The organism is Bifidobacterium sp. UTBIF-78 (assembly GCF_006408945.1).
GTDB classification, from domain to species: Bacteria; Actinomycetota; Actinomycetes; order Actinomycetales; family Bifidobacteriaceae; genus Bifidobacterium; species Bifidobacterium myosotis.
This window is the reverse complement of sequence record NZ_JFAO01000016.1, coordinates 1-57,671: the sequence shown is the minus strand read 5'-3', so window position 1 is coordinate 57,671 and position 57,671 is coordinate 1. Positions and strand designations below refer to the sequence as shown.

Sequence of the window (57,671 nt, the reverse complement as noted above, 5' to 3'; positions counted from 1 at the left end):
CATGGCTCGGGTCGTCCGGCGACATCGGGATTGGTCCCGGTGGACGCCATTGCCCATGCCGTGATCCGTACGCCGGCTGCTGCGTCGTCGGCTGCTGTTGTGATGCCGGCTGTGACGCGGTCCAATGATGTCGCCGATGGCTCGTCGAACGGCGCCGCATCGGACAACGGTCAGGCCGGTGGGGTGCCCACGGAAGAGCAGAAGAGCGCCACATCAACGGTGCCGGCCGCCGCATCGGCAGTTTCGGCATCCTCGCCGATCGTTGCCGCGGCTTCCCCATCGCCGCAGGACGACTTGTCGCCTAATCAGCCGGCCGGAGTCCATACCGGCGGCGTCACCGCGGCGGGCGGACAGGACGATCCGGATGCCACCGGCGTCTATACCCCGGCTTTCGAGCCCGGTTCGGTGTTCGACCGTGTGGCCAAAGGGGAGCTCAAGGCCCAGGAGCCGGTCATCGAAGTCGATGGCCTGACCTCGGACGACGCCAAGCGCACGCAGGATTTCGCACTGCAGTTCGAAATCGCGCGCCATCCCCAGCTGCTGGCGTTCCTGGCCATGAATCCGTATCTGTACGATGACATGTACGCTTGGCTCGCCGCACGAGGCGAGGCCGACATCGATGAGGCCCTGGCACACAACGAGGGCTATCAGGAATACCGCAAAGCGGTTGGAAAGTGAGCCAAGAGATGACTCAGAACCAGAACCAGAGCAATAGGACCTCCTCCGAGGAGACCCCGCAGCCGCCGTCCACTGAGATTCAAGGGCAGGTTGAAGCGTCCGAGGCCACCCAGATGCAGCGTCGGGCCATCGAATCAGGGCTGAATCGCATTCGCCGTTGGCGCGACCAATACCGTGGCATGCTGGCGCCCTCGCCGCTGGAGGATGTGAGCCAGCTGACCGCGAAGCTGGACATGACCCATGCCCATCCCTCGGGTGTGGCGCAGCTCTTCGCCTCCGGGCATGTGATGCTCGACTCGCTGTTCCGCGACTCCGGTGTGCTCAAGGCCGCCGAACGCCATGTGGCCCGTGTGCTGGATGATCAGGCGGCCAAGCGCCGGGTCTCCGGTGTGGCTGAACTGTCGCTGGTGGTCGGCGTGGCCACATGGAAGGGCAACGCGCTGCCGGTACTGCTCTACCCGGTGAACGTCAATGTGCCGAAGGACGGCGTGCCGTCCATCCGCTTCTCCGGACGGGTGACGCTCAACGCCGCATTCGTCAACGCACTGCGTGAACAGGGCGTGTTCGTGGATGAGGACGACCTGTTCGACGGATCCAACTACGACAGCGGCACCCCCGAGACCTCCGCGATGTTCGCACGCATCGCCACCGAGGCGAACGAACGCATCTCCGACTTCAACATCGAACGCCAGATTCTGCTCGGCTGCCTGATGGACCCATCCTCGCTGATGGTCAACGAGGCACGGCGCACCATCGACCAGCTCAAGGCGGGCCCCACCGGCAACACGCTGCTGGACGCGCTGGCAGGCAGCGAAAGCGCACAGGCGTCGCTCAAAGGCGCGAATCCGCCGCAGTACAGCCCGTTCGACACCGATCCGCACACCGAATACGAAGTGGGCGACGTGGACAACACCGTGCGATACGCGGCGTCCCTCGCGGCGGCGGGCCACAGCATCGTCGTGGACGGCGAATTCTCCAAAGGCACCGCCGAGACCGCGGTGGCCATCGCCTCACGTTGCCTCATGAACGGCCGTTCCGTGCTGTATGTGCCGGGAGTGGCCGAACAGCGTCGGCGCTTCATGCACGTCGCCTCCGCCAACGAGATGAAGGCCCAGGTGCTCGATGTGGCCGATGAACGTGCCAACGCCGTTCTGGACCAGCAGCTCATCGCGGCCGTCGGCTTCCAGCCGGGCGTGGCCACCCAGCGTTTCGACCAGCTCGCGGACGAGCTTGTGGGGGTGCGCTCCCGCCTGACCCGGTATCTGGGCGATTTGCACGGCGTCAACGAGAAGTGGAAGGTCTCCGCATACGAGACCATCCAGAATCTGGCCCGTATCTCCGTGCTGCCCACCCATCCGGCCACCCATGTGCGACTCAAGGAGCACAGCGCGCTCACCGTGGGCGCGAACATGGAGGCGTGGATCGGCAAACTCGAACGCGCCGGTGAGCTGGGCGAATTCGTCATCGGCCCGGAGGACACCGCATGGTACCGGGCGTCGCTGACCACCGAGCAGGAGGCCGTGACCGCCTATCAGCGTGTGGACGATCTGCTGCGTCGCTACCTGCCCGCAACCCGCGATCAGGTGGCGCGGACCGTCAAAACCTGCGGCTTCCCGGTGCCGGCCAGCAGCCATGAATGGGCGTTGCAGGTCACGGTGCTCAAGAACCTGCGCCGCGTGCTCGACGTGTTCCAGCCCGAAATCTTCGAGCGGGATATCGACGCCATGATCGAGGCCACCAAGCCGAAGGCCGTGCGCAAGGCCGAAGGCACGTCCATGGGCTTCTGGGACCGTCGCCGTCACGTCAAGGAGGCCAAGGGCCTGCTGCGCGCGGGCGCCCAGGTGGAGGACCTGCATGAGGCGCTCAAGGTTGTGGCCAAGCAGGGCGAGCAGTGGCATCAGTTCGTGCCCCACGGCGGATGGCCGGTGCTGCCGACCAAGCTCGATGAGATCATCGCCACGCAGGAATCGCTGATGACCAACATGACGGCCTTGGACGCCGTGCTGGCCACCACGCCCTCCGGCGGCAATCTGGAGACCGACGACTTCACCAAGGTGGAGGCCCGTCTCAAGGCCCTGCTCGACGATCGCAAGGCCCTTGACACACTGCCTGAGCGGTGCAGTCTGGAGCAGGAGTTCGCCTCGGCCGGCCTCAATGAGCTGGTGGAGGATTTGACCGCCCGCCACGCCACGGTGGAGCAGGTGCGCGGTGAGGTGCAGCTGGCCTGGTGGACCACGGTGTTCGAGGACATCGTGCGTTCCTCGGCGATCATCTCCAATCAGGATGGTTCCGTGCTGCAGACCGCATCCGACCGGTTCGCCCAGGTGGATGTGGAGCATGTGCGTTCCGTGGGCCCGATGGTGGCTCAGGAATCCATGCGCCGTCTGTGCGATATGCTCTTCTCCCGCACGCAGGAAGCCAACCAGCTGCACACCGTGCTCGCGGGGCCGTCCAATGTGCCGCTGAGTCGCATCCGTCGTGATCACCCCGAGATACTGGCGGCGGCCAAGCCGATTCTGCTGGCCTCGCCGGGTACGCTGGCCGCGCTCACCGAGCCGGGGAACATCGCGGATGTGGCCATTCTCGACGCCTGCGCGCATATGCCGTCCATCGAGCTGCTGTCGGTGCTGGCCCGCGTGCGTCAGGTGGTGGTCATCGCCCATTGCCCGACCGTTACGTCCGATGCCGTCCGACTGCTGATCGACATGCTGCCGCGCGTCGAGGTGGAGACCGCGCCTTCCCGTCGTCCGCCGCGTCTGGCCGCCTTCCTCGAGTCCGAAGGCTACGGAGCGGTCCATTACGACGTGACCGCCGAATCCGCCGCCGGCGAGGTGCGGTTCCATCGTGTGGAGGCCAACGGCGTGCCGGTCATGGCCACCGGTCTGGTGGAGTCCAGCCAGCAGGAGATCGATGAGGTGGTGCGCATCATCACCGAACGCGCCTCCCGGTTCACCGTGGTGCCCGCCAGCTACCGTCTGGCCGTGGTGGTCATGACCGATGCCTTCCGCACCCGGCTCGGCGCCGAGCTCAAATCGCTGGCGTCCAAGACCCAATCCATGAACCGCTTCCTGCGCCATGTGCGGCTTGTCAACCTGCGCGACGTGGCCGGCAGCCAGGCGACCGACGTGATCATCTCGATGTGCTATGCCAAGACCGTGCATGGCCGTCTGCTGCAGCAGTTCGGCGTGCTGGAGTCCGAAGGCGGCCGGGGCATGCTACTGGATGCGCTCGCGTTGGCCGACCGCGATCTGGATATCGTCTCGGCGTTCGGACCCGAGGAGATGGAGGACGAGCGTCTGCACCAGCCCGGTCCCCGCTTCCTCAAGACCATGCTCATCTGGGCCAGCCAGTTGGATGGTCGTCCCGTGTTGCCCGTCAAGGACGCCGCCAGCGAGAACATGCTGTTTGTGGACCTCGCCGACCGTCTGCGCGCCCGTGGATTGGACGTTGCTCTGGAATACGGATTCGATAAGGGCGTCAAAATTCCGATGGTCGTCGGGGTCAAGGGCAAGCCGTTCGCTCTGGCCGTGCAGACCGATGACGCGAACTTCATGTCCGTGCAGTCCACGCGCCGGCGCCATCGTCTGTCCGCGCAGGATCTGATGTCGCTGGGATGGAACGTCATGACCGTGTGGAGCGTCGCCGCGTTCGTCAATCCGGACAAGGAGGTCGACCGCATCATGGCGCGCATCAGCGATATCTATCACGAGGTCAAGTGACATGGCCGAATACTCCGCGTCACGCCGCACGCCGCGCGCACACAAGCGTGTGGTGATGAAGGGCAACGAACGATTCGACGCCGACGGCGTCAAACTCGAACCCTCGGACATGCAGACCGACCAACAGCGTGAGGCCGACGACGACCGTCGCATCCTTGGCGAGTTGCCGCCGCATTGGGCGGTGTTCAGCGAAAAACGCTGACCCCGCCCAATGCGGCGGCCTTCGCGGCCGCCTGTAGCGTGACCGTGATGATTTCTTTTGTAATCCCTCTGCTGCTGAGGGAAGCCCCCTACGCATCCGAGTGGGGGGCGATAATCGGATGGCGTGACTTGCAGGCATGGAAGCCCGATGCTTCCGGGTGGGGAGAGAAGCTGGACGACCGCAAGACCGGAGCCGGTCAAACCGCGCGAAACGCCTCATCACCGCATTATCGCATCACGGCGACCACGGCCCCGGCTTCCTGAAGCGCAATCACCTTGGATGCCTCCTTCGGCCGCATCGCACAGGATACGGTCTGGGCGTTGTCCCCGTAGAGCGTGCCGAGCGACGAGCCTGAGCCCGTATCCGCTTGCCCGCCCACGGCCATCACCAGAGCTTGTTCGGCCAACGTGCAATCCTCTCCGTCGCACCCGACGGTCGATACCAGACTCACCTCATCCCCGGGAAGCAATCCATCCGGGCTGCTGGCCAGACGTACCGCGATCACGGTCGTCCCGGTCGGTGCCAGTGGCACGTCGCGCGCCATCGTGGTGAGTACCGAATCGCCGGCCGCGATGTCGATCTGCGCAATCAGCCCGATGATCGCCGACATATCGCCGGTCATCGACGGTCCGAGCGCGGTCTTCGGCAGATCGATGACCCGAACATCGGCGTCGCCGATTGGCGATCCCCGTTCGATGGCACGGGCGGCGACGACCACCGGCGTCGTCTCGACGGTGGACAGTACGGCCTGCACGGCGAACAGCACTGCCAGCCCCGCGAACAGCGCGGCGGCCAGACGGCATATCCCGGCGTAGAGGCGACGGCGCTTCAACGAGCCGCGAGTGGGCGAAAAGGGCAAAGAAAAGGTCACCATGCGAACATGGTGACCTGAAGCTCACACGGCGTACAAGCCGGAACGGCTCATGTGGATACAGCTTCCCGAGTTATCCACAATTGCGCCGGTCTATAGGACGCCCGCAGAACTCACTTCGAGGACTTGTCCGTGCGGTAGAAGCCGTGGCCTTTGAATTCGATCGGCACGGCCGAATACACCTTGTGCACTTGCTCCTGGGAGCACTTGGGGCATACGGTGATCGGGTCATCGGTGAACGACTGCTGCTCGGTGAAATCGTAGCCGCAGTTCTTGCAGCGGTAATGATAGGTAGGCAATGGATTCCTCCACAAAGTATCAATGATTCGCGCGCGGTGAAGACCACGCTTGGGCAACCGTTCACATCCTAGTCGTTGCCCTGACACGATAGTAATAACGGTATCACCGCCGGCATTACCGTCACCGCCGTCACCGTCACCGACGCAGCCGTCGGTATCCTTCCGGCGTGAGCACGGCGTCGGCAGGCACGTCGTGATTCTCCGTGGGCAGCGGCTCGCCCATGACCTCCCACGGCCAGCACACCGCAATCAACGGGCAGTCGGGCCGTCGTAGCGCCAGTGCGCGATCATACCAGCCGGCGCCACGGCCCAGCCGATAGCCTCGCGGGTCCACCCCCAGCGCCGGGGCGATCACCAGCCCGCACTGGCGCAGCGCGTCGGGAGGCAGAATGCGGCCGGTCGGCTCGTCGGGACGCAGATGCCCCGGCTGGTCGACGGCACGCAGCATCGTCACATCCGTGAGCACGCTCCAGCCGATGTCGCGGCCGGAACCCAGTCGAGGCACCATCACCGTGCACCCCCGGTCCAGCAGCAGGGTCAGCAGCGGCCGCGTCTCCACCTCGGTGCCCATGGATACATATGCCGCCACGCTCATCGTCGCCGGGTCTGCGCCGAGCAGGGGAAGGGGGAAGTGCAGGGCCAGGGCATCACCGGCCGCCATCCGCTCGTCAGCCGTGGTCCGTTTACGACGGGAGAGCGCACGGTGACGCAGCGTCTCCTTCGATTCCCGAACCGGAGCGGTGGTTGTGGCGGACGATGGCCCGTCATTCTCGAATGCTTCCCCATGCAACGTCATACCGCACAACCTATCACGGCAAGGCGCGGCTACAATAAGGGCCGTGTCAGTTTTCCAGTCCATCAAAGAGGCGCTGCGACCGGACCACCGGATTCGCCCGCCGCGCCTGACCCATCCCGGGTTCCCAATCGTTCTGCGTCCGATGACCATGGACGACGAGGACACATGGGAGGAAGTGCGGTGGCGCAACAACGACTGGCTGGCTCCATGGGAGTCCGGCGATCCGATGCACGGCGGCGGCATCACCTTCAATCAGTGGATTCAACGGCAGCGTCGCAACGAGCAGCAGGGGACCGGCGCGCTGTTCGTCGTCGAATATCAGATGCGCATCGTGGGCCAGATCTCGCTTGGCGCCATCACCTATGGGGCCATGCGCACCGGAGTGGTGGGCTACTGGATCGACCAGAGGTATGCGGGACGCGGTTTCGCCCCGATGGCGCTGGCCATGCTTGCCGACTGGGCGCTGGGCGATCCGTTCGGCCCCGCGCTGCATCGACTGGAAATCGCCATTCTGCCGGACAACGCGCGCTCGCTGGCGGTGGTGCGCAAGGTGGGCGCCCATCATGAGGGGTTGCGCGAACGGTACATGTATGTCAACGGGCAGTGGCGCGACCATGTCACCTTTGCGCTGCTCGCCGAAGATGCCGGCGAGGGGTTCGCGTCCCGACTCGCCGCAAACGTTCTCAAATAACCGGGCGGATTGGCTCGGGCAGGCCGTTTTCACTCCGACACGCCCGGACGTGCAGCGCCGAGTTCGTCGGTGGGTCTCCTATTCTTGACTCTATGGGTTACGAGTCACTAAGCACGGTCGTCGTGCTGGTGATAGTGGCGATCATCATCGTCGTCTGGCTACCGGTACGCACGGCCAACGGCATGAAACGAGCGACCGAGCATCGACAGGATCGGTACTCGCCCTCCCTCCACATTGTAGAGGCGGAGAGCGGCACACGATTCGGCGACGTCAAGCCGCATCAGGCGAAAGGGGCACCAGTGCCGGCATCATCACCGTCAGCAAGGCTGACACCTGAGCATATTGCCCACGTCCGTGAGTTGCGCCGCGCGGCCATTCGCCGCCGTCAGTTGCTTGCCGGCGGGCTGGCCGTCGTGGCTGTAGTGGTGTTCGTCCTTGCGCTGGTCTTCCACTTCAGCACGTTGTTCACGCTGATTCCGCTGGCGTTGCTCGCGGCGGTGCTGGCGATGGGGGCGCGTGCCGCCAGCCAGGCACGCCGCTGGGAGGCTAAGGTTTCGCGTATCGAGCGTGAGCGTGCGCGCAAGTCCAAGGTCGCCAAGATCGCGCATGAGCGGGCGATCGCCACGGCGCGGGCTCAGGCCAAGGCCGTTGCGGACGGTCGTGATGAGCGTGATGGTGCCGCCGGAACGGATGCCGCGGCGCGCCGGGAGGCCGCCACCGAGGTGATGGAGCAGCGTCAGATTCGCCGTGCATTGCGCCAAGCGGAGATCGAACAGGCCAGGGCCAAGGCGTTGCGTGAGGCGCGAGTCGAGGGGCAGGGGACGATTCGGTCGAATCAGGAGTCGTCCGCCGCTGCCGAGGTCCGGGGCGATGTCTCGGATGCCGCGCAGGTCGATGCCGGGGTCGCCGGTTCCGCCGAACGTGTGGGTGACGGTGCGGAGCAGGCGACAGTGGCTGAGCCGTCGCTGACCATGCGCGACGAACGTGACGAGCGCGATGGGCACCGTGGCGAGGTTCCGGATGACGCCACGTCCGAGCTTGCCTCCGTGCGCCCGGCCCGTGCGTTGGACGTGTTCGATATGGCCACCGCCTCTCAGGATCTTATTTCCTTCTCGTTGGGGGCGGCGCGTAACGAGAGCAACACTCCCGAACCTGAAAGCCGCGAGATTCAATCCGCCAAGCAGGTGTCCAAGGCCGAGCCGGTGGGACCGGAGACCGCGGAACGGCTGCTCAACGAGGCCAAGGTGGTCAAGGCCGCCGATGACGCCAAGGCGGCGAGCGAGGCTCAGGCCGCGCAGGAAGCCGAGGACGCCCGTGCCAAGGAGGCGCAGGAGGCTGCCAAGCAGGCCGCGTTCCACGAATCCGAGCAGCATGCCGAAGTGGAGGCGCCGGACGCCACGTCCGAGTCGTTGAGCGTCGGCCTTGATTCCATCATGGCTCGTCGCGGCAATTAGAGCGCATGATTGTGCCGCATCGGTCGGCGGTGTTGTGAGAGGCTTCCCTCGAGTGGAGGGGAGCCTCGTTGCATATGTACGTTGCGTGTGTGCGTCGTATGCGTGCGTCTGCGTCGTATGCGTGCGTTTCCCGATTTTTCTCTCACAGCGTTAGCACTCAAGTTGGCAGAGTGCTAACAATCGCGCTACCATGTGTCCTAGCGCAAAGGGACAACGCAAGTGATCGTCAGCCTCTTGAGACGTTCTGGCGCGGCATTATCGAACTGAACTACAAGCAGATACGAGGTGACCCACAGTGTCGATTAAGCTCACACCGTTGGAAGACAAGATCATCGTCAAGCAGGCCGAAGCCGAGACCCAGACCGCGTCCGGTCTGTACATTCCGGACAACGCCAAGGAGAAGCCGCAGCAGGGTGAAGTGCTGGCCGTTGGCCCGGGCCGTCGCGACGACAAGGGCGAGCGTATCCCGATGGACGTCAAGGTCGGCGACAAGGTGCTGTACTCCAAGTACGGCGGCACCGAAGTGCATTACGAGGGTGAGGACTACCTCATCATCGGTGCTCGCGACGTGCTCGCCATCCTTGGCTGAGTGATTCGCCGATAGCGCGTATACGAAAGACCCCGGCATATTCGCCGGGGTCTTCGTGTATGTACGTGCATGCCGATTGTCATATCGTCGCCGCTACCGGGCCGACTGTGCCGCCTCGGCCTCCGCAAGACTCTCGAAACCGCCCAATCGTACCGTATTGAGCAGCGTCTCCTCGGTGATGTTGCGTTGCGGATCTTCAGCCGCACGCTCGAGAATCATCGCCTCATACAGGTCGAAAGTGGCATCGGAGTAGGTTCCGAGCTCACCGCGCAGATAGGTCTCGAATGAGGTGGCATTGGTCGTGTCCTCCGCGGTGGTGAGCACGCGCATCGCCTCGCCGAGACGGGGATAGTGCGAGCGGAAATCAGCGGCCCATGCCACCTGCTGCGTGATGACCCGCTCCTGACGGTCCACCCGGTCGGCGCGCAGACGCGGGATGTATGGCTCGATGTTCCGCGCAAACTCCTCAGGTGCGGTGGAAGCCATCATACGGCCGTACTTCTCGGTGACGAGATTGCGGCCCACCCGGTCGGATTCGTCCAAATCGGACGCATAGGATTCCAGCAACGGCCGCTCCCAGGTCAGGAACTGGGCCAACCTCATCTGGTGGAATACAGGCCAGTTGCCTTGGCAGGCCGCGCGGCCGCCCTCGTTGTTGGTGCGCTGGAACTGGTCCCATTCGTGGCGCACGATGGTCTCGCGCAGCTCGTTGTGTTCGTCCGGACCTGCACCGGTCTTCTGCTCGACGGTCATCCTTGCTCCTTTGCTTCCATCGATTATGCGTTCATCATGCCTGAGAGGCGTGAATATGTTGTTGCTTTGGGTTTCCCATTGTCGGGATGTTGCCGTGATGTCAACCGCGGGTCTGTTTGCAGGCAACGTCCTGACAAGGGGAGCTGAGTCATGAGCGGCGAGTTGTCGGACGCGCCAGGGCGGCTCCTCTGGGGTGGCTCCGCTGACCGGGAGGAGCCAAGAATGGCATCAACGAACTGTTGACGCAGCGTGCCATTCAAGCCGAATACGCGGTGCGGAACATCGGCAGCCCGTTTCACAGGCTCCTGAGCACTGGGTCGTCGGAGGTGATGTGCTCCTCGATATACGGGCGTTGCCATTCCAGGAAGGTCTCGCCGGACGTGGTCAGGCGCTCACGGCGCAACTCCTTGACGATGGCGGCCGCGATCTCCTCCACCAAACCATTGATACGTTCGATCGCCGGCGCGGAGCCCTTGCCGCCTTCGCCAAAGCCGGCGCCTCCGTAGCAGGCTGCGGAACTGAGTCGCATCACGGTCTCCAGCTTGCCGCAGATATCGGGCAACAGCGCGAACATCGACCCGGACAACTTGCGCAACGCCTCGAACTGCCACTTGTAGTACGGCATGTATCCCGCCACCATCGGCACGTTGATGAGGAACACCAATGACGCGGTGGCATTCACGAATTCGTGGATGGACAGCCAAGCGGCCGCGCCGTCACCGCGTTTGAGGGATCGAGGCAGGTTGTATTGACCGGCCTGCGCAATCATGCCAAGCCGCTTGGAGATGAGTGCCAGACGCACGTCGTCGGGCATGTCCTTGAATCCCTGACGGGTCTTGGAAAACAGGCCGAGCGGGTCGGCGAACACCTCGCCGTTGGTCGCGGCGGCTAATGTCGCCTCGTCCAGCATGAGCCATTCGTGCGGCGCATCCGATGCCGGGGCGGCCGCATATCCAGTGATTGACGTGAAGAAGTCGCCGATGCGGAACACGCCGTCGCGGCGGCCCTCGCCCTGCACACGCGGGGTGATGGGGGAGAACGGCGCGGTTGCGCCGGACGTCGGGCTTGAATCGTCGCCATTCGAGGCGTGCGGTGATGCCGCGTTCAGTGGCGCCTCGTCCGGTGATGCCGCACGCGATGATGATGCATCGCGCGTGTCCGCATTGGTCCCCGGTGCGGCAGGCGCGGTGCGACCGTCTGAGGGAGCCGGCATGTCGTCGTCCGCCGCCGTTGCTGCGCTGAAGACGATGCCGCCCTGTTCATCCACGCGGAACGCGCGTGGCAGCGCTTCGTAGTAGGCCTGCAGACGGTCTCCGATGGCCGCGTGGTCCTCATCCGTCAGCCACAGGCAGAAGCGCGGGCCGAAGTCGTGGTCCTGCGAGTACGCGTCGTCGAATCCGTAGCATTCGGACCCGTGGCCGACCAAGCCGGCGGCGATACGGCCCGCGTACGCCGGGTATTTCGCCAAGATCATCGGTTTGCCTACCTGGTTCCAGAACGCGCGGGCCAGTTTCAGCCCGGACACCGGGCAGACGGACGCGTCGCCGAGTGTGGCGGCCGAGGGGGCTGTGGTACCGCCTGCGGCGAGGTCATCCACCGCAGGCCCGTCCGCTGACGCCGATGCCGACGCTGTCACAGACGACTCCGTTGCCGCCTTCGCTTCGGCTTCGCGCAGGTTCGACTCGGTGATGCGCCAGTAATCCGTGTCCTGTCCGTAGCATTCCTCAATCACGGCGAGGGCGCGTCGATAGCCGTTCACGGCGTCCGCGTAGCGTCCTTCCGCGAAGCACACCTGCGCGAAACCGGCCAGCGCTGAGGCGTAGTGCGCGGAATGCTCCAGATGACCGGTCGCATAGATCTCCAGGGCCTTGGCCGCATGCCAGTGGGCGCCTTCCAGCTTGTGTTCGGCGAGCAGCGTCAACGCCAGATTGGTGTGCGAGCTGGCCACATCGATATCCGCGTCCGGGTTGACGCTTGACGCCTCAACGATGCGCAACGCCTCGCGCAGCTCGGTTTCGGCCTTGTCTTGCCGCCCGGTCTCGCTATAGAGCATGGACAGGTTGTTGTGCAGGGCCGCGAGCCTGCGGTCGGTGGGGGAGTAGGCGCGGCGGCACACATCCTGCGCCTGGTGGTACAGATCCTCGGCCTGATCGTACTGCTTGGCCGCACGCATCGCGGTGGCGCAGTTGATAAGTGTGGTGGCCCAGGCTTCGGATGTGCTGGTGGTCAGGCCCATGCGTGCGGCAAGCTCCAGCGCTCGCTGGACTATCCACTGGTTCTCCTGATGGCGTCCCTGCGAGCGGTAGAAGCCCATCGTCTCGTTGAGCACGGTGAGCAGGCCCGCCGCGTCGCCCGCGTTCTCCGCGTCCACCAGTGCCTGTTCAAGATACGGGCCGGCCTTCGTGGCGGCCGCATGACGCTCGAAGATGGCGTCCAGTCCTTTCAGGAACTCATTGACGTCGAAAGTGGCGGGTGGTTCGTTGTCGGTTGAGTCGGCGCTGTCGTAGTCGTCGCCGGCGTCCAGGTCCTCGTCCAGGTCCGGGTCATCGCCCGTCACGCCCCCGATCTCGTCATCATCCATGATGTCACCCGCGCCCGCACCATGCTCGAATTGTGCGGCGAATTGCCTGAGCAGCGCCTCTTCGTCAGCCATATGTACCTCCTTGAACCATGCTGCTATCAGTCTATGGGCTGCATGGTCCATTGCCGGATCATGACGTCGGCCACCTACGAAAAATCGCCTGTGAGCTACCTCTCACAGGCGATTGGGGTGAACGGCACACAGACCGTCCGGCGGAGCGCGAGGCTGCTAGTCCACCTTGATCTCGCGCATACGGTGGATGGCCTCGGTGTCGGTCTCGCATCGCCACGAGTAGAAGGCGAGCAACGCTACGGCCGTGAGAGCGAGTGGGACGCCGCCCAGACCGGTGAACCGGTACTGCATGTCGAAGCCATTGAGCATCGCGCCGCCTACCATGGAACCCACGGCGTTGCCGAAGTTGAAGGCCACCTGCACTGCGGCGCCTGCGATGAGTTCACCGCCGCCCTGACCGGCTTCGGTCATCAGCAGCTGCTGGGGTGCGGAGATGAAGAACAGCCCGAACGCGATCCAGAAAGTGAGGATGGCGGTGGTGACCATATTGCCGGGGACCAGGAACACCATGATCAGACCGATGCATGAGACGGCCTGACCGAGTGCGGCGGTGCCGGCGTGACGCCAGCGATCGGTGATGCGCCCGCCGACCAGGCCGCCGACGACCATGCCGAATCCTGCGAGCATCATAAGCAGCGGCACCAGCGAAGCGGACCAGTCGCCGGACTTCTGCAGCCACGGGGAGACGTAACTCCACCAGCAGAACACGCCGGCGTTGCCGGTGAACACGGCCGCGAGGATCACCCACGGGCCGCGTCGGGTAAGGAATCGGAACTGTCCGGCGATGCCGGCGTCCTTGATCGGCGGCACGAACGGAATCCATACCAGGGTGAGCACGATGGTCATCGCGGCCCATGCGGCGAGAATGCCGAAGGCGAGTCGCCAGGACAGGAATTCGGCCATCAGGGTGCCGGCGGGCACGCCGAGCATGTTGGCGACGGTCTGGCCGGTCACCATCACCGAAACGGCCTGTGCTTCCTTGCCCTTCTCGGCGAGGGTCTTGGCGATGAGGGTCGCGGTTCCGAAGAACGCGCCGTGGGGAAGACCGGAGATGAACCGAGCGGCCAGCAGCATCGCGGCGTTCACGGACAGCGCGCTCATCGCATTGCCGATCAGCGCAATAGCCATGAACAGGATGATGAGGTTCTTCGGCGGCACCTTGCGGCCGAAGACGAGAATCAGCGTGCCGAAGCACACGCCTATCGCATATGAGGAGATGTAATGGCCGGCGGTGGGGATATCCACGCCGGTGGCGGTGGCGGCCTGGGGCAGGATGCCCATCATCACGAACTCGGCCGCGCCCAGGATGAACGCACCCGCAGCCAACGCAAGCAAGCTTTTCTTCATAGTTTCCTCAGGGGTGTCATGAACTCATGGTGTAGACGCCAACGAATGATGTGGCGATTGATTCGAACACATGATACGGCCGTCCGCCAACAAAACGGCATCTGCCGTGACAGTCATGCATTCGCCGCATTGTGGTCCTTGACTGTGTTGGCTCGTAAAACGAAAAAACCGGACTGCTGGGAACCAGCAATCCGGTTTGAGTTGTCGGGCTGGCGGGATTTGAACCCGCGGCCTCTTCGTCCCGAACGAAGCGCGCTACCAAGCTGCGCTACAGCCCGTTTGGCAACGTCCGATATAGTACAACGAACCCGCTTTCTTGCGCAACTACGGAGTGTCGCCCGGAATGCCGCCGTTTTTGTCATTGTCGATGATTGTCGATGATTGTCGATGGTTGTCGGGCTGGCGGGATTTGAACGTATGCAGAGGCGGTGTCGGCATGCGATAGGGCTTCGACAAGATGTCGGCAATCGTGGGGCGTGCGCTGGATGCGAGCCCCAAGGAGAATTCGCCGGCCTTGCGTACACTGAAGAACCATGGCTGAAGTTGTCGAAAACACTGAAAACACAGAGAATACCGAGAACGAGACCCCGGCTGTGCCGCAAATGAGCACCGTCGAGCGTGCGGAGATGCTGCTCCAGCAGGATGCCGCCATTTACGAGAAGATCAAGTCCGGCGCAACGCTGGAGGAGACCGTGGACCCCTCCAACAAGGAGTTCGGCCCGCTCGCGCACCCCGAGCAGGTGCAGATGCGCGTGGCCAAGCGTGCCATGATGCTCGAGGCGGGCATCGCCCCCTACCCGGTGCATCTGGACGTCACCGACACCATCGAGGGCGTGCGCGCCAAGTACGACGGCAAGCTCGAGCCCGGTGAGGAGACCGAGGACATGGTCGGCATCGCCGGTCGCGTGCTGTTCATCCGTAACGCCGGCGGCCTCAACTTCGTGCAGCTCTCCGCAGGCGACGGCACCAAGATTCAGGGCATGATCTCCAAGAAGGAGATCGGCGCCGATTCCCTCAAGCAGTTCAAGCAGCTGGTGGATCTCGGCGATCACCTGTATCTCAAGGGCCGTGTGATCTCCTCCAAGACCGGCGAGCTGTCGGTGTTCGCCACCGAATGGGCCATCGCGTCCAAGGCCCTGCAGCCGCTGCCGGCGCTGCACAAGGAGCTCAACGACGACACCCGCACCCGCAAGCCGTACGTCGCGATGATCGCCGACGAGAAGGTCCGTAATATGGTGCGCAACCGCTCCAAGGCCGTGGCCTCCCTGCGTCACACCTTCGCGAGCCACGACTTCCTCGAGGTCGAGACCCCGATGCTGCAGACCATCCACGGCGGCGCGGCGGCCCGTCCGTTCACCACGCACATGAACGCTTTCGATCTGGACCTCTACCTGCGCATCGCACCGGAACTGTTCCTTAAGCGCTGCCTCGTGGGCGGCATCGACCGCGTGTTCGAGATCAACCGCGACTTCCGTAACGAGGGCGTGGACGCCACCCACGCCCCCGAGTTCACGATGGTCGAGGCCTATCAGGCCTACGGCACCTACGACTCCATCGGCCAGCTGGTCAAGGAGCTGGTGCAGAAGACCGCCATGGACGTCTACGGCTCGCACAAGGTCACGCTGCTGGACGGCACCGAATACGACTTCGGCGGCGAATGGAAGACCATCAGCATGTACGACTCCCTGTCCGAGGCGCTGGGCGAGGAGATCGTGCCCAACGGCGGCCCGGAGCACCCCGGCACCTCCGTGGAGCATCTCGGCGAGATCGCCGACAAGCTCGGCGTTGAGCGTGACGACGTGGAGAACCACGGCAAGCTCGTCGAGCACCTGTGGGAGCACTTCTACGAGGACAAGCTCTACGAGCCCACCTTCGTGCGCGACTTCCCGGTCGAGACCTCGCCGCTGGTCAAGGGCCACCGCACCAAGCCCGGCGTGGTCGAGAAGTGGGATCTCTATGTGCGTGGCTTCGAGCTGGCCACCGGCTACTCCGAGCTCAACGACCCGGTGGTGCAGCGCGAGCGTTTCGTGGCTCAGGCCAAGGACGCGCTCGCCGGTGACGAGGAGGCCTGCGACATCGACGAGGACTTCCTCGAGGCCCTCGGCGTGGGCATGCCGCCGGCAGGTGGCATGGGCATGGGCATCGACCGACTGCTCATCGCCCTGACCGGTGCGACGATCCGCGAGACCATCACCTTCCCGCTGGTCAAGCCGCTGGTCGGCTGATCCATCGGTTTTTGATCGGTGTTGCCGAACAGGCTGATCGGGTTGATTCGTCGGCTGCCTGATTGGCTATCGGATTGATTATCTGATTGATTGGCTGATCAATTGCGGTTCCCTGTGTATGTGAGCGGTCCGGCGAACATGCCGCGCACATACACAGGGAAAGCAACGGAACACTTGGTAAGTGCGCGTGTCCTCGTCGGCTCGCGTACTTTCCGTCCGTGCCACGCATCGCATCTGCGACGTCGTATGGAACGGTCATGGTGGGCCGGTCATGGAAGGCTCGCCGCTTCGAGGGCATGCGATGGCTTCCCTGTGGATGTACGTCATGCGCATGCCGGTCTCCCGCATCGATGCCGGAGACATGCGCGACATGCGTCGCGCGTGCGCACACGTTTCTGCGCGTATGGCGGATTCGCTGCGAAGTATGCTGGACAGCATGAACATTCGATTGTGGTTCGCCGGAGCGCGGCCGAAGACCTGGCCGGCGTCAATTGCGCCGGTGCTGGTCGGCGCGGCGATGGCTTACGTGCGCCTCACACAGTTGGGCACCTGCATCGAGATCAACCCGGAGCCTGCCGAATGCACGACGAACCGGGCGCAGCAGTCAGTGCTGCTGGGCCACTTCTGGCCAGTGTTCACCCTCTGCGTGCTGGTGGCGTTGCTCCTCCAGATCGCCGTGAACTATGCCAATGACTATTCCGATGGCATCCGCGGCGTCGATGCCGGGCGGGATGAGGCGGAACACGCGCAGCGGGACGCGGGCCAAGTCCAGGGCCGTGGTGCCAAGCCGCGGCGGTTGGTCGCCTCGGGCATGCCGCCGAAACAAGTGCTGATGGCGTCCGGCATCGCGGCCGGACTCGCCTGCGTCTGCGGTTTGGTGGCGGTGCTGATCTCCCAGGCGTGGTGGCTGCTGGCGGTGGGGGCGCTGAGTCTGGCGGCCGGCTGGTTCTATACGGGCGGCAGGCATCCTTATGGATACGCGGGGTTCGGTGAACTCGGCGTGTTCCTATTCTTCGGTCTTGCCGCGGTATTGGGCACCGAATACGCCTTGTCCGGTACGGTGGACGGCATGGGCGTGGCGGCTGCCGTGTGCTGCGGGCTCAACGCCGTGATGCTGCTGATGATCAATAACCTGCGCGACGTAGAAGAGGACCGGGAACACGGCAAACGCACACTTGCGGTGCGGTTGGGCGAGCATAACGCCGGCATCCTGCTGACGGTCTGCTGTGTCATCGCCTGGATGATTGGTGCATTCGTCTGCATGGCCCTATGGATGCCGTGGGGTGCGGTGTTGCTGATTTCCGGCGTGGGCGTGCCGATTCGCATGGTTCTGAGCGTGCCGAAGCGCCGGTTCCATACTGCATTTAACGATGCGGGCTTCCAGACGTCGTTCTTCGCCGTGGTCGTAGTCGTATCCGCACTGGTGATGTAATAATGATGCGGCTGACATCGTCATATACTGCCGGGCGCGTTCGGTGAGCGAATCCTCATTCCATGTTCGGCGCCGATGTCCGGTAACCGAAGTTCGATAACCGATGTCCGGTAACCGTTATCCAAACGATGCGCAAAACATAAGACGAATGCTCGTGTTTAGGGCGTTCGGGCGGTAGACTGGCCGTATGACTTACAAACTAGTACTGCTCCGTCATGGACAGAGCGCATGGAACAAAACCAATCAGTTCACCGGCTGGGTCGACGTCCCGCTGACCGAGCAGGGTGAGGCTGAGGCCAAGCACGGCGGCGAGCTGCTCAAGGAGAAGAACGTCCTGCCGGACATCGTCTTCACCTCGTTGCTGCGTCGTGCCATCAACACCGCCAACCTCGCGCTGGACGCCGCCGATCGTCTGTGGATTCCGGTCGAGCGCAGCTGGCGTCTCAACGAGCGTCACTACGGCGCTCTGCAGGGCAAGAACAAGACCGAGATCCGTCAGGAGTACGGTGACGAGAAGTTCATGCTGTGGCGTCGTTCTTACGCCACCCCGCCGCCCGAGATCGACCCGGACGACCAGTACGCCCAGAACCACGACCCGCGCTACACCGGCGACCCGGTTCCGGAAGCCGAGTGCCTGGCCGATGTAGTCAAGCGTGTCGAGCCGTACTTCAAGTCCGACATCGAGCCGCAGCTGCGCGCCGGCAAGACCGTGCTGATCGCCGCTCACGGCAACTCCCTGCGTGCCATTGTCAAGATGCTTGACAACCTGACCGAGGAGGAGATTGCCAAGGTCAACATCCCGACCGCCATCCCGCTGCTGTACGAGCTGGACGAGGACTTCAAGCCGATTAAGCCGCGTGGCGAGTACCTGGACCCGGAGGCTGCCGCCGCCGGTGCCGCCGCCGTCGCCGCACAGGGCCAGAAGTGATGTTGGCGTCGTAGTCCGTCACGTCATACGTGCATAAGCACGATAGCAGCAATACTCACAAGGGGAGTCGCACCCATCCGTGCGGCTCCCCTTGTCGCATAAGTGGGGGCCACAAGAGCTTTCGTGCGTCCACGGTGTAGGGAACTTCCCACCATGTAGGGAACTTCCCATGATGTAGGGATTGCCCCACCGTGTAGGGAACGAAAATGGCTGTATTCCGCGGAAAACACGACATGGCCCATGTGGGCATCCCTACACGATGGGAAGTTCCCTACACCGTGGGGGTATTTCCCACGCTGCCGTGTCACCATTGTTGCGTAGCAGCGTGCCACCGTGCACAAGGCATAAGAAAACGGCGCCCAGCCGTAGCCGAATCGCCGTTTCAGGCATCCCCGAGGGGATAAGTATTATGCCGACGCGCCAATCGCCACCATCACTGCGATACCCGTATCCCCGGTGTTTCGCAGATCAGCGTTGACGCGCCGAACTCGCTCGAGTCTTACTCGATGGCGCCTTCCTCATCGCGGGCAGGCTTCTTGGACGGGTCGAAGCCGGAGACGATGTACACCACGCGACGGGCGGCGGAGACGGCGTGATCGCCGAGACGCTCGAGGAAGCGGCCCAGAAGCACGATGTCCACGGTCTGCTGACGGGTGATGCCGTCGGACAGAGCCAGCTCGAAGGTCTTGTGGTGCAGCTCGTCGAGCTTGTCATCGTTGAGGATGATGTGCTCGGCGGTCTTGGCGTCGCGGTCGGACAGCATAGCGATGAGCTGGTCGGCGGTGTCGCTCAGGAATTCGAGCATCTCGGCGAACACCGGCTGCGCTTCTTCAGGCAGCGGGGAGGCCGGGTAGGTGCGGCGGGCGCCTTCGGCAACGTGACGAGCGAGATCGCCCATACGCTCGAAGGTGGAAGCCAGACGCAGCGTAGACACCACAACGCGAAGGTCAGTGGCCACCGGGTTCTGCTTGGCGAGCAGACGGACGCACTGGTCGATGATGGAGGACTCAAGGGCATCGATCTCGATGTCGCCGTCGATGACGGTCTGTGCGGCCTCGACGTCCTGCTTGAGCAAAGCCTCGCCGGCGCCATTGATCGCCTTACGCACATCCTGCGCCATGCGGTCGAGGTCGTCAGCAACCTGCTTCAGCTCCTCGTTGAAAATAACGCGCATTTCTCTAGCCTTTCATGCTTTGGTATTGCAACCTCTCTCAGTGTATTATTCCAGCTTTCTCGCCCTACTTCAACGTAGGCAATAGCAACCTCAAGTTGTTTCATTGTTCATTGGGTTGTTCACTTGCAATTCATGTTCTCGGCGTGCCGCGCGGTGTGGGAGAATGGACCCATGACCCTGATGTCGATTCCCGTTGCCGTGGCGCTGGTTGCCGCCGCCGTCCTGTTCGTGGCCATCGTGGTGGCGTTGGTGTTGGGGATGGCCACCGGCCGGGTCCGGATTGCCGGCTTCCGCGGCCATTCCTCCGCTGATGAAGGGGATGACCTGCCCGACGAGACGGCCACGCTGCTGTCGATGATGCCCGGTGTGTCGATCGTGGTGGATGCCAACGACGAAGTGGTCCGCTCGAGCCCGGACGCCTATCGCTTGGGCGTGGTGGCCGACGACGCCATCGTGGACCAGACGGTGCTTGACGCGGTGCATGAGGCCCGCCGCTCCGGAGGCAAACGTCTTTTCGACCTGACGACCACAACGCCGCAACGATATGTGGCGGAGGCCAACCGCGCCGAGCACGTCGAATCCCGGACTTCCAGCCGACCGAACTGGCTGAAGGTGACGGTCGGCCGCATCGATGACCGCTTCGTCATCGTATTGGTCAATGATGTCAGCGACGCGATTCGCTTCGCGCAGGTGCGTGATGCGTTCATCATCAATGTGTCCGAACAGTTGCTCGGCCCCACCGAGGCGCTGGGGAAGCTCGCCGATGAGCTTGAGAAGGGCGAGCTTGATGCGCAGCAGATCGCGCGGGACGCTCGGCAGGTGCGGTCGAGCTGCGACAAGCTCAACCACATGGTTTCCGATCTGCTGCTGCTCATCCGTGCTCAGGAGCCGATTACGCCGTCCTCAGCCAACCGGCTGCCGTTGCTGGATCAGGTTCGTGAGACGGTGGAGCGTTTGCGGCCGCAGGCCGATCGCTTCGGTGTCGGACTGACCGTATCCGGCGACGCCGATCTGGTGGTCAATGACGAAGGCGGCCAGATCGACAGTGCCGTGACCAAGCTCATCGAGAACGCCATCGGCTATTCACCCGAAGGCGGCGTGGTGGGTGTGTCCGTGACCAGGTCCAAGGGTGGAGACAGTGCGGTGATCCGGGTGATCGATCACGGTGCCGGCATCGATAAGAAGGCCCAATCGCGCATCTTCGAGCGCTTCTACCGTGGCGCCGATCAGAATGCGCGCACCGCGGACGGCGTGGGACTCGGACTTGCCATCGCCAAGCACGTCGCACTCACGCATCACGGCGACATCACCGTGTGGAGCGCGCCCGGTCAGGGCAGTACGTTCAGCCTGACGCTGCCGTTGGCACAGTGACCAACGCGGGCGGCCCGATGCGGGCGTCTTATCCATAGTTGCGGCTTACTGTCCCAGCCGTCGGTAGTCCCAGCGGTCGAAGTACTCCCAGATCAGCATGAGCACCCCGATGATCACGCCGGCAGCGCACAGAATCACGAATGACACCGTGTCGTAATGCAGTACGAGCAGCACCAGCGAGACGATGAGCGCCACGGTCCACAGGCCGGTCCCGATGCCGAATACCTTGCGCAAGTCCACGCGTACCGGTTTGGGGGCCGGCTTGCGGACCGCTGGGTCGATGATGGGCGCGAACTTCATAGTTAGCACTGTAGTAAAAAGGTCGGTCAACGGCCGATTACTGCAGATGCTCGACCACGTAATCCACGCACTTGGTGAACGCGATCACATCGGACGGCTCCACCGACGGGAACACGCCGACGCGCAGCTGGTTGCGGCCCAGTTTGCGGTAGCCTGCGGCGTCCACGATGCCGTTTTCGCGCAGGATGGCCAGCACCTGGCTTGCCTGCACGCGCTCGTCCAGATCGATGGTGACCACCGAATGCGACCGGGCGTCCGGGTCCGTGACGAACGGCTGCGCGTACTGCGAGCGTTCCGCCCACGAGTACAGGATGGAAGCGGACTTGGCGCAGCGTGCGGCCGCCCAGTCCAGACCGCCGTTGTTGTTGAGCCATTCGATCTGGTTCGCCATCATGATGAGGGTGGCGACCGCCGGGGTGTTCAGCGTCTGGTCCTTACGCGAATTGTTCAGTGCGGTCGTCAGCGAGAGGAACGGCGGTACCCAGCGGCGTGCCCCCTCAAGATGGGCGCTGGACTCCACGCCGGCGGCGCGTTCAATGGCCTCGGGGGAGAGCACCGCGACCCACAGTCCGCCGTCGGAGCCGAACGCCTTCTGCGGGGAGAAGTAATACACGTCGGTCTGGGTGATGTCGAGGGGCAGGGCGCCTGCCGCGCTGGTGCCATCGATGACGGTCAGCGCGCCGGCCTCACGGCTGCCGGGCACGCGGCGAATCGGCGCGGCGACGCCGGTGGAGGTCTCGTTATGGGCCCAGCAGTAGGTGTCCACGCCTTCGGTGAGCTCGGGCAGACGGTAGGTGCCGGGCTCGCCTTTGAAAATAACGGGTCGCTCGAGGAACGGCGCGTTCGCGGCGGAGGCGGCGAATTTGGCGCTGAACGAGCCGTACGAGCCGAAGGCGGCCTGACGGGTGATGAGCGAGGCGCAGGCAATCTCCCAGAACGCGCTGGCGCCGCCGTTGCCCAGAGCCACCTCGTAGCCATCGGGCAGATGGAAGAATTCGGCCAGTCCCTCGCGGATGGAGCCGACCACCTGCTTGACCGGGCTCTGGCGGTGGGAGGTGCCCATCAGCGTGGTGGCGCCGGCGTCGATCGCGGCAATCTGTTCGGGGCGGATTTTGCTGGGGCCGGAGCCGAAGCGTCCGTCTTCGGGCTTCAATGATTCGGGGATGTTCACAGTCACTGTCATGGCTTCAAGGGTAGCCAGTGCCGGGCGCGAATGCGCAGATTTCCCGATTATCGGCTATCGGATTGAGCGGGCATGGTCAGGAGTCGGTGCCGGCGGAGCAGCACTGCGGGAACGCGTCCACGGTGAACGGAATGTGGCGGGGAGCCGGCGCCGGTTGGTGGATGCGGTAAATGTGAAGGACTCGCGCGGATAGCGTTCCATAAGGAATGCGTATAGCTCGGCATTCAAGACGCATCATGCGGGTACCGAGCCGTCCGTGCACGGACTCACGAGAAATGGCAGACGGGCCCGAAACCGGGAGAATACTGGGGAAAACTCGTGAAACGTCTTGTGAAACACTTGCCGTTCGATGGGCGGCATATAAATCATGGATGACCGAGGACACGCCGTAGCGGACCCCGGATAGTCCCGTAATGGTTTGCCGGTTGACCCGTGGGCGTTGTACAGTGGGCAATTGTGACGGTACGGTGACGCTCCCACGAAGGGGCGTTCGAGCCCATCCAAGGAGTTATGAGTTATGAAGCACGCCTCGCATAAAGCGACCAAGGTCTCACACCAGAAGTTCAGCTTAGCGAAGGCGCTCTTCGCCTCCGGCAAGGGTTCGCATTCCGTACGTGCGGTGCGTGCGGTGCAGGCCGCAGGCGGCGATGCCGTGGTTCTTGGGCTTGACCCCGCGGTCGCCGAGAAGATCAACGAGATCGCACCGCAGACCCGTCGTTCCATTCGTCAGGCCGCCCGCGCGGCCGAACGCCGTAGCCATATTCTGGCTTCGGCCTCCCTCGCCGCCTTGGTGGGCACTGCGGCCACTTCGATGGCCTTCGCTTCGCAGAACGGTGAAGCTCCGGTGCTTGCCGATCCGGCCACCACGACCACTCAGCTCAAGCGTGTCAGCGATGTGTCCAGCGCCTCTCGTTCCGAGGCCCGCACCGAGCTCACCTCACCGGTCGCCACCCAGTCCACCAACGAAGGCGGATGGGGCCTGAGCAACTCCGAAAGCGCGCTCAACACCCAGCTCATGAACCGTAACACCGCGAACAACCCGGTGGTCTCGGTGCTCATGGATGAGGACAGCGCCGCACTGCCGGCCGGTTATAACCCGAACCACGACGCCGGCACCAGCGGCAACAACTATCCGTGGGGCCAGTGCACATGGTATGCCTACAACCGTCGCACCGAGCTGGGGCTGCCCACCAGCGGCAACTTCGGCAATGGCGGTCAATGGGCCGACTCCGCCGCCGCCCTTGGGTATTGGGTGGACAACACTCCTCGCCATGTGGGCGATGCCGTGGTGTTCGCTCAGGGGCAGGCCGGTTCCGATCCGGTCTACGGCCATGTGGCCGTGCTGGAGAAAATCAATGCCGACGGCTCCATCGAGGTCTCCGAATCCAACGTCAAGGGTCTGGGAGTGATTTCCCACCGCACGTTCAGCGCCGCCGATGCGGCCAAGCTCCAGTTCGTGCATTACTGATTCGTTATTGATTATTGGTTCCTTGCTCCGAGGCTCGGACATCGACATCGAAGATTCGTCCGAATGCGGGCCGAATGGCAGTCGGACATGATCGGCGGGTTGAAGACGATTTGAAAGAATGAGACTCGGCGGGCATTCATATACCGGCTTTTCGACTACAAATTCAGTTTGAATCCAGCTCGGGGACACGCACACGGTCCGCTGTGACCGGACTTGCAATCATCTGGGAGCTTGCTGCATATTGCCGGCGTCAATAGACGACACGCCGATGAAATCCCAGTTATTATGCGGCATTGCCAGCCGATTCCCAGTATTTGTTCATATTCGGTGGTTACCGTTCAGGGGCTATGAGGACTTTTCCCCGAATCGCTTCCGTGATTGCGGCGTGCACGGCCGCCGCAAGCCTGTTCGCATTCGCCCCCACGACCGCCATGGCCGATGAGGGTATCGTGACCGCCACCAAGTCGTTCCCGACGGTCAGCACCACTCGAGAGAACCTGACCGCCGAATCCACCTCCACCGAAGTCGAGGGCGACTCCAGCTGGGGCGGCATCGAGACGTTGAACGTGCCACAGACCGCTTCTCAGGCCGAGAAGGATGCGGCTGCCGCCGAAGCGGCGCAGAAGATTCAGGATGAGGCCGCCGCGGCCCAGGTGCAGAGCCAGATGGAGGCCGCCAGCCGTGGCCAGGCCCGCAGCACCATGTCCTATACGGAGCTTGACGGGTCCGTCTCCGCCGGTGCCGCCGCATCCATCGACAAGGCATACTCGCTGATCGGCCAGAGCATGGACTGCACCGCACTGGTCAGCTACGCCCTCGCCGCACGCGGCATCAACTTCCATGGCTGGCCCGAGGAGTACGCCAACGTGCCGGGCGGCCAGATCGTCACCGACGGCTCCCTGCAGCCGGGCGACATCCTCATCTACGCCAGCACCGGTGGCTGGAACGGCGGCGCCCATTACGACCATGTGGCACTGTATGTGGGCAACGGTCAGGCGGTGCACGGCGGTTGGAACGGCTACACCGTGGCGCTGGCCGGCGCGATGCTCAACCAGGTGACCATCGTGGTGCGCATCCCGTGACGCTCCCCGCCGGATGGGACGGCATGGACGGAACCGGCTATGCCGGATAAGTCGTATGTCGTGTGTGCCGGCGTAACGATATCGAAAAGCGAACAGGGGTGATGTTTCGTTACAGGGCCTTCGGACGTTCCGTCCGGAGGCCTTTATGGTAAGGTGGTGCGTTGATGATGAACGTTAGGCAGATTCTTTCCGCGTCGGCTGCAGTAGTGGTCGCCGCTACCATGTTCGCAGGTGTGGCACCGAGCGCCAGCGCCGCGGGTACGGCGGATGACAGCACTGTGGTCTCCTCTCGCTCCTTCCCCAAGGCCTCCGCCGCCAAGGCGAATCTTCTGGCCGAATCCACGTCCACTTCGGTGGATGACAATGCCGATTGGGGCGGCATTGAAACGTTGAATGTGCCGCAGACCCAATCCCAGTCCGAGAAGGATGCCGAGGCCGCGCAGAAGGCCGCCGACGAGGCATCCCAGGCACAGACCGAGGCATACGCGGCCAGCCGTTCCGAGCAGCGCGCCGAGATTCCTCAGGTCGATCTTGGCTCCATGAACGGCGGCGGCGCCGATCTCGCCAAGTTCGCCATGCAGTTCCAGGGCTATCCGTATGCGGCCGCCGGCAACACCCCGTCCGGCTGGGATTGCTCCGGCTTCGTGCAGTATGTGTACGCCCAGTTCGGCATCTCCCTGCCGCATTCCTCCGGTGCACAGGCCGCTATGGGCACGCCGGTGGCCAGCCTCGCCGAAGCCCAGCCCGGCGACATTCTGGCGAACGGCATCCATGCCGCCATTTACATCGGCAACGGCATGGTGATCAATGCCATGAATCCGGTGCAAGGCACTCAGATCGCCGACGTTTCCGTATTCGGCGGCAACCCCTACTCCATCCGCCGCATCCTGTAGTCTCCCTTGGAACCCGCCTTGAGCGGCGGTGAATGCATCCCGATTAGCGGGCTGCCGATACGGGGACAGCAATCTGCATAACGTGACAGAGATGACCATTCGGGCGCGTCCTTCGGGGCGCGCCTTTCTCGTTCTTTGGGCGGCGCATACCACGCAATCCGAGTGTCGCGGGGTATTGTGGGAGATACGCGGAACAGGTTCCGCGATAACTTCAAGGAGGTCGTCATGATTAACGACAAGGCCATTCTCGTCGGCGTTGACGGGTCGCATGCCAGCTACAAGGCAACATGGTGGGCCGCGAATTATGCGAAGCATGCCGGACTCACGCTGCAGATTGTCTGTGCGTATTCCCTGCCCAGCTATGCCGCCGTTTCGTTCGATGCCACCTACACGGCGATGGGGGATGACAACGCCGCGCATTCCGATGCCCAGGAGATTCTGTCCAAGGCCAAGGCCATCGCGGATGAGCAGGGCGTCGAAGCCGCCACGCTGATTGTCACCGGTGATCCCGCGTCCGTGTTCGTGGAGTTGTCGCGCAACTACAATCTCATCGTCATCGGCAACCGCGGCAAGGGCGGACTGGCCGAGCGTCTGCTGGGCACTACCTCGTCGTCATTGCCCGCATACGCCTATTGCCCGATCGTCGTGGTGCCCTACACCGACGATGACGGCAACCTCATGCACCTCAACAACACCATCACCAAGGTGGCCGTGGGCTCCGACGAATCCAAGTGGGGTCTCAAGGCGCTGGACATCGCCGCGGACTTCGCATCCTCCTGGGGCGCCGAGCTCGACGTGATCTCCGCCGTGCCGAACCTCAAGGGCGTGGACGGCGAGGACGCCGTGATGGAGTCCTACAAGGAGGACCTCGACGTGCGCATCAAGCCGTTGCAGGAGGCGCATCCGGACCTCACGATCAACAAGCAGATCGTCTCCGGTCCGGCCGTGAGCGCCCTGACCAAGGCCAGCTTCGATCATGACGTGGTCGTTGTCGGATCTCGTGGCCGCGGTGGCTTCACCGGCCTGCTGCTGGGCTCCACCAGCCAGGGACTGCTGCAGCACGCCGCCGGCCCGGTTTACGTGGTGCCGCGTAAGTATGTGGAGGCTGCGGAGTCCCGTCTCGATACCGTCCCGAGCTCGCCGGCGGAAGTGCCCACCAAGTCCTTGGACGATATCGCCGGAGTCGAGGAGATTCCGGTGCCCAAGGCCGAGCCCGAGGTGGCCCATCAGATCGAGGCCACCATCGATCCGAAGCACGAGTAGTCGGTAGGTTTGGCAGTGGCTCCTTTTGGCTGAGGGGAGCCGCCAGCTGATAATGCGACAGCTATAGCAGTGGCTCCCCTCTCTGAGGGGAGCCACTATCTATTTGGTTTGACGGCTCTCTTCAGTGAGGGAGCCGCTGCCATATGCGCCGTATATACGTATATAGCCGTATATACGGCAAATCATTCCGTCAGTGCTTGATGGTCACGTTCATGCGCACCGGGGTCTCCTGCACATAGGTGTGCTTGACGGTGCAAGCCTTATCGATGTGACGGGTCACGCGCTCCTTGAGCTTTTCGGCGTCCTCCTCGGACAGCCCGGCATCGGAGGCGTCCACCACGACCTGCTCGTCGAAGCTGGTGTAGGCGTCGTTTTCGGGGTCGTAGGTGCCGTCCACCACAATCTTGGCGCCCTTGCCCTCGCCCAGCGCGTGCTCGACGGCGAACTGGCTGGACAGCGCCGCGCAGCCTGCCAGCGCGACCTTCATCAGGTCACCCGGCGTGAACTGGCCGCGGTCCTTGCCGAACTTGATGTGCGCGCCGTCGTCGCTGAAGGCGTCCCACGAACCATCCTTGTTGCGCTCTACCCACAGTCGCTTACCCATAGTGTGCCTCCTTACGGCATCTCATGGCATTGTTGACCTCTCCATTATGCCCCGACAGGACGTTCGACGGGTGGTGGAACTCATCGATGGCGGAAAATGCCGGTTGCCGTCTGACTCGGGCAGTGTGGGGCGGTGCGGTCGGACCCCTGCCGCTACCATGGTGGGCATGGCTTTGACTGAAGAACAGCTCGCTGACATCCGCACCCGCATCCCGTCCCGTCCGGACACGGACATTCCGATGCCGTACGAGGATCTGGTGCGCAAGATCCTTATGGAAGGCTCGCTGAAGTCCGATCGTACCGGCACGGGCACCATCTCCCTGTTCGGCCAGCAGATGCGGTTTGACCTGTCCCGGTACTTCCCGTTGCTCACCACCAAAACCGTGTTCTTCAAGGGACTGGCGTATGAGCTGCTCTGGTTCCTGAAGGGGTCCTCCAACATCCGCTGGTTGCAGGAGCACAACGTGCACATCTGGGACGAGTGGGCCGACGAGAACGGTGATCTGGGTCCCATCTACGGTGTGCAGTGGCGCTCATGGCCGGCCCCCACGCCAGAAGACCCCAACCGCACCATCGATCAGATCGGCAATGTGCTCGATCTGCTGAAGCATCATCCGGATTCCCGCCGCATGGTGGTGTCCGCGTGGAACCCGGCAGAGGTCGAGCAGATGGCGCTACCTCCGTGCCACGCCCTGTTCCAATTCTATGTGGCCAACGGGCGTTTGAGCTGCCAGCTGTACCAGCGTTCGTGCGACATGTTCCTCGGCGTGCCGTTCAACATCGCGTCCTACTCGCTGCTCACGCTGATGATGGCCCAGCAGACCGGCCTGGAACCCGGTGAGTTCGTCTGGACCGGCGGCGACTGCCATGTCTACGACAACCATATCGATCAGGTGCTCGAGCAGCTCTCCCGTGAGCCGTATCCGTATCCCACCATCGAGATCCGCAAGGCCGATTCGCTGTTCGACTACGACTACGACGACTTCACCATCGTGGATTACCGCCATCATCCGACCATCAAGGCTCCTGTGGCGGTGTGACGACCGCCGCCTTCGGTTGTGTGCGGCCTTACTATTCGGCTGCGTACGGCCTGCGGACGACCCTGCGTACGGCCCCGCGCGCGTTGCGTTGGGCCGTCCGTCCGCCGGGTCGGCTGGCCGGAGACGGGGCGAGACTCCGCGATCGGCCGGTCCGTCTGGCATGCCCATTACACTAAGGGCAGTTCCGCAATCCAGGAGGAGTAAGCGAAATGGAGCATGACAGTAGCCGTACCGGCTATCACGAACCCGAGCCCGGATCTGCCGGGCTGTCTGCCACTGAGGAGGATTGGGGTGACGATTTCCCCAAGACGTTCTCGGTGAATCTGATTTGGGCTGAAGCCCGCGACAAGGAAGGTCGTTCGGGCGCCATCGGCCTTAATGGCGGCATGCCTTGGCATCTGTCCGAGGACATGAAGCATTTCAAGGAGCTGACCGTATCGCATCCGGTGATCATGGGCCGTAAGACTTGGGAGTCGCTGGATCTCAAATACCGTCCGCTTCCTAACAGGGACAACATCGTGGTCTCGCGCGACCCGCTGTATCGTGCGCCGGGCGCCACGGTGGTCACCAGCCTTGACGACGCCCTCGATCTGGCCCGTCAGGAGGCCATCCCGGACGATGGTCTGGACCGTTCCGAGATCTGGATCATCGGCGGCGCGCAGCTGTTCGCCGAGGCGCTTCCGTTCGCGGACAAGGCCTACATCACCGTTCTGGCAGCCCATGTGGACGCCGACGCCTATGCGCCGGACATGGCCGCGCTCGTCGAAGCGGGCCTGTGGCGCGAAGCCGAGGTGGGGGAGTGGCGCACTCCCGATGACCACACGTCCGGCGTGGAATCATACCGATTCATCACGCTGGTCAAAACCAAGTAGCCGTGGATGGTCGGCCTCTGATCGGCAGGGGCGACCATCGTGCGTCGATTCCGGGGAGAGACGCGCCTGACGATGCTCAGGCCGGATCGTCCCCTTCATGCCGTCGTCCGATGCACCATGCCGGGCGACGGTCTTGTATCATCCCCTGTATGCATCCCTTGCATCATCCAGCATTGTGCAATATCTGCAATATTATCGGCCGGACCCCGCGTCCTCGAATCGAATGGAAAGCGCTATGAGCACCACCAAGCCCTACACCGTCATGACCGTCTGCACCGGCAACATCTGCCGCTCGCCGATGGGTGAGATCATTCTGCGCCACTATTTCGAGGAGCGCGGCCTTGGCGACAAGGTGGATGTGGAATCCAGCGGCGTGTCCGATGAGGAATGGAGCCATCCGATCGACCCCCGCGCCGTGCGGGTGCTGCGCGAACGCGGGTACGGCGATGAGATCCCGCGCGATCATTTCGCCCATCGCATCTCCCGTGACGAAATCGCGCGTACGGATCTGTTCCTGCCGATGACCGCATCCCACATGCGCGCGCTGTTGCGCATGCTGCCGGCCGGCAAGCGCGCCGAAGTGCATATGTATCGCAGCTTCGACCCGAACCTGCCCAAGCCGAAGCCCGGGCGTGAGGACCAGATCGATCTGGTCGATCCGTGGTACGGCGGTCCGCATGAGTTCGAGGTGGCCATCGACCAGATTGAAGAGGTCGCGCCGTACATCGTCGACTGGGTGGCCAAGCAGCTCGATGCCGAGTCGTGACGGACGGTGATTCACGGCTGTCAATCCACAGCTGGCGATCCGTCATATCGACGGTTGCATAGGCCGCATCGAATGTTCCGGCACCGCCGTCTTCTTAAGCGGAGGATGGCGGTGCCGATTGCGTAGGTGCCGGGGATGTCAGAACACCAGCTGCACCAGCAGCATGTAGGTCACGGTTCCGCCGGCGATTGACAGCAACATATTGCGCTTCCAGCAATGCAGGGCCACGATCACCGCACAGGCGATGAACTCGGGCGCACCGTGGGAGCCGGTGAACACCGGGGTGTTTCGTAGGGAATACACCACTAGTAATCCGGTCATCGCATACGGCAGCACCGCACCGAGATACTCGATGATGCGCGGGGGCTGTTTGGATTCCGGGAATATCAGAAACGGCAGGAATCGCGTGAGCATGGTGCCGATTACCACTGCCACGATGGTGGCCACGCCCTGCCAGACGGTCATGATCATGCCTGATGAGCCTCCTTCGGGCCGGGGGCGGGGGAGTCGTGAAGTTCGTGTGAGCCGCGCGATTTGTGCTGAATCGTGTCGTCACTGACGGCGGCGTCGGCGGAGTCGGGGGGTATCGCCGTCAATGGCGATGGCGTCACCAGTATCATCGGTAGCGTTGCCGGTCCTGAGCGTATCCAGATACGGACGCAGCAGCAGGAACGCCACAAGCATCACGGCCATCGACGGAATCATGAAATCGTTGGCACCGAAGATTACCAGACAGGCGAGGGAGGCCAGCACGCCGATGACGGCGGCAAGCCGTTCGCGATGATGTCCGCCCAGCCATTGGTCAAGGAAAATCACCAGAAACAGTGCGGTGAGCACGAATTCGAGTCCGTTGGTGTCGAACGGCAGATGCGACCCGATGAGACCGCCGAGCGTGGCGCCGATGACCCAGTAACTCTGGTTGCAGGCCGTGACCCAGAAGTAGAACCATCCCCGGTCGATGCCGTCGGGGATGCGGGCGGTGGAATTGATAGCGAAGGTTTCGTCGCACATGCCGAAGATAAGGTACGGGCGCTTCCAGCCAAGACCCTTGAACGACTTGAGCATCGACAGCCCGTAGAACAGATGTCGGGCATTGACCATCAGCGCAAGCAGGAACGCGGCGATCGGGTTGAACGCCGAGAGCAGTAGGTTCACGGTGACGAATTCCATCGACCCCGCGAAGATGAACGCGCTCATGCACATCGGCCATACGAAGGAGAACCCTTTGATGCCCATCAGAATGCCGTATGACGTGCCGAGGAACAGGAATCCCAGGCATATCGGCACGGTAAGCGGGAACGCGGCCTTCAGAGCCGCGAGGACATCACGGCGCGGTGCGGACCGGCGGTTGCTGGCGTTGGTTTCGGCATCGGTTACGGTTCTGGTGCCGGGAACCGTGGTGGTGCCGTTACCGTTGCCCATATCCCGCCTCTCTTCGGTGATGTTGTTCCGATGCTTTTGTCCGCAAGACAAACGGGACAAGGATAGCGCGCACGGGGGAGCCGTCGCTGGAATCATCCACACGATGGCCGGGAGCGCCTGCCGGATGCGGTAGGGGCGTCGGTCGTGCGCATACGATGGCCGGGGCGAGCGAAACAGACTGCAAGTATGCGGGATAACGAAACCGTCGCGTACATACAGTCCCAAATAAGGCCGGAACGGACTGTAAGTACGCGGGACCTTCGACAGGCCGCATACTTACAGTCCGTTCATACAGTCCGTTTGGCGCCGCGCCCGCCGTCCGATGGGTTATGCTTAGTAAAGTTTTTTACTAAAATCGACGGTGTCAATGTGCGGACGGTGCGGATAGTGCGGACGGCGTTGATGCATGGGGAGGATGCTGATGGCCACGTTGAAGGAGGTCGCCGAACGGGCCGGGGTGTCGCAGAGCACGGTGTCGCGCCTGCTGAACGATCCGTCGTTCTCGATCAAGGAGGAGACGAAGCGGCGCGTGCTGCGCGTGTGCGAGGAACTGGGCTATCGCGACGTGTTCCGCCCGGCGATCGCGGTGCTGGACGCGCCACCCTCGGGCGAGGAACTGCAGGACGCATACTTCGCCGAACTGCGCGGAATCGTGGAGGAATGCGCGCGATCGCTGGGACTGGACCGGCCGGTGTTCGTCCATTCCATCCGTGAACTGATCGAACGGGCCGGCGAGTTCGACGGGTTCGTGACGATCGGGGCGACCGTGTTTCCCGCGGACGATCTGCGTGCATTGCACAAGGTGCTGCCGCATGGCGTGTGCATCGACACGAATCCCGCGCCGCATCTGTTTGACTCGGTGTGCCCGGACCTGTCGCAGACCATGCTGGATGCACTGGACGCACTGATTGCTGCCGGGCGTCGTCGGATCGCGTTCATCGGCGGCGTGGGCAGCCTGATGGGGCTGCATGACTATCCCGAGGACATCCGTGAGGCGTCGTTCCGCCAATGGGCCGTGCATTTGGGGCTTGACGTGGATGGGCTGGTGTACTCGCGCGGCACGTTCACGGTCGAAAGTGGCTACGAGCAGGCTTCGCGTCTGGTCGCCGACCATCGCGGTGGCGGGGAGGGCGGCCGGATAGGCGGGGCGAACGGCGCCGATGCCACCGTCGATGACGGACACGGTGACATGCCGGACGGTCTGATCGTGGCGGCGGACGTGCTTGCGGTGGGCGTCCTGCAGGCGCTGAACGCGCTGCAAGTGCGCGTACCGGACGAGCTGGCCGTGGTCAGCGTCAACAACCAGTCCATCGCCCGGTACACGTCGCCCTCGCTGAGCTCCTACGCCATCGACCAGCGCGAACTTGCGCGCACGGCCCTGACCACGCTGATCGACGGGCTCGAGCACGAGCGCAAGGTCCGTCGCCATGTGCTGCTCACCACCGAACTTGTGGCGAGGGCCAGTTTTACGCCGCAGCTGTGAGATGCCGATTGGAATCGTTGCCGTTGCGGTGTTGAGCAGGCAGGACGACAACAGCATCGGTGGTGGCCTTGGTGACATTGGCCGCCGAGGCCACCGCCGATACGGTGTGGGATGACGGCGGTCAGATGCGTTGGATGTCCACGTCGAGGGTGAGCGGCCTGCCTGCGGGCAGCTGGTAGGCGGGGTGTACGGGCGCGCCCCACGAGTCGTCGCCGCCGACGCCCATCTGCCCGGCAAGCAGTCGCAGATACGTATGCCGTGGCTCGGGCAAGTCCTCGCGCCTGCGTGCGGCCTCGATGGTGGTCGTGTCCCACGGCAGCAGGCTCGCGGCGAAGTGGCGGTCCCCATGCTGGCGGATGCGCAGGCCGTGGCCGTGGACGTCAGTGGCCTCGAGCCAGCGCACGTCCTCCCGGTTGCCAGTCTCCTGGACCATGAGGTACGGTGCGAAGCTTTTCGCGGCCGTGGTGTTCCAGATGCCGAGCCGGCCGCCACGCTTGCGGTCGCGGTAGGTCTCCTCGGGGCCGGGCCCGTAGTAGCGCAGCCGGTCGTATTCGCGGGGTAGCTCCCATTCGATGCCGAAGGCGGGCAGGCTGGCCGTGTCGGGGTCGGTGCCCGGATATTTGACGGTCAGGTGCAGGCGCATGGCCGGGTCGATGCGGTATATGATGAACGCGGGTGTGCGATCGGGGTCGGCGAGCTCGAACTGGTATTCGGCGACGAGTTCGCCGTCGTCGGTCCGGTTGATGTGCGTGCCGGTGGTGACGGCGTAACGGCCGGCGGGGAACCATGCGGCGCGGTCGAAGCCGGAGTGGTTGCCGCGGTCGTTGTCGGTCAGTGGGCGGAAGGTGACGATGTCGGGGCGACGGATCACCATCTCGCGTCCGTCTCGTTTCCACGAGACGATGCCTCCCTGTGTGCGCGACAGGAGGATTTCCTCGTCAGCGCGTCGGATGCCCGCGTTCCAGCGGCCGAGCGTGACCATGGCGGAATCGTTGCCCGTGGGGGCGGCGTCGTTGCTGGCGCAGGTTGCGACGAGCCTGTCGTTGATGATGTGACTGCTTTCGGTTTCGGGCGTGCGGGGGCGGTTTTCGTTGCCGGAGCGGGTGCCGGACGTGCGCCCGGCGTTGAGGACGCCGACGAGCTGGCCGAACGCGAGCTGGTAGCCGGCCGGGGCCCAGTCGGTGGCGTTGGCGAGGCGTAGGTCGACCTCGTAGACGACCTCATGCACGCCGTCACTTGGCCTTGGGCTTGGGCTTGGACAGGTGCCGGTGTTGGTGGAGTCGTTGGCGTCGGTGATGGTGTTGGCATCGGGGTAGTCGATGTCGTGGCGTGTGGTCTGGCCGGCGGGCACGTCGAATTGGTAGTCGCAGTGCCAGATTTCGCGGCCGTCCAGGAGGAGTCTGGCGGTGAACAGGTAGTCGTCGGTGCCGGTGAATTGGTTGCGGTTCTCGATGGTCACGCCGTGCCCGTCGGGGGTGAGGCGGATCGGCGAGTACAGTTGTTTGATCTCCTGGGCCTTGGGGCTGGGGGTGCGGTCGGCGAACACGATGCCGTTGCCTGCGAACTCGTAGTCGGTGGGCCGGTCGCCCCAGTCGCCGCCTATCGAGAGGCGTTCCGTACCGTCGGGAAGGCGTTGGATGAGGGCCTGGTCGATGTAGTCCCAGATGAACCCGCCCGCATAGCAGTCATGGGATTCCAGGTCGGTGAACTCGTCGAGCCCGCCGCACGAGTTGCCCATCGCGTGCATGTACTCGCAGCTCATGAACGGCTTCCGGGGTTTGCCGCTTGTGTTGGCTGCGCGGTTCTGGTGTTCGAGCCAGTCGCGGATCTCATGGGGTTTGGCGTACATGCGGCTTTCGAAGTCGCTGATCGCCTCGTACTCTCGTTTCCAGGTGACGCCCTCGTAGTGGACCGGCCGGGTCGGGTCGATGGCGTGCGCGTGCCCGCTCATGGTCTTGAGGACCTCGCCGGCGTAGGATTCGTTGCCCAATGACCAGATGATCACGCTGGGATGGTTGCGGTCGCGTTTGATCATGCTGTCGAGCCGGTCGAGGCAGGCTGGCGCCCAGTCGGGGTCGTCGCCGGGGATGGACGTGCCGACCGGGATGTCGCCGGGGCTGTTCCAGCTGCCGTGGGTCTCGAGGTTCGTCTCGTCGACCAGGTAGATGCCGTACTCGTCGCACAGGTCGTACCAGCGGGACTGGTTCGGGTAGTGGCTCGTGCGCACCGCGTTGATGTTGTGGCGCTTCATGAAACGGATGTCCCACAGCATGTCCTCCTCGGTGACCGCGCGGCCGCGACGGCAGTCGAACTCGTGCCGGTTCACGCCACGCAATACCAGCCGCTTGCCGTTGATCTTCAATATGCCGTCCTCGATGCCGATGCGGCGGAAGCCGAGGTTGGTCTGGGCGGCCTCGATGACGCGGCCGTTCGTGTCGTACAGGGTGACGGTCAGCGTGTACAGGTTCGGCGTCTCCGCGCTCCACGGGTCCACGCCCTCGAGCATCGCCTCGGCGTGAACCGTGCCGGTGTCCGTGATTGACATGCCGGTTGACGTGTCTGTGGTTGACTTGTTCGTGGTTGCCGTGTTCGTGGTTGTCGTGTCGGTGATTGACCTGTCAGCTATTGGCGTGCCTGCGACGAGGGGTGTGGCGGTCTGCCAGACGACCGTGTCGCCGTCCATGTCCGTGAGCGTGACGTCCGCGACCGTCGCATGGGCCGCGCCCTCGATCGTGGCATCCACCGTGAGCAGGCCCTGTTTTGCGTCCGGATTCCAGTCCGCAAGCGTCTTGAGGTCCGCGACGTGCGCGGCCGGGCGGGCGGTGAGCTCGACCGAGCGGAACAGGCCGTGCAGACGCCAGAAGTCCTGGTCCTCCAGCCAGCTCGCGCTCGAATACTCATAGCAGGCCACCGCCAGCACGTTCGAGCCTGGGCGGATCGCGGCCGTGACGTCGAACTCGCTGGGCGTGAACGAATCCTCCCCATAGCCGACGAACACGCCGTTCAACCACACATAGACCGCGGTCGCAGCCCCATGGAAGGTGAGCGTCACCCGCCGGCCATCCGCGACCGCCCGCGCCACTTCGCCCTCCGGACGGAACGCGCGACGATACAACGCCACATGATTATCCGCCGGAACCGCCGGAGCCTCAAGATCCTCATGACCATCCCACGGATACTGCACATTCACATACCGCGGTGGGAGCAATCCCGCGAGCTCCACATGGCACGGCACGGCGATGCTGTCGAAGGTGGAATCGTCCAGTTCCGGGTTGGCGAACCAGGGGCATGCGTTGGGGGAGGTCATCGTCAGGGAGACCGTTTCGAGCGCTGTTGGTTTGAGCGCTGCTGTTTTGAGGACGGCCGTTGTCAGGGTGCCTGCCTTATCGTCGGCGTTGTTCGGAGGAGTCGTTGCCGATACGGCGTCGTGGAATGTATCGGATTTCGTGCTGGTGACCGTTCCTGTTCCGGTTTGTGCGGTGCTGTCGGCATCGGATGCCCGATGTGGGGCCGGGGTCGGGAAGCCGACGGCCGGCGCTGTTCGGAGACATACGCGCCATGTGCCGTCCAGACTTTGGCTGAGGTCGCTGGTTTCGCCATGCCGCGGGTTATGTGACCAGCAGGCATGGTCGGAATGGGCGTCCAGCCGGTTGACTGCGAACGTTCTCGGATCGGTGAGCCAATCCGTCGTTGGTAGGTCGCCGGTGCGGTGGGGGAGGGGACGCGTGTTGTCGGCTCCTTGTGTCGCGTTGGTGGTGTTCATGGTGTCCTCGCTTTTGCTGGGGGATTGCGTCGCGTCGTTGTCGTCGCAATGCAAGAATCGTTTCACTGGATTCTTGCGTGATGATGATAAATATTTTTACTTAAAAATGCAACTTCTTGTGTTTCTGTGGGCGTGGTGTTGGGATTGGGGGTGAGGGCCTGTGCTGGGGTCGGTCAGGCTGGGTTTGGGTGCGTTGGTTAATGGGGTAGCGGGCTTGTTTTGTGTGCGTGGGCGGGCGTTGGGCGTGGTCTAGTGTCCGTCTCGCAATTGTTTGAGTGGTATCGGCCCTCTCTGATGGGACGTTGCCGTGAAACAAACAGCGGAGCTGTTTGTAGGCAACGTGCGAGCTGACAGGCGAGTCAGCAGAACACGTATCGCGTCCTTAATTGCAGGAAGAGCTGGCCCGCGAAGCAGGTCTGAGGGGTGGTGAATTAATCAGCGAATTTCTGACGTAGGACACTAGGTGTTGCTGAAGCGTCGCGTTTCTTCTTGATGTTGTGTGCTTGCCGCGGGCTGAGCTGTGGTGGGCGGCTGATTGTTGGCGGGGTGGCGCGCGTCGATGTCCGATACTGGGGTGTTGATAGTTGTCTCGTTGGTTGCGTCGTCGTGGTGGTGGTGTGGTTTGCGCTGATTTCCTACGTGATCTTCGCACTACTTTGCCTGCGAATATTGCGACACGCGATAATATTTTTTTACTTATTTTAGAAAGTTCTATACTCGCGTGGTGCGGGTTCGGTGAGGTTCCCGCTGACAATGTCGTAGGTCGCAAGGAGGCCGATATGGACGAATCCACAACACAACATGCGCAATCGCAGCAACGACAGGAACCGGAAGAAACCAGACGCAATATCGGACGCCGTATTGCGTATGCGGTGGGTAATCTGGGTCAGGCGGCGTTCTATAACACGATGAGCACGTTCTTCATCACGTTCGTGACGACGGCCCTGTTCGTGAACGTGGACAAGGCGTTGGCGGCGCGCATGATTGCGATCATCACGGGTCTGGTGGTGGTGATCCGCATCGCGGAGATCTTCCTCGACCCGCTGCTGGGCAATCTCGTGGACAACACGGACACGCGTTGGGGCCGGTTCCGCCCGTGGCAGTTCATCGGCGGCATCGTGCCGGGCATCCTCCTGGTGATGGTGTTCACCGGCCTGTTCGGCCTGGTGGACGTGAACACGGGCGTGTTCATGGTCCTGTTCGTCGTCGTGTTCATCCTCCTGGACGTGATCTACTCGCTGCGCGACATCTCCTACTGGGGCATGATCCCCGCGATCTCCACTGACTCGCATGAACGCGGCGTGTACACCGCGCTGGGCACGTTCACCGGATCGATCGGCTACAACGGCGTCACCGTGATCGTCGTGCCCATCGTCAGCTGGTTCACCTGGAAGTTCACCGGCCAGTGGGCGCAGGGCCGGTCCGGCTGGGCCGCGTTCGCGATCATCATCGCCGTGCTCGGCCTGTTGACCGCGTGGAGCGTCGCGTTCGGCACCCGCGAGAACCAGGACCAGCTGCGCGCCAAGGCCCGCGAGGGCGGCAACCCCATCCAAGCGTTCAAGGCCATCGCCCAGAACGACCAGCTCCTGTGGGTGGCATTGAGCTATCTCCTGTATTCGGTGGCGAACGTGGCCACCACCGGCGTGCTGTTCTACCAGTTCAAGTACGTGCTCGGCGCCCCGGACAGCTTCTCCATCGCCGGCGTCATCCCGATCGTCACCGGACTGGTCACCACGCCCCTCTACCCGGTGCTCAACCGCCGCATCCCGCGCCGCTGGCTGTACGTGGCCGGCATGGCGTTCATGATCGCCGGCTACACGCTGTTCATCATCAACCCCATGAACCTGCCCACGGTCATCGTCGCGCTCGTGCTGTTCTACCTTCCCGCGCAGACCATCCAGATGACCGCGATCCTGGGCATGACCGACTCCATCGAATACGGACAATTGAAGACCGGCCGGCGCAACGAGGCCGTGACCCTGTCCGTGCGGCCCATGCTCGACAAGATCGCCGGCGCCCTGTCCAACGGGATCGTCGGGTTCGTGGCCGTCGCCGCCGGCATGGTGGGCGACGCCACCGCCGCCGACATGACCGCCGCGAACATCCGAACCTTCAAGACCTGCGCCTACTACCTGCCATTAGGCGGCATTGTATTGAGCCTCGTCGTATATCTGCTCACCGTCAAAATCGACGAGAAAATGCACGAAGAGATTGTCGCCAAGCTTGAAGAACAACTCGGCGGCGGCGATGGGGCCGATGCGGAGTGAGGTGTGGCCTCGGTACGGCCTCGCATGGCGGAATCGAGGCTCAGTCTCGTCCAGTCTCTTGAGGAAGCGAAGTCCTGGTGATCCATCTCGTAATTATCTGAGTAGTGTTGTCTCCGTCTGACAAGGGGTCAACAGGCTGCGCGAGAGCGCGTCCATACTTGCAGGACGAGCTGGCTCGCGAAACGGGGCTGAGGGGGTAGTCAATTCGTTAACGAATTGACTACCCGGGACGCTAGACGTATGACTGTCGGATTTCGTACATATCGTGTATTTCATCCCATGGCTGTCGGATTCCAACGCATGGCTGTCGGAGCACGACGTATGGCTGTCGGATTTCGTGTACCACACGTACGAGATCCGACAGCCAAGCGTCGAAATACGACAGTCGACCGTCGAAATCCGACACCGAACTGTCGGGACAGTCAATCGTTAAGATTCGACGGTCATGCCAATCAATGACATGTCGGCGGCACAAGCGGATAAGGTTCATTCCCCACATACGTGGGGTTGGTTCTTCCAGACATGTCAGCAACACACGCGTATAAGAACACGCATCCCCCAGCGTACGTTTTTCGGGGAATCATCCCATTCACCCCGAAAAACGTACGGTCAGCCGATGTCAGTGTACATATTTCGGGGGAACGCGACTTGTAACTGGGTTATAGGAACTTTCGTGGTTGAGCTGTTATTCCCTGGAACTGCTAGTGCATATGATTGGCTCTGTTAAACCAGAATTGACATGGGTTAATCAACGAAAGTTCTGAATGGGTTGATTCCCTAGAGAAATCAACCCACCAATTTGCCTCTTATGTCAAAGCTGGTTTAACAGAGCCATATGATTTGGTGGATGGATGGTACGCCCAAACTAACCACCGACACGCGAGGATACGACCCACGTTTTGACCCTTTACCCCTTACTCGATGGTTTTGCTAGTGAATGTGCGGGGTTTATGCTGGGTTGAGGGGTTTATGCAGACTTTGTTTCCGAAATCAAGAAACCCCGCAAGCCTGTGTTTGCAAGGCTTGCGGGGTTCCGCGTGGTGGCTCCGAACGGCGTCGATCCGTTGACCTAGCGATTTTCAGTCGCTCGCTCTACCAACTGAGCTACAGAGCCATTGAACAGATGATAGTCAGAAGACAATCAACCATTCGAGCGACCCCGGCCGGACTTGAACCGGTGACCTCCGCCGTGACAGGGCGGCGCTCTAACCAACTGAGCTACGGGGCCTTGTGTCTCACTTGCGTGAAGCAACAGATGTATATATTACTGAAATCCAGCAATCGCGCAAATCTCGGCGTGTTCCCTGTAATTTCAACGTTTTTGCCGTGGTGTATAGCATTGTGGACTGATATCGCATTGCAATCTCCGGGGCGGAGACTTGCTATGGTGGGCTGCAGTATGAGTTCGTTGATTCGACCGTTTCGGCCGTTGTGTCCAGACGTCCCCGAGCGGCCTGAGCTATGAGAGGTGTTCATTACAGTATGACTGACCTTGCATCCAATGTCGCCGTTGAATCCGACGACTTCGCGACGCATTCCGCCGAGGTGGCGGGCGCCGGGACTGTGGAGATCGTTGACGAGGCTGCGAATGCCGTCCCGGAGATGAAGCATCCGCTGCACAAGGTGCTGTCGTTCGTTCGCCGATCCGGACGTCTGGATGACCGGCTGCAGCGCGCGTGGGAACGGTACGCCGGTATGTATCTGTTGGATATCGCGGCGGGTAATGGATTGTTGGATGTGCGTGAGGGTGTCAGGTTCGACCGCCCGTTCGTCGAGCTGAACTGGGGCAATGGCAATCCTCTGATTGTGGAGATCGGTACGGGTCAGGGCGAGAATGTGGTGGCGGCTGCGGCCGCGCGTCCGGATATGAATTTCCTCGCCCTTGAAGTGTATGACCCTGGTGTGGCCCACACCATGTTGCTTGCCGGGAAGCATGGGCTGACGAATCTGCGTGTGGCGCAGGTGAATGCGCCGGAGCTGTTCAAGGTGGCCGATGCCGGTGTCGCGGCGGAGGTGTGGACCTTCTTCCCTGATCCGTGGCCGAAGAAGAAGCATCACAAGCGTCGCATCGTGCAGCCGGGCCTTGCGGCCGATCTGCATCGTGCGCTCGCCGATGGCGGGGTATGGCGCATTGCCACCGATATCGAGGATTATGCGTTGCATGTGCATGAGGTGATGGACGGGCTTGAAGGCTGGAAGAATCTCGGTGCTCTGACGGTCAGTCTGCCGCTGGAGCATGTAGGCAAGGGCAATGCCGATCTTGCCGCGGGGATGCCGCATGCCGATTTCATGGAGTCGGAGCGTTTCGGCGGTCGCGTGCTTACCAATTTCGAGAAGAAGGGGCTCGCTGCAGGCCGAGTGATTCACGATTTCACGTATCAGGTGGTTGGCTGATAACTGTGGGTTGATAGCTGTGGCCTATTGGTGATTGGGGGCCGCTGGCGGGGGTTCGGCGGCCGGTCGATGGCATCGGTCGGCGGAAGTTCGTTCGTCTCCTATTCGTTGTTCTTCGCGGAGGCTGTCCATGGAATGGGGTGTCTCCGGATTGGGCGCTGGAGTAGTAGCGGGGGTGATAGGGTTTCCGGAGCTGGGCGCTCGGCGTTGTCGGTGCGGAAGGTCGTCGACGATGTGCGGCCCTGTCGCAATGGAACGACACCTGATATGGGATACGTTATGAGATACGTAACCCTTGCCCGGAGGACGATTCCTGTGGTCTTGCCGACCGTGTAACTGACGGGTGGTTGAGGTTTGCCTCCATTCGACACGCCGATTTGCCGTTGATTTGCATCACGGCGTGTGCTTCATTATAGTTACACGAGTTGTCTGCCCCCATCGTCTAACGGTTAGGACACCAGACTTTCAATCTGACAACGAGAGTTCGACTCTCTCTGGGGGTACCACTGGCAACTGCCACGAAAAGCGTTGGAATCCTTGGGTTCCAGCGCTTTTCTGTTTTCCGGCGAAAGCCGTTTTGGTACTCGTTTGGTACAGATTTGGTACACGACCGCACTCTTGAAATCGTCGGGGACTTCCCCCTATCGGATTTTCTGAGTCTCCACGTTGATAAGTTCACCGTATAGGGTGTATCTCGGTTGTGAGGGGTACTTTGTCGCGTGTGCGGTTATGTATCTGCTTTGCGAGGGGTACCTGAATGTCGGAACTGCGACTATAAAGGTTGAAATTGCAAGGGTGATACTCGGGGTATCGCTGTTTAGGTACCCCTTGCAAGGCAGATACGTGACCGCAGATGGTCTGATGTACCCCTTGCAAGGCAGATACGTGACCGCAGATGGTCTGATGTACCCCTTGCAAAGCAGATAGCACAATTCGACCGGTTCTGGAACGACGGCAAAGGCCGCCAGCTTTACCGGTCGATCGCACGCCACGCGCTCGTTGCCACCCGCATGTCTATCCTCGCGGGGCAAACCGAAAGCTGGCAAGCCAGCAAGCCTGCCGGTAGGCAGTCAGGCAATCAAACAATCAAGCTTGGCGGCATGCAGGCGAGCAGACGCGCAAGCAATCAAACAAGCCAGCAAGCATAAAGCAAGCAATCCAGCAATCAGGAACGGAGCAGGACCATGAACGACAACCACGACGAAACTGAATAGTCCTTCGGTGGCATCGAAGATGATTCCTCGCTTGAGAATCAGATGAGCGTGCATTCGCGGCCATCGCCGCCGAAGCCGAAGCCCTAGCCAACCGACAGGCCGACATGTCGGCCAAGGAACGCCATGAAACCAGACTTGCAATCCTCGTTTCCGTCATCGTCATCGCAGGTCTTATGGTCTACGCAATCACTCACATCGTCCAATAAAGACGATTCCTCATCTCTTGTCTTTTCAAGGGTGGGCAATTCCTTGAATCCACGTCTCTGAAAAGACAGGCGTTTTCCGTTTATACAATTAAGGTGCCCCCGTCAATGAACTGAGCCATCGACTCGCCACAGTGGCGACATTCTCCATCCGTCAGGGAATCCCATGTCAGACTTCGGAATCTGAGGGTACCTATCCATGAGGGAGATGAATTTCTCCGTCCATGCGGGTCCGTCGATCCGGGACGTCAGGTAGTTCTCCATGGTGAGGAACGCGGCGGGGCCGGAAGACCTGCGGAAAATATCCCAATCGTTGCCCCACCAATCCTTTGCATGGGATCCGCTGCGATGCTTCGGCAATTTCGGCGCGATACGGGTGCTGGTTTCGTTCCAGAAGCGATCGTGATGCGCGGTCATGTTCCGAGCCTGCCGGATAGTCTCAAGCCAATTGGAGAGGATTTTGGCGTCGCCGCGCACGGCGGGATTCGGGTTGGGATTGAAGATATGCAGCCTGGTGGCCAGCTTTCTCTTAATATGGGCTGGAGCGCCTTGGTAAAAGTTCTCCTTGAGCGTTCCATAGCTCAGACATCCGACGATCATCCAGTACGGAGGCAGCGGATCGCTGTAGGTGTTCCGGAAATGCCTGAGGTACGGAAGATTCGATTTGGTGAACGCCGAACGTAACGAGGAAAGGCAGGACAAGTGGTCGTCATAGCTCAACCCCGGGAGTCCTTCCCGTGTCATGTAGCCGAATTCGCCGCCGAATACCGATAGCTCATGGGCGAGGAAGCTCTTGAGGTATATCTCGATGGTGACGATACCGTCGAATACCAGCATCCGCAGTTCCTGATCAAACAAGTATCTATCCCAGATATCCTGAAATTGCGTACCTTGCCGGAATGGCAACGAACGCTTTGCCGGTTGCTCCAATACAGGGGTGAGGAACGGATACCAGTAGCCTTTCAGTCGGAAGTAACCGGCCTGCTCGATTCGACGCTTAAGCAGTTCCTGGCTCACTCCGGACAAGCCGTTGTCGATAAGCTTAGCTGATAAGACGTCCAATGATTTCGTCGGATGCTGCGGATAGGGGCGGAGCTTCGGAGTATCGTTTTCGTTCATCATCCCCTCTGATAAGAAAAATGCCACCCTAGTGTGCTTCAAAGAGAGGCAGTGGTGGCTTTTAACATCAATAATTGTAGCGAACATGTCACCGCTCGTAAAGGTACAGGACACTCCGCACATCTAGTATCCACAGCAGAACAATGTGCTAAATATAGTGTCTGCGTCATGTTCAACGAATTATTGACGCAGGATGCATGGCCGGCAACGCTGGATGTCATAAGGCTTTGACCAATCTGCAACGGAATCGCGTAATGCGTGTCGGATACAGTGAATACATGGAATTCTCGGCAATGTCCCAGCTGTTCGGGTCCCGCGTGTTTGAGCGGGGCGAATCGTATTGGCGTGATGGCCGTGTCGAAGGTGTTACGCAGATCGCTCCCGGCGTCTTTCACGGAGAGGTCAGGGGTGGCTCTTTGTATGACGTCACCATACGCGTGCATGGCCGCGGCGATGGCCGGTCCGATGCGACGGTCGTTGACTCGGCGTTGTTGAGCCCGTCTGTCGGTTTGTCGACTGCGGACTGGACCATCCAATCCTGCTCATGCACCTGTCCGTCGGCTGTCTCCGGCCATTACTGTAAGCATTGTGCGGCGGTGCTGCTCGCCATCGTGCATGGCGCGTCAGACGAACGGGCTCGCCATCCCGACGGCGCCGTTCCGTCGGGGCGGGAGACGGGTGCCGGTGGAACGGTCTCGGATTCGTCGTCGGCGTTGTCGGCTCGGATGCCGACATCGACGTCGACTGCGACGTCAACCGACGACCCCGGGCCTATTCCTCATGGCACCTATCAGGCGGTTCGGTCCTATTGCTCCTCATGGTACGGCGATCATGGTCCGCTGTTGGTCTGGGACCCTCGGGTGATCGACGAATGCGAGGCAATGCGGCGAATGAGCTTTCCCTGTCTGAGTCTTCAACAAGCCGGTCGCATGACGGAAAACGCCGTGCAGTCGTATCTTGACTTCCGCGACGATGACGACGAGTGGGATGACGATAGATGGGACGACGATGAATTCGATGATAGCGATTGGCTCGACGGCGACGGCGTGACGGCTGCGTTCACTGGTGCGAATGATGTACTGGACAATGCGCTCGCTACGGATGACTATGAGGCCGCCATGCGCAACTCGGTCGCCGTGATGAACATCGCCGACAAGTCGCTGGAATATCTCGATTCATCGGGAGATGCGGATGAGTGCATCGAGCAGCTGGTCTGGAAGATTCGGCTGCTTATGGAAAAAGCCACGCGGGATGCGGATGTCGATGTAGCGGTGCTGAAGGCGATGGTCGATATGCTTGTCGATGCCGTGCACGGCCGAATTCAGGTGAGCTGGAGTGCCTCTCGAGACGGCATGGCGGCGGCGTTATTGTCACTCTCCTCGAACCCGCGTGTGCGTCACATTGCGGATCAGGCACTGTCCGATCTGGAACGCGACGCTGGTTTGCCGATCATCTCGCCGTTCGCTTCGACATCGGCCGACTCGACGGTGACTGACTCGACTACAGTTGGCTCGGTCGCCGAGCTGGAGGAGGATTCGCAACAGTGGCGGTCGACACTGTGCGCCCTTCGGCATGATGATCTGGTGCTTGCCGGCGAATTCGACAGGGCAGAGCGATATGAGCTGGAGCATATCGAGGACGTCGCGATGGCCACATTCGCCGTCTCCCGTGCGGCGCTTGCGGACGATTTCGGGCGTGTCCGCGAACTGGCGTTGCGGCATATGCGAGCGGTGCCTGAAACATTCGTATGGCGAGCTTCGGAGACGCTTCCGGAAACGACGTTCCCCTATGGATGGATAACGGTTCTGATTGCGTCAGCCCAACGATTGGGTGATAGGGCGGAATTGGAGCACTTGTACAGGAGAATCATCGCACACGGTGGCAAGACCATGCCATGGTATGACGATGCGACCTTGGAGGATGGCAAAGCCTGTGTGGATGGGCTGAGGACGTTGGTCGGCGGCCGCCAGTGGCGCGAGCGCACGTTGCCGGCCATCATCGAGGAATGCGAGACGCGGGATGGTGAGAATCGTATATGCGAGAACCGAATATACGAGTATCTGTTGCGATCGGAACATTTGGATGAGCGGATGCTGGAATACTGTTCCCGTGTTCCGGGCGCAATCGATCGCCTGTATGATTCCGTTGCCGCATCGCAGCCGGTCCGGGCGACGGCACTGCTCTTGGAACCCTATGCGGGGGATCGTGCGTTCGTGGGCACTGTATCTCGCGCGGAATACCGCAAAGTCGCCGACCGGTTGCGCCGGGCGATTCCCTTCATGGGAGCGGCATGGGTGGCGGCGTATGCGCGCTCGCTATCGGCGAAGTATCCCCGCCGGGTCAATCTCAAAGCGGCATTGAAAGGCCTGATGTGACCGAAATATATCTTTCCGAACAGGCCCGTTCCCTATGGGGCAAAACCGATCGTCTCGACGGTGATTGGTGGCTGCCGCTGTATGTGCATATGGCCGATTCGATCGCCATGGCGGAACGCATCTGGGACCATTGGGTGCCGGATGGCACGAAACAGGTGATCGCCCGCGACACGAACGGTAAGACGGACGGCAGGGACTATGCCCGCAGCGTGTATGCGTCGCTCGCCGGTGCGCACGACATCGGCAAGGCCACGCCGGTGTTCCAAGCCAAGCCGATTCGATTCGATCCTTCGGATGACAGCTCCTCATCGTCGCTGGCGTGGCTGCCCGAACATGCCGGGCTGCCGGTCAGGAGCGGCCTGTCCAATCCCGACAGGCCCACGCATCCGATAGCCGGGCAGGTGATTTTCGAGCGGCACATGTGCGGCGCGTACGGGTGGGATGGAAGCGTCGCACGATCCTACGCGAGCGTAATCGGCGGACATCACGGCACCCCATCCGAGGACCATAAGATAAGAGATGCCTGTCTCGGCGAACCGATACGCATGGGATGGGACGAGGCGTCGAAGAACCGTTGGATACCCGTGCAGGACGAGCTGCTGGAGTTCGTCATCCGCCGCGCCGGATTGTCTTCGCGGGATGTCGCGACGCTTGGCGTACGGCGGTTGAGCGCCGAAAGCGAATCGCTGATGACCGGATTGGTCATCATGGCCGACTGGATGGCCAGCAATAGCGACGAAAGCCTTTTTCCGCTGGTCCCCGTCCCCGGTACCTTGGCTGCATTAGGCGGTGACGTTCCCATTGATGATCGCGGTGCAGACACGGCCGCCGGTCCTGGAGTGGACTCCTGGGAGGGGTTGGACGCCCGCGCCGATCGCGCCTGGCGCAATCTGCATATGTGTGAGCCATGGAAGTCGTCCTCCATTGAACCGGACATGGATGCTGCCGTCGTGGAATCATGGTTCCAGAGCAGATTCAAGCTCCCGCCGAACGCCCATCCCCGCCCGATACAACGTGAGGCGGTTCGTTTGGCCGGCACGGTGGACCAGCCTGGTCTGATGATCATCGAAGCGCCGATGGGCGAGGGCAAGACCGAAGCCGCTCTCGCCGCAGCCGAACTGCTCGCCCGGCGTACCGGGCGCGGTGGCGTATGTGTGGCCCTTCCGACGATGGCGACCACCGATGCCATGTTCGGCAGAGTCCATGCATGGCTCGATGCTTTGCCGGCGCAAAAGGACGAGAATGACAGGACGATTTGGCTCGCCCATGGCAAGGCGCAACTCAACGAGGATTTTCGCGGTATCATCGCGGCTTCGCGCCGCGCCATATCGTCGATCGACACGGATGGCGATCGTTCCGAGACATCGATACGCAAAAAAGGCAGTCCAGAGACCATGGTGTCCGAATGGATGTGGGGGCGAAAGAAAGGCGCGCTGGCCAACTTCCTGGTTTGTACGGTGGATCAGGTGCTCATGGGCGCCCTGCAGATGAAGCATGTCGTGCTCAGGCAGTTGGCGCTCGCCAACAAGGTGGTCGTTATCGACGAGTGCCATGCCTACGACGCCTACATGCAGGAATACCTGAAGCGCATCCTCGAATGGCTGGGAGGCTTCCGCACGCCAGTGGTGCTGCTGTCCGCCACCTTGCCCGAACGTCAACGCAGGGAGATGGCGGAGGCGTATCTGCGCGGATGGTCTGCCGGTGAACTTAATGACCGCGATCGGACTGCGGATGTTTCTTCCACGGCGGATGGTCTGCCAGTTCATCCCAGACGACGTCGGCGTCGTACGGCTTCCGAGGCGTCGGAACGGATGGGACTGAATGGTCGGTCGCCGGTCGGGACGTCGATGGGGAGCCTGTTCCAGCCCGAGGCTGAGGCATATCCGATGATTACCTATTCCTCCGGTGCGCGACTCCATACGATGCCCGTTGCGTCGTCCGGACGTGCCATGCAGGTGGCGTGCAGGATGTTGGCGGACGATGACGAATCGCTGATCGCCTTGCTTGACGGCCTTCTGCAAGATGGCGGTTGCATTGGTGTGATATGCGACACCGTGGACCGTGCGCAGCATGCGGCGCAATTGCTGGCCGGACGATATGGCGGCGACACGGTCCGGTTGACGCATTCCCGGTTCGTGGATCTGGACCGCATGGATAACGAACGCGAGCTGCGTGAACTGCTCGGGCCTCGGAGCACGAAGGCGAACGGCAGGCGTCCTGAGCGGCTGATCGTCGTGGGAACGCAGGTGTTGGAGCAGTCGCTGGATATCGATTTCGATGCCTTGATTACGGATATCGCGCCGGTGGATTTGCTGATGCAGCGTCTTGGCCGTGTGCACCGTCATAATCGCGGTGAAGCGCAGCTGGACCGGCCTCCGCGCTTGCGGGAGGCCGTCTGCTATATCCGTGGGATTGCCGAGTGGGAGGGGATTCCGCGGTTCGATGCGGCGGTGCGAGCCGTGTATGCGGAGGCGTCGCTATTGGAGACGTTGGGTGTGATGGCGCTGACGGAACCATCATCGGTGACGCTTGCACGTCTGCCCGAGGATATCGCGACCGTTGTGCGTCGCGCATATGGCGAACATGCGATTGGGGGGATTCCTGAACAGTGGCGGGAAACGTACGAGAAGGCGATTGTGCAACGCTCGGCCGAATGGGACAGGAAGCGGTCGCATGCACGGTCCTACCTGTTGAAATCGCTGTACGACATGGATGCCAATGGAAACACCCTGACGGACTGGTTCAAAAACAGCCCGCTGGACGATGGGGATGATGATAAGGGACAGCGCGCGGTTCGTGATACGCAGGAAACGGTCGAAGTCCTGCTGCTGAGGCGGCAGGAAGGCGCCATTCGTCTGCTGCCGTGGATTAGCGACCCTTCCCACGGTATCGAACCGGGTGCCGAAGTGCCGACGGATTCGGTTCCTGACGATCGTCTGGCACTGCTGGTGTCGCAGTGCGCCGTTCGTTTGCCGGCGGCGATGGGCAGGTACGACGCGATTGATGCGCTGATTCATGATCTGGAACATGGCTGTGATCGAGAGACCCTGCTGTGGGCGGAATCGCCTTGGCTCGCCGGGAAGCTGGCCGTATTCCTCGAGGACGATGGTGATGGTGCGTTGCATGCCACGATCAACGGTTTCGATGTGGGGTATGACCGTGGCTCCGGGCTGGTCGTGTCCAAGACGGGGTGAGGCGTCGGGGCTTGCGGTCATGATGAAAAAGTCCCTTATTGGAGGGATGACCCAGTGAAAAGGGTAAGACATGGAGTGTTCCCCGTATGCGCGGGGTTGAGTATATTGATGCCATGCCTTACCCTTTTCTCGTTGACATTTTTTTGCTCACATGCTATCGTAAAGTCATCGGATCAACCAATGCCGTCATGGAAGACGGTGGAAAGGGCCGGTGGTGGCAATGGGTGGTGCCACTCCAGTACGGCGGTTCAATCTTCTTGACGAACCATGGATACCATGCATACTCTCCGACGGGCGCCTCCGGGAACTGTCCCTGCGTGAGGTCTTTCGCGAGGCGTCGCGCATCCGTTCGATTTCCGGCGACCTGCCGCAACAGAACATGCCTCTGATGCGTTTGCTGTTGGCTATTCTGTATTGCGCATACTGCGACACGGAGGCCTCCCGAGCGGATGCCTTGAAACTATGGAGCTACCTGTGGAGGCATGGAGCATTCGACATGGATGTGCTCGACGGGTACTTCGACGAATTCCATGACCGGTTCTATCTGCTGGATCCGGAACGCCCGTTCTATCAGGTACCCGGTCTGGCATATGTGGGTGACAAGGAATACGATCCGGTCGGGGAGATGATCGCGGATGTGCCCAAACCGGACAAATTCCTGTTCTCCATGCGTTCGCCGAACGCCTTGGAATTCATCGATTTCGCTCAGGCGACCCGTTGGCTGGTGTTCCTGCAGGCGTATGACACGGCCGGTATCAAATCTCCCGTGATCGGTAACACCCACATCAACAAAGGAAAGGTGTACGCGCCCAAGGGATTGTCTGGCACCGGATGGTTGGGCGTCATAGGGCCGATCATGGTCGAGGGCGAATCCCTGTTCCGCACACTGCTATTGAACTGGTGCCTGTATGACCCCGCCGATGACGGCGTGCGTTTGTTCGGCAACAAAGACGACGTACCTCCTTGGGAATCAGATGATTTCCCCGGTCCTGACCTGACCGTACGCACCGCGTTCACAGGTCCTGTGGATGCCCTGACATTCCAATCCAGACGCGTGCGTTTGGTTCCGAATGACGATGGCACCCGCATCGTCGGCATGGTGAACTGTTATGGCGACGTCATCGCAGCCTATGACACCGATGCATGCGAGAAAATGACGGCTTGGCGTGTCAGCGAGACCCAACGGAAGAAGCTGGGACTGCCCGCGCCCCCGCTAATGCCTGTCACCCACGATGCCGGAAAAGCGTTGTGGCGCGGGTTGGGACCGATACTCGCAGTCGCCGATCGGGACCTGCGCCCGGGGGTGCTCCGGTGGGTCGAAGAGTTGCAGACAAACGGATGTTTGGACTCGCAGGAGCACGTCCTTGCCGTGTTCTCGATCCATACGCAGGGCATGACCTATGGAACCCAAAGCAGCGTGTATGAGACCGGCATCGATGACGTGTTGACGTTGCCGTTATCCTTCTCGCGTAGGGACTATCCCGCCATTAATACCGTGGTGGACATCATCGATAAAACGAGCATGTCCGTCGATCTTGTGCTTTCGAACTATGTGCGCAATCTTTGCATCGCCGCTGGTGACCATGCCGCGGGAGGCAGGGCCCAGGCCGCTGCCGATCATGTCCGTGAAGACGCCTATGCGCGTCTTGACGTCTTGTTCCGCGACCGGTTGGCTGGATTCACTGCGGACAAGGATTATGAATCCTACGGGAACGCTTGGCGTGATGACATCCATCGCGTGCTCGTTACCATCGGCGGGGAGTATCGGTCCGACTCTAATGCGCCGATGTTCGTCGAGCGTGATTCCGGCAGGATGGGACTGATGAGCGTCGCTCGCGCCACGCAACTGTTTCTGGGCGGATTGAACAAATATCTGGGCACAATTGCGAACGACAGGAAAGGGGTGTGACTATGCGGCGATATTTCTCCAGCGACACTGCGAAGGAAGTGGGTCTCTTCGTCAACGGAAAGGTGTTCCGGCTGCAGAACGAATACACCAAGCGGGATGGTGGGACGCCATATTCCCGGGCGGCGTTGGCCCGGCTGCGACGCGATCTTGACGGCAGCGCGCCGTCGTGGATGCTGATCGGCGGGGACCTGTTCGGGGAGTGGCCGCAGAGTCTGCCCTCTCCGGAGGAGGATCCGGCGGTGCTTCGCGCAGTGAAGGCCACATTGGAGTTGTACGCACTTCATCAGCAGTCACGGCGCCATGGGGTCGCCCAAAGCGTTGAGAGCGCCCGTACGAAACGGATGACCTTCGGCCGCGCATGCCGGCTGATTCAACCTGATCCGGAACATGACGACGGAGTAAGACGCAGGTTGGCCTCCGCCGAAGCCGCTCCGGATTTCAATGGTGTGATACGCAGCGTACGCGCGCTGATTCTGCTGATGCGAGGGGCCGGCGATGGTTCGATCACGCTGGATTACCGCTCCTTGGCCCAAGATCTCTATCAGGTTCAGTTCCCGGACTCTCGTGCGGAGGTCTTCCAGCGGTGGAGCATGGATTACCATGTCAGGCCCACTGTCTCCCAATAACCGGCAACATTGCCGTCTGCCGCGAACGAAGTAACAACATTCGAAAGGAAAGCATCATGTTCATTGATCTGTATGGTTTGCAAAACGTGCCGCCGAGCAATATCAACCGCGATGATACCGGTAGCCCGAAAGTCGCATATTATGGCGGCGTGCTGCGCTCCCGGGTCTCCTCCCAAGCTTGGAAGCGGGCCATGCGGGAGATGTTCCCCTCGCTGCTGGAGTCTAGCCGTCTGGGCGTGCGTACGAAAAATGCGGTCGCCTTGATTCGGGATGCGATCGTTGCCAAACGTCCTGAACTGGCCGAGGAAGCGGAGTCTATGGCACAATTCGCGCTGTCGGCCACCGGCGTCAAGGTCAAGGAATCGGACCGTGCCGGCAAAGACAAGGGATCATTGGCCACGGAATACCTGATTTTCATTGCATACCGGGAAATCGGGCAGCTCGCGGACATTGCTATTGCATGGCATGATGCCGGCATCGATGCGGCTTCCAAGCCGACGGCGGCGATGAAGAAGGAGATTGATGCGGTGTTCCATGGGGTCCAAGCTGTGGATATCGCCTTGTTCGGTCGCATGCTGGCCGATGCGCCCGATCTCAACACCGACGCCTCGGCGCAGGTTGCGCATGCGATTTCTGTGGATCGGGTCACACCCGAGTATGACTACTTCACCGCCGTTGACGACTGCGCTTCGGAAGATAACGCCGGAGCCGCCATGCTGGACACCGTCGGATTCAATTCGTCCACCTTGTACAGGTATGCGACATTGAACGTCGATGCATTGCAGGACCAGTTGCGGGATGCGACCGCCACAGTCGAAGGTTCGGCGGCGTTTGTCGAGGCGTTCATCAGGTCAATGCCGACCGGCAAGCAGAACACGTTTGCAAACCGTACTTTGCCCGCTGCGTGTGTGGTGATTATCCGCGACGATCAGCCGATTAACGTGGTCGGTGCTTTTGAAGATCCCGTGCGGCCGGCGGAAGGCGCGTCGATTTCACGTCAGGCGGCCGTGCGTTTGGGACGTAAGCTGGCTTATGTTCATGCGGCTTACGGGGAGACTCCGCGAAAGGCATGGAACATCACCGCGGATGAATCCGTGCCTGAACTGGACGCTGTGAGCAAGCATGTGTCGTTCCCGGAGATGAAGGCCGAGTTGAAGGCCGCTCTTACGCAGGCGCTGTCCGAGGAGTAGACATGGTTGTATTGCTACTGCAGCTTGCGGGGCCAATGCAATCATGGGGTGATTCGTCGCGTTTTGTGCGTCGTGAGACACGCACCGAACCGACGAAAAGCGCGGTGATCGGGTTGCTCGCCTCCGCTCAGGGCCGCACGCGGGAGGATGCGATAGAGGATTTGCTGGGTCTGCGGTTCGGCGTGCGCGTAGAGCAGAGAGGACGAATCATACAGGATTTCCAGACTGAAAAATCTCTGGCCCGCAAGCGAAACTCGCGTGATTTCGACAAGGTGATGCCGTTGACGTATCGCTATTATCTGGCTGACGCCCGTTTTTTGGTCGCGCTGGAAGCGGAAAGGGCCGTCTTGGACGGGCTGGATCATGCTCTGCGACAGCCTCGATGGCCGCTATATCTGGGCCGTCGATCCTGTCCGCCGGAATTTCCGGTCACGTTGGGCGTCCATGACGAGTATGTCGATGTCCGTGAGGCGTTGGAACGGGAGCCGTGGCATGCGTCGCGATGGTATATGCGGCGATATCCGGAACAGCAGTTGGAGATCGTCTGCGATGCCGTGGACGACGAACCGTTCCTGACACAGCCTGATCTGCCGGTGACCTTCAGTCAGAAGGATCGTCGATATGCAGATCGGGCGGTTCGCCGGTACCGCATCGACAATCCCGGCATCGATAATGCCGCATCCCGTAATGCTGGGGGCGGCGCGCCGCCGTCATTCGCATCTACCGGCGATGCCGACCCCATGAGCTTTACCTAGGAGATGTAATCATGTTCATTTCTCGAGTGCCGCTCAATGCGGCCAGATTCAGTGCCCGGCAGCTGATGGCGTCTCCGTATCGCATGCATGCCGCGGTGGAGAGCGCGTTTCCGCCCGGCAGCGTTCGTGAAAGCGACGAAGGCCGTATCCTGTGGCGTCTGGATGTGCTGGCGCAGGACCATAGTGTTTGGTTGTATGTCGTGAGCCCGGAGGCGCCTGATTTTTCGCATATCATCGAACAGGCGGGATGGCCCACGCGGATGGAATGGGAGAGCAGGGATTATTCGCCGTTGCTTTCCCGTATCGGGATTGGGCAGCAATGGCAATTTCGCCTGAGGGCAAATCCGGTGCGCAAAGCCAAAATCGATAAAGGGCTGCGTCCCAAGGCGGACGGCGAGAGTGTAGTGGGCAAGATTCAAGGGCATGTGACGGCTGCGCAACAGTGTGACTGGTTGGTCGCGCGGGCCGCCGGCCATGGGTTCGAGATTCTTCCCGACGATTATGATGAGCCGTCGGTGACGGTCAGCCAGAGGCATCAGGAGCGGTTCGGACGTGACGGTAAAACCGTGACCCTGACCACTGCGGTATTCGATGGTCGCCTGCGAGTGACGGATGCTGATTCGTTCCGACAAGCGCTGTGCCATGGCATTGGGCGGGCAAAAGGCTTCGGATGCGGGTTGTTGACTGTAGCTCCCATTCGAGAACCGCAGTCATGAAAAACAGGAACCGCGTACCGGGGACTCCTCCGCCCGAACTCGACGAACTGGTCCGAGCGGAGGATCGCATGTCGTTTGCCTATTTCGAGCATTGCGTAATCAACCGTTCCGACAATGCCATCACGGTCGCTGATGCTGCAGGAACGGTGCATGTTCCTGCAGCCGCATTAAGCGTGTTGATGCTTGGTCCCGGGACTTCCGTCACACATCAGGCCATGACGGTGATAGGGGATAATGGTGCCACGGTGATTTGGGCGGGGGAACGCGGCGTTCGCATGTACGCGTTCGGCAAGCCATTGACGCATTCGTCGGCGCTGCTGCAGGCGCAGGCTCGTCTGGTCTCCAACACGCGGACGAGACTGGCCGTGGCACGGGCGATGTATCAGATGCGTTTCCCCGATGAGGACGTTAGCGGTCTGACCATGCAGCAGTTGCGCGGGCGTGAAGGCGCACGCGTACGTCGTGTGTATAGGGAGTGTTCGGCGCGCACCGGCGTCGCGTGGGATAAAAGAACATACGACCATGACGATTTTGAGGCCGGCAATGAGATCAATAAAGCCCTGTCGGCCGCGCACACATGCCTATACGGCTTGGCGCATTCGGCGATTGTGGCGCTTGGCTGTTCTCCGGGATTGGGATTCGTCCATGTCGGTCATGAACGTTCCTTCGTCTATGACATTGCGGATTTGTACAAGGCTGAATTATCCATTCCGGTGGCGTTTGAGATTGCGGCGCAACAACCTGCCGATATTGGGTCCGCTACGCGGCATCGAATGCGTGAGGTGGTATACGATCTGTCCATCATGAAAAGGATGGTGCGGGATATTCGCAGCCTATTGGGAAACACTGAGCCGACGGATGATGCTGAGACGGATCACGTTGGGTTATGGGATGACAGACTCGGGGAAGTCGCTGCCGGCGTCTCCTATGGCGAGGATTTCGATGAGGATGTTGGCGGTGATTTCAGGGAATGACGGTTCCGACGGTTCTGCTGATTTCGGATGGTAGGAGGGGCATGCCGATATGGTCGTAATAGTGCTGACTGCTTGCCCTTTGGGACTTCGCGGAGACCTTACTCGTTGGTTGCTTGAGATTTCGGCTGGTGTGTTCGTCGGGCACGTCAGTGCCAAAGTGCGTGACCGTCTTTGGGAGCGCATTGTGGATTTGGTCCGTGACGGACGGGCGATTATGGTGTATTCGGCTCGTAACGAGCAACATCTTGGTTTCCGGGTGCATCATGCTGATTGGACGCCGGTGGATTGTGACGGGTTGGAACTTGTGCAACGTCCCAACAGCATGTCCAAGGGTAGAAATCAAACTGAATCGCACTCTCGACGTCCCGGCTGGAGCAATGCCAGCAAATGGCGGGCTGCACGTAGATATCAATAACAACTTCCATGCTGGTGCCGAAGTTGATAGTAAAGATGTTATTTCCGCCGTACCCTGTTGGGGCTGATGACGAAGTCTGTTGGAGAGGACTGCCGTAGGCGACTGTCGTAGAGGACCTGCGATGTGTTGTAGCGCAGCAGTGGCTTGCGCATTGTCCGGCATTTTGCTTAGTCCGGAATCTTTGCACTTTGTGATGGAAATCCGCTGGTGAATTCGCTATAGGGGAGTGGCTGATGTAGGCGACTCCGCAAATAGTGCGGAGAACGAAAGTGAAGGAAACAGATGACGACGCATCCATATATCCCTTGAAATTGCTACACTTTGCAAGTGTGTTCCCCGCGCATGCGGGGATGATCCCTGGCCGACGGCGGCGCCGAACTTGGGGCCCTCGTGTTCCCCGCGCATGCGGGGATGATCCCTGGTTGAGCCGGTCCTCGATCATGTGGAGGGTGTGTTCCCCGCGCATGCGGGGATGATCCCTGGTGGCCAGGGCGAAGAAGACCCGGCTCAAGGTGTTCCCCGCGCATGCGGGGATGATCCCGCCAACAAGATGGGCACCGACCTAGAGACGATGTGTTCCCCGCGCATGCGGGGATGATCCCGCCTTCGCCACCACCGACGACTTCGTGGAGGGGTGTTCCCCGCGCATGCGGGGATGATCCCAGGCTGTTGATGTCCGCGTCGGTGGCGGATTCGTGTTCCCCGCGCATGCGGGGATGATCCCCGCGCAAGGCGGAACCGGGGCGAACGGAACGGGTGTTCCCCGCGCATGCGGGGATGATCCCCGCTCGCCGAGGTCGCGGCCCTTCGGCTCGTCGTGTTCCCCGCGCATGCGGGGATGATCCCGTGGACAAGAAGGTCGCCGACCTGAAGACCGAGTGTTCCCCGCGCATGCGGGGATGATCCCTACATCGAAAGGAACATGAAATGAGCGAAACCGTGTTCCCCGCGCATGCGGGGATGATCCCTCGGATGGCACCGCGAACAACAACAACGCCAA

44 protein-coding genes, 4 tRNA genes and 1 CRISPR repeat array (1 of these 49 running past the window's edge) are annotated in these 57,671 nt (G+C 61.7%); of the genes, 30 read left to right on the top strand and 18 right to left on the bottom strand.

Annotation, left to right across the window (positions count from 1 at the left end; translation table 11 throughout):
* The 3 genes from BG22_RS04330 to BG22_RS04320 form a co-directional block, all read left to right on the top strand.
* Nucleotides 1-678: the 3' portion of an FHA domain-containing protein gene (locus BG22_RS04330; RefSeq protein ID WP_181163372.1), read on the top strand. The gene continues 771 nt to the left of window position 1, outside the view; only the last 678 of its 1,449 coding nucleotides appear in the window; its start codon lies off the left edge, out of view; the stop codon is at nt 676-678.
* A gap of 113 nt (nt 679-791) precedes the next feature.
* The gene (locus BG22_RS04325; RefSeq protein WP_140493645.1) at nt 792-4,397 is read left to right on the top strand and encodes a helicase; all 3,606 of its coding nucleotides are present in this window, start codon (nt 792-794) and stop codon (nt 4,395-4,397) included.
* A gap of 1 nt (nt 4,398) precedes the next feature.
* Complete coding sequence (locus BG22_RS04320) at nt 4,399-4,599, top strand: hypothetical protein (protein ID WP_140493594.1); 201 nt, start codon at nt 4,399-4,401, stop codon at nt 4,597-4,599.
* Nucleotides 4,600-4,825: 226 nt separating this feature from the next.
* On the opposite strand, the gene BG22_RS04315 is transcribed toward BG22_RS04320, so the two are convergent.
* The 3 genes from BG22_RS04315 to BG22_RS04305 form a co-directional block, all read right to left on the bottom strand.
* Nucleotides 4,826-5,473, bottom strand: coding sequence for an SAF domain-containing protein (locus tag BG22_RS04315; RefSeq protein ID WP_140493591.1), 648 nt, complete (start codon nt 5,471-5,473; stop codon nt 4,826-4,828).
* A 110-nt stretch (nt 5,474-5,583) separates the two neighbouring features.
* Nucleotides 5,584-5,769: an FmdB family zinc ribbon protein gene (locus BG22_RS04310; RefSeq protein WP_094666833.1), complete on the bottom strand. Its 186-nt coding sequence runs from the start codon at nt 5,767-5,769 to the stop codon at nt 5,584-5,586.
* 136 nt (nt 5,770-5,905) lie between these two features.
* Nucleotides 5,906-6,574: a 5-formyltetrahydrofolate cyclo-ligase gene (locus BG22_RS04305; RefSeq protein WP_375137691.1), complete on the bottom strand. Its 669-nt coding sequence runs from the start codon at nt 6,572-6,574 to the stop codon at nt 5,906-5,908.
* Nucleotides 6,575-6,608: 34 nt separating this feature from the next.
* Here BG22_RS04305 and BG22_RS04300 point away from each other — a divergent pair, with 34 nt between their 5' ends.
* The 3 genes from BG22_RS04300 to groES all read left to right on the top strand — a co-directional run bounded on the left by BG22_RS04300 (nt 6,609) and on the right by groES (nt 9,299).
* Nucleotides 6,609-7,256 carry a GNAT family N-acetyltransferase gene (locus tag BG22_RS04300; protein WP_181163371.1) on the top strand — a complete coding sequence of 216 codons (648 nt, stop codon included), beginning with the start codon at nt 6,609-6,611 and terminating at the stop codon, nt 7,254-7,256.
* Between the two features lie 92 nt (nt 7,257-7,348).
* On the top strand, nt 7,349-8,710 hold the full coding sequence (locus tag BG22_RS04295; RefSeq protein WP_140493586.1) for a magnesium transporter: 1,362 nt from the start codon (nt 7,349-7,351) through the stop codon (nt 8,708-8,710).
* Nucleotides 8,711-9,005: 295 nt separating this feature from the next.
* Nucleotides 9,006-9,299: a co-chaperone GroES gene (gene groES / locus BG22_RS04290; RefSeq protein ID WP_094666829.1), complete on the top strand. Its 294-nt coding sequence runs from the start codon at nt 9,006-9,008 to the stop codon at nt 9,297-9,299.
* A 93-nt stretch (nt 9,300-9,392) separates the two neighbouring features.
* Here groES and BG22_RS04285 read toward each other — a convergent pair whose 3' ends face one another.
* The 4 genes from BG22_RS04285 to BG22_RS04270 form a co-directional block, all read right to left on the bottom strand.
* Nucleotides 9,393-10,052, bottom strand: coding sequence for a DUF4125 family protein (locus tag BG22_RS04285; RefSeq protein ID WP_140493583.1), 660 nt, complete (start codon nt 10,050-10,052; stop codon nt 9,393-9,395).
* 295 nt (nt 10,053-10,347) lie between these two features.
* Entirely contained in the window at nt 10,348-12,576 is a 2,229-nt protein-coding gene (locus tag BG22_RS04280) for a DUF4037 domain-containing protein (RefSeq protein WP_375137692.1), read from the bottom strand.
* A gap of 285 nt (nt 12,577-12,861) precedes the next feature.
* On the bottom strand, nt 12,862-14,052 hold the full coding sequence (locus BG22_RS04275) for an MFS transporter (RefSeq protein WP_140493577.1): 1,191 nt from the start codon (nt 14,050-14,052) through the stop codon (nt 12,862-12,864).
* Nucleotides 14,053-14,256: 204 nt separating this feature from the next.
* Nucleotides 14,257-14,330: transfer RNA gene (locus BG22_RS04270), tRNA-Pro, on the bottom strand.
* 255 nt (nt 14,331-14,585) lie between these two features.
* Between BG22_RS04270 and lysS the strand changes: the two genes are divergently transcribed.
* From lysS to BG22_RS04255, 3 genes are all read left to right on the top strand, one after another.
* A complete protein-coding gene (gene lysS, locus BG22_RS04265) occupies nt 14,586-16,277 on the top strand; it encodes a lysine--tRNA ligase (protein ID WP_140493575.1) in 1,692 nt (563 codons plus the stop codon).
* A gap of 436 nt (nt 16,278-16,713) precedes the next feature.
* The gene (gene menA, locus BG22_RS04260) at nt 16,714-17,709 is read left to right on the top strand and encodes a 1,4-dihydroxy-2-naphthoate octaprenyltransferase (protein WP_140493641.1); all 996 of its coding nucleotides are present in this window, start codon (nt 16,714-16,716) and stop codon (nt 17,707-17,709) included.
* A gap of 187 nt (nt 17,710-17,896) precedes the next feature.
* Nucleotides 17,897-18,637, top strand: coding sequence for a phosphoglyceromutase (locus BG22_RS04255; protein ID WP_094666824.1), 741 nt, complete (start codon nt 17,897-17,899; stop codon nt 18,635-18,637).
* A 499-nt stretch (nt 18,638-19,136) separates the two neighbouring features.
* Here BG22_RS04255 and phoU read toward each other — a convergent pair whose 3' ends face one another.
* The gene (gene phoU, locus BG22_RS04250) at nt 19,137-19,811 is read right to left on the bottom strand and encodes a phosphate signaling complex protein PhoU (protein WP_094666823.1); all 675 of its coding nucleotides are present in this window, start codon (nt 19,809-19,811) and stop codon (nt 19,137-19,139) included.
* Nucleotides 19,812-19,982: 171 nt separating this feature from the next.
* Between phoU and BG22_RS04245 the strand changes: the two genes are divergently transcribed.
* Complete coding sequence (locus BG22_RS04245; protein ID WP_140493572.1) at nt 19,983-21,182, top strand: cell wall metabolism sensor histidine kinase WalK; 1,200 nt, start codon at nt 19,983-19,985, stop codon at nt 21,180-21,182.
* 45 nt (nt 21,183-21,227) lie between these two features.
* Here BG22_RS04245 and BG22_RS04240 read toward each other — a convergent pair whose 3' ends face one another.
* Both BG22_RS04240 and serC read right to left on the bottom strand, forming a co-directional pair.
* Nucleotides 21,228-21,482, bottom strand: a complete 255-nt coding sequence (locus BG22_RS04240; protein WP_140493570.1) for a DUF2530 domain-containing protein — start codon at nt 21,480-21,482, stop codon at nt 21,228-21,230.
* 37 nt (nt 21,483-21,519) lie between these two features.
* A complete protein-coding gene (gene serC, locus BG22_RS04235) occupies nt 21,520-22,665 on the bottom strand; it encodes a phosphoserine transaminase (protein ID WP_140493567.1) in 1,146 nt (381 codons plus the stop codon).
* Between the two features lie 517 nt (nt 22,666-23,182).
* On the opposite strand from serC, the gene BG22_RS04230 reads away from it, so the two are divergent.
* From BG22_RS04230 to BG22_RS04215, 4 genes are all read left to right on the top strand, one after another.
* On the top strand, nt 23,183-24,133 hold the full coding sequence (locus BG22_RS04230) for a CHAP domain-containing protein (RefSeq protein ID WP_140493564.1): 951 nt from the start codon (nt 23,183-23,185) through the stop codon (nt 24,131-24,133).
* 347 nt (nt 24,134-24,480) lie between these two features.
* Nucleotides 24,481-25,215, top strand: a complete 735-nt coding sequence (locus BG22_RS04225; protein ID WP_140493561.1) for an NlpC/P60 family protein — start codon at nt 24,481-24,483, stop codon at nt 25,213-25,215.
* A 164-nt stretch (nt 25,216-25,379) separates the two neighbouring features.
* The gene (locus BG22_RS04220; protein ID WP_140493558.1) at nt 25,380-26,108 is read left to right on the top strand and encodes a C40 family peptidase; all 729 of its coding nucleotides are present in this window, start codon (nt 25,380-25,382) and stop codon (nt 26,106-26,108) included.
* A 225-nt stretch (nt 26,109-26,333) separates the two neighbouring features.
* Nucleotides 26,334-27,371 carry a universal stress protein gene (locus BG22_RS04215; RefSeq protein ID WP_140493555.1) on the top strand — a complete coding sequence of 346 codons (1,038 nt, stop codon included), beginning with the start codon at nt 26,334-26,336 and terminating at the stop codon, nt 27,369-27,371.
* Nucleotides 27,372-27,561: 190 nt separating this feature from the next.
* On the opposite strand, the gene BG22_RS04210 is transcribed toward BG22_RS04215, so the two are convergent.
* Nucleotides 27,562-27,975, bottom strand: coding sequence for an OsmC family protein (locus tag BG22_RS04210; RefSeq protein WP_140493552.1), 414 nt, complete (start codon nt 27,973-27,975; stop codon nt 27,562-27,564).
* A 238-nt stretch (nt 27,976-28,213) separates the two neighbouring features.
* Here BG22_RS04210 and BG22_RS04205 point away from each other — a divergent pair, with 238 nt between their 5' ends.
* From BG22_RS04205 to BG22_RS04195, 3 genes are all read left to right on the top strand, one after another.
* Nucleotides 28,214-29,014, top strand: coding sequence for a thymidylate synthase (locus BG22_RS04205; protein WP_181163373.1), 801 nt, complete (start codon nt 28,214-28,216; stop codon nt 29,012-29,014).
* A 209-nt stretch (nt 29,015-29,223) separates the two neighbouring features.
* Nucleotides 29,224-29,886 carry a dihydrofolate reductase gene (locus tag BG22_RS04200; protein WP_094666815.1) on the top strand — a complete coding sequence of 221 codons (663 nt, stop codon included), beginning with the start codon at nt 29,224-29,226 and terminating at the stop codon, nt 29,884-29,886.
* Nucleotides 29,887-30,121: 235 nt separating this feature from the next.
* Nucleotides 30,122-30,652, top strand: coding sequence for a low molecular weight protein-tyrosine-phosphatase (locus BG22_RS04195; RefSeq protein WP_140493550.1), 531 nt, complete (start codon nt 30,122-30,124; stop codon nt 30,650-30,652).
* 138 nt (nt 30,653-30,790) lie between these two features.
* On the opposite strand, the gene BG22_RS04190 is transcribed toward BG22_RS04195, so the two are convergent.
* Nucleotides 30,791-31,123 carry a branched-chain amino acid transporter permease gene (locus BG22_RS04190; protein WP_140493548.1) on the bottom strand — a complete coding sequence of 111 codons (333 nt, stop codon included), beginning with the start codon at nt 31,121-31,123 and terminating at the stop codon, nt 30,791-30,793.
* A gap of 81 nt (nt 31,124-31,204) precedes the next feature.
* Nucleotides 31,205-32,074, bottom strand: coding sequence for an AzlC family ABC transporter permease (locus BG22_RS04185; protein WP_140493545.1), 870 nt, complete (start codon nt 32,072-32,074; stop codon nt 31,205-31,207).
* A 421-nt stretch (nt 32,075-32,495) separates the two neighbouring features.
* Between BG22_RS04185 and BG22_RS04180 the strand changes: the two genes are divergently transcribed.
* Nucleotides 32,496-33,557, top strand: coding sequence for a LacI family DNA-binding transcriptional regulator (locus BG22_RS04180; RefSeq protein ID WP_140493543.1), 1,062 nt, complete (start codon nt 32,496-32,498; stop codon nt 33,555-33,557).
* 121 nt (nt 33,558-33,678) lie between these two features.
* On the opposite strand, the gene BG22_RS04175 is transcribed toward BG22_RS04180, so the two are convergent.
* Nucleotides 33,679-37,386, bottom strand: coding sequence for a glycoside hydrolase family 2 TIM barrel-domain containing protein (locus BG22_RS04175; RefSeq protein ID WP_375137690.1), 3,708 nt, complete (start codon nt 37,384-37,386; stop codon nt 33,679-33,681).
* A 713-nt stretch (nt 37,387-38,099) separates the two neighbouring features.
* Between BG22_RS04175 and BG22_RS04170 the strand changes: the two genes are divergently transcribed.
* The gene (locus BG22_RS04170; protein WP_140493541.1) at nt 38,100-39,587 is read left to right on the top strand and encodes a glycoside-pentoside-hexuronide (GPH):cation symporter; all 1,488 of its coding nucleotides are present in this window, start codon (nt 38,100-38,102) and stop codon (nt 39,585-39,587) included.
* A gap of 1,038 nt (nt 39,588-40,625) precedes the next feature.
* On the opposite strand, the gene BG22_RS04165 is transcribed toward BG22_RS04170, so the two are convergent.
* Nucleotides 40,626-40,701: transfer RNA gene (locus BG22_RS04165), tRNA-Phe, on the bottom strand.
* A 40-nt stretch (nt 40,702-40,741) separates the two neighbouring features.
* Nucleotides 40,742-40,815: transfer RNA gene (locus BG22_RS04160), tRNA-Asp, on the bottom strand.
* A gap of 254 nt (nt 40,816-41,069) precedes the next feature.
* Between BG22_RS04160 and trmB the strand changes: the two genes are divergently transcribed.
* Nucleotides 41,070-41,981, top strand: a complete 912-nt coding sequence (trmB, locus tag BG22_RS04155; RefSeq protein ID WP_181163370.1) for a tRNA (guanosine(46)-N7)-methyltransferase TrmB — start codon at nt 41,070-41,072, stop codon at nt 41,979-41,981.
* Nucleotides 41,982-42,412: 431 nt separating this feature from the next.
* Nucleotides 42,413-42,487: transfer RNA gene (locus BG22_RS04150), tRNA-Glu, on the top strand.
* Between the two features lie 564 nt (nt 42,488-43,051).
* On the opposite strand, the gene BG22_RS10800 is transcribed toward BG22_RS04150, so the two are convergent.
* Together BG22_RS10800 and BG22_RS04135 are read right to left on the bottom strand one after the other, a co-directional pair.
* Entirely contained in the window at nt 43,052-43,249 is a 198-nt protein-coding gene (locus BG22_RS10800; RefSeq protein ID WP_181163369.1) for a hypothetical protein, read from the bottom strand.
* A gap of 254 nt (nt 43,250-43,503) precedes the next feature.
* On the bottom strand, nt 43,504-44,604 hold the full coding sequence (locus tag BG22_RS04135; protein ID WP_181163368.1) for an Abi family protein: 1,101 nt from the start codon (nt 44,602-44,604) through the stop codon (nt 43,504-43,506).
* 191 nt (nt 44,605-44,795) lie between these two features.
* Between BG22_RS04135 and BG22_RS04130 the strand changes: the two genes are divergently transcribed.
* The 9 genes from BG22_RS04130 to cas2e all read left to right on the top strand — a co-directional run bounded on the left by BG22_RS04130 (nt 44,796) and on the right by cas2e (nt 56,671).
* Nucleotides 44,796-46,892 (top strand): SWIM zinc finger domain-containing protein, encoded by a 2,097-nt coding sequence (locus BG22_RS04130; protein WP_181163367.1) that lies wholly within the window; start codon nt 44,796-44,798, stop codon nt 46,890-46,892.
* A complete protein-coding gene (locus tag BG22_RS04125; protein WP_258186197.1) occupies nt 46,889-50,086 on the top strand; it encodes a CRISPR-associated endonuclease Cas3'' in 3,198 nt (1,065 codons plus the stop codon). Before BG22_RS04130 ends, BG22_RS04125 begins: the two co-directional genes overlap by 4 nt.
* 220 nt (nt 50,087-50,306) lie before the next feature.
* A complete protein-coding gene (gene casA / locus BG22_RS04120; protein WP_140493535.1) occupies nt 50,307-51,995 on the top strand; it encodes a type I-E CRISPR-associated protein Cse1/CasA in 1,689 nt (562 codons plus the stop codon).
* Nucleotides 51,996-51,997: 2 nt separating this feature from the next.
* Nucleotides 51,998-52,621: a type I-E CRISPR-associated protein Cse2/CasB gene (gene casB, locus BG22_RS04115; RefSeq protein ID WP_140493533.1), complete on the top strand. Its 624-nt coding sequence runs from the start codon at nt 51,998-52,000 to the stop codon at nt 52,619-52,621.
* 56 nt (nt 52,622-52,677) lie between these two features.
* Nucleotides 52,678-53,811 carry a type I-E CRISPR-associated protein Cas7/Cse4/CasC gene (gene cas7e / locus BG22_RS04110; RefSeq protein WP_140493530.1) on the top strand — a complete coding sequence of 378 codons (1,134 nt, stop codon included), beginning with the start codon at nt 52,678-52,680 and terminating at the stop codon, nt 53,809-53,811.
* Nucleotides 53,812-53,813: 2 nt separating this feature from the next.
* A complete protein-coding gene (gene cas5e / locus BG22_RS04105) occupies nt 53,814-54,566 on the top strand; it encodes a type I-E CRISPR-associated protein Cas5/CasD (protein WP_140493527.1) in 753 nt (250 codons plus the stop codon).
* Between the two features lie 11 nt (nt 54,567-54,577).
* Complete coding sequence (gene cas6e / locus BG22_RS04100) at nt 54,578-55,282, top strand: type I-E CRISPR-associated protein Cas6/Cse3/CasE (protein ID WP_140493524.1); 705 nt, start codon at nt 54,578-54,580, stop codon at nt 55,280-55,282.
* The gene (gene cas1e, locus BG22_RS04095; RefSeq protein WP_140493521.1) at nt 55,279-56,256 is read left to right on the top strand and encodes a type I-E CRISPR-associated endonuclease Cas1e; all 978 of its coding nucleotides are present in this window, start codon (nt 55,279-55,281) and stop codon (nt 56,254-56,256) included. The genes cas6e and cas1e overlap by 4 nt, the downstream gene beginning before the upstream one ends.
* 49 nt (nt 56,257-56,305) lie before the next feature.
* Complete coding sequence (gene cas2e / locus BG22_RS04090; protein ID WP_140493518.1) at nt 56,306-56,671, top strand: type I-E CRISPR-associated endoribonuclease Cas2e; 366 nt, start codon at nt 56,306-56,308, stop codon at nt 56,669-56,671.
* 329 nt (nt 56,672-57,000) lie between these two features.
* A CRISPR array of direct repeats spans nt 57,001-57,639; the repeat unit is 29 nt; unit sequence GTGTTCCCCGCGCATGCGGGGATGATCCC.
* Nucleotides 57,640-57,671 lie beyond the last annotated feature (32 nt).

Bases quoted from the DNA above. Each gene is read 5' to 3' on its own strand.
- BG22_RS04220 (WP_140493558.1), top strand. From the start codon at position 25,380: ATGATGAACGTTAGGCAGATTCTTTCCGCGTCGGCTGCAGTAGTGGTC.
- BG22_RS04275 (WP_140493577.1), bottom strand. From the start codon at position 14,052: ATGAAGAAAAGCTTGCTTGCGTTGGCTGCGGGTGCGTTCATCCTGGGC.
- BG22_RS04190 (WP_140493548.1), bottom strand. From the start codon at position 31,123: ATGATCATGACCGTCTGGCAGGGCGTGGCCACCATCGTGGCAGTGGTA.
- phoU (WP_094666823.1), bottom strand. From the start codon at position 19,811: ATGCGCGTTATTTTCAACGAGGAGCTGAAGCAGGTTGCTGACGACCTC.
- BG22_RS04170 (WP_140493541.1), top strand. From the start codon at position 38,100: ATGGACGAATCCACAACACAACATGCGCAATCGCAGCAACGACAGGAA.
- casA (WP_140493535.1), top strand. From the start codon at position 50,307: ATGGGTGGTGCCACTCCAGTACGGCGGTTCAATCTTCTTGACGAACCA.
- BG22_RS04205 (WP_181163373.1), top strand. From the start codon at position 28,214: ATGCCGTACGAGGATCTGGTGCGCAAGATCCTTATGGAAGGCTCGCTG.
- BG22_RS04245 (WP_140493572.1), top strand. From the start codon at position 19,983: ATGACCCTGATGTCGATTCCCGTTGCCGTGGCGCTGGTTGCCGCCGCC.
- cas5e (WP_140493527.1), top strand. From the start codon at position 53,814: ATGGTTGTATTGCTACTGCAGCTTGCGGGGCCAATGCAATCATGGGGT.
- BG22_RS04210 (WP_140493552.1), bottom strand. From the start codon at position 27,975: ATGGGTAAGCGACTGTGGGTAGAGCGCAACAAGGATGGTTCGTGGGAC.
- cas7e (WP_140493530.1), top strand. From the start codon at position 52,678: ATGTTCATTGATCTGTATGGTTTGCAAAACGTGCCGCCGAGCAATATC.
- BG22_RS04320 (WP_140493594.1), top strand. From the start codon at position 4,399: ATGGCCGAATACTCCGCGTCACGCCGCACGCCGCGCGCACACAAGCGT.
- BG22_RS04215 (WP_140493555.1), top strand. From the start codon at position 26,334: ATGATTAACGACAAGGCCATTCTCGTCGGCGTTGACGGGTCGCATGCC.
- BG22_RS04325 (WP_140493645.1), top strand. From the start codon at position 792: ATGCAGCGTCGGGCCATCGAATCAGGGCTGAATCGCATTCGCCGTTGG.
- BG22_RS04315 (WP_140493591.1), bottom strand. From the start codon at position 5,473: ATGGTGACCTTTTCTTTGCCCTTTTCGCCCACTCGCGGCTCGTTGAAG.
- cas2e (WP_140493518.1), top strand. From the start codon at position 56,306: ATGGTCGTAATAGTGCTGACTGCTTGCCCTTTGGGACTTCGCGGAGAC.
- BG22_RS04195 (WP_140493550.1), top strand. From the start codon at position 30,122: ATGAGCACCACCAAGCCCTACACCGTCATGACCGTCTGCACCGGCAAC.
- menA (WP_140493641.1), top strand. From the start codon at position 16,714: ATGAACATTCGATTGTGGTTCGCCGGAGCGCGGCCGAAGACCTGGCCG.
- BG22_RS04180 (WP_140493543.1), top strand. From the start codon at position 32,496: ATGGCCACGTTGAAGGAGGTCGCCGAACGGGCCGGGGTGTCGCAGAGC.
- casB (WP_140493533.1), top strand. From the start codon at position 51,998: ATGCGGCGATATTTCTCCAGCGACACTGCGAAGGAAGTGGGTCTCTTC.
- BG22_RS04225 (WP_140493561.1), top strand. From the start codon at position 24,481: ATGAGGACTTTTCCCCGAATCGCTTCCGTGATTGCGGCGTGCACGGCC.
- BG22_RS04185 (WP_140493545.1), bottom strand. From the start codon at position 32,074: ATGGGCAACGGTAACGGCACCACCACGGTTCCCGGCACCAGAACCGTA.
- BG22_RS10800 (WP_181163369.1), bottom strand. From the start codon at position 43,249: ATGCACGCTCATCTGATTCTCAAGCGAGGAATCATCTTCGATGCCACC.
- BG22_RS04130 (WP_181163367.1), top strand. From the start codon at position 44,796: ATGGAATTCTCGGCAATGTCCCAGCTGTTCGGGTCCCGCGTGTTTGAG.
- BG22_RS04285 (WP_140493583.1), bottom strand. From the start codon at position 10,052: ATGACCGTCGAGCAGAAGACCGGTGCAGGTCCGGACGAACACAACGAG.
- BG22_RS04240 (WP_140493570.1), bottom strand. From the start codon at position 21,482: ATGAAGTTCGCGCCCATCATCGACCCAGCGGTCCGCAAGCCGGCCCCC.
- cas6e (WP_140493524.1), top strand. From the start codon at position 54,578: ATGTTCATTTCTCGAGTGCCGCTCAATGCGGCCAGATTCAGTGCCCGG.
- BG22_RS04230 (WP_140493564.1), top strand. From the start codon at position 23,183: ATGAAGCACGCCTCGCATAAAGCGACCAAGGTCTCACACCAGAAGTTC.
- BG22_RS04295 (WP_140493586.1), top strand. From the start codon at position 7,349: ATGGGTTACGAGTCACTAAGCACGGTCGTCGTGCTGGTGATAGTGGCG.
- serC (WP_140493567.1), bottom strand. From the start codon at position 22,665: ATGACAGTGACTGTGAACATCCCCGAATCATTGAAGCCCGAAGACGGA.
- BG22_RS04135 (WP_181163368.1), bottom strand. From the start codon at position 44,604: ATGTTCGCTACAATTATTGATGTTAAAAGCCACCACTGCCTCTCTTTG.
- BG22_RS04255 (WP_094666824.1), top strand. From the start codon at position 17,897: ATGACTTACAAACTAGTACTGCTCCGTCATGGACAGAGCGCATGGAAC.
- BG22_RS04200 (WP_094666815.1), top strand. From the start codon at position 29,224: ATGGAGCATGACAGTAGCCGTACCGGCTATCACGAACCCGAGCCCGGA.
- trmB (WP_181163370.1), top strand. From the start codon at position 41,070: ATGACTGACCTTGCATCCAATGTCGCCGTTGAATCCGACGACTTCGCG.
- lysS (WP_140493575.1), top strand. From the start codon at position 14,586: ATGGCTGAAGTTGTCGAAAACACTGAAAACACAGAGAATACCGAGAAC.
- cas1e (WP_140493521.1), top strand. From the start codon at position 55,279: ATGAAAAACAGGAACCGCGTACCGGGGACTCCTCCGCCCGAACTCGAC.